The following is a 57,039-nucleotide window of genomic DNA, read 5'->3' on the forward strand; positions in this document are numbered from 1 at the left end:
CGGCCACTTCTTGGCCTCGCGCGCGGTGCCGTGGAAGAACACGGCGTAGTCCTCGAGCGGCAGGAAGGCCGGGCGCAGCGCGGCCTGCGGCGCCGGCAGCCCGAAGTCGGGGGGGGTAGCGACGGGATAGCCCAATGCGGCGCCGGCCACCATGCGCCCGCGCGCCACCGCATGGGTACGCGGGTCGAGCGGGATGCTGTCGGTGTGGAAGATGCGCGAGATGCCTTCGTAGCCCGAGCCTTCGCTGCCGTTGGCCAGCCCCACCTTCTTGCCGCCGCGCTTGACGCGTGCGGCGCCCATGATGATGCCGGTCTTGAGCAGGCCCTGGGTGTCGAAGACGTAGTCGTATTCTTCTTCGCGCAAGCTGCGGAAGAAACCCTTGATCTCGGCGCGCGTCTCGCCCTTGCCCAGGCTCTTGCGCCAGCGGCGCAGCGCCCACGGGATGATCCGGCGGACCTGCGGGTGCAGGCGCACCAGGCTCTGGTAGCCCTCTTCCACTACCCAGTCGATGGTGGCGCCTGGATGGCGGCGCAGGATGTCGGCCACCATCGGCAGGTTGTGCAGCACGTCGCCCAGCGACGACACGCGCACCAGGAGGATCTTCAAGCGCTGTTCCTCGGCCATGCGCTCAGAAAGGCAGCTCGGCGTCGGGCTTGGCGGCCAGGATCACGCGGCGGAACTCGCCCTGGATGCGGGCCAGGGCTTCCGGGTTCTCGCCTTCGAAGCGCAGCACCACGACCGGGGTCGTGTTCGACGAACGCGCCAGGCCGAAACCGTCCGGGTATTCCACGCGCAGGCCGTCGATGTCGTTGACGCGGTCCGAGCCCGGGAAAGAAGCATTGGCGCGCAGGCTGTCGATCAGCGTGAAGTTCTCGCCTTCCTTCAGGTGCAGGTGCAGCTCCGGGGTGCTCGACGCGATCGGCAGGCTGTTGAGCAGCCTGGACGGATCCTGTTCCTTGGTCAGGATCTCGAGCATGCGCGCGCCGGCGTACAGGCCGTCGTCGAAGCCGTACCAGCGGTCCTTGAAGAAGATGTGGCCGCTCATTTCGCCGCCCAGCGGGGCGCCGGTTTCCTTGAGCTTGGCCTTGACCAGCGAGTGGCCGGTCTTCCACATCAGGGCGCGGCCGCCATGCTGCTCGATCCAGGGGCCGAGGTGGCGCGTGCACTTGACGTCGTACAGGATCTCGCCGCCCGGATTGCGCGACAGGACGTCGGCTGCGAACAGCATCATCTGGCGGTCCGGGAAGATGATCTGGCCATCCTTGGTGACGATGCCGAGGCGATCGCCATCGCCGTCGAAAGCCAGGCCGATCTCGGCGTCGGTGTCCTGCAGCGCCTTGATCAGGTCTTGCAGGTTTTCCGGATGCGCCGGGTCCGGGTGGTGGTTCGGGAAGGTGCCGTCGACTTCGCAGAACAGCTCGACGACCTCGCAGCCCATGCCGCGGTACAGGTCCGCGGCAAACGCGCCGGCCACGCCATTGCCGCAATCCACGGCAATCTTGATCGGGCGCGAGACCTTGACGTCGTCGATGATGCGCTGGAGGTAGGCGGCGCGGATGTCGTGGGTGCTGTAGCCGCCGCGTTGCGGGGCGATGCTGCCGTCGTAGGCGGCGATGCTGTCGTGCAGGCCGGTGATGGATTCGCCGTGGATCGCTTCGCCGGCCAGCACCATCTTGAAGCCGTTGTAGTCCGGCGGGTTGTGGCTGCCGGTGACCATGATGCCCGAACGGGTATCGAGCACGTTGGTGCCGAAATAGACCATCGGGGTCGCGACCATGCCGAGGTCGATCACATCGACGCCGGCGTCGCGCAGGCCTTCTGCCAGGGCGCTTGTCAATGCCGGGCCCGACAGGCGGCCGTCGCGGCCGATCACGACCTTGTGCTCTCCCTTGGCCAGGGCGGCGGCGCCGAATGCGCGGCCGATATGGCGCGCAATGCCTTCGTCCAGCGTTTTATCGATGACGCCGCGAATGTCATAAGCCTTGAAGATCGTTTTGGAGAGAGCAACCATGATGTCCTGGAATGAAAGCGCTAGCCAGCCGCACACGCAAATGGCGGGCTGTGACGGCAAGGCGTCGACGCGGGAATGAATGAAAAGACAATGACCGCTATTGTAGCGGCAAGCGGCGCCCTTGGGGAATCGGGCGGACCGCTTGCGAATGAGATTGGCCGGCAATGCCGGCCCGGGATTACACGCGCAGCTTGTCGATCGACTTGCCGCCTTCGACCCATTCCTTGACCCATTTCGGCTGGCGGCCACGGCCGGTCCACTGCTGCGATGCATTGTCAGGGTGACGGAAACGCACGGCCACCGAATTACCCTTGGTCGCATTGCTGCGGCCACCGGTCGCCAGCAGGTCCTTGAGGGGCACGCCGACGCTCTGCGCGATTGCCAGGATTTGTTCGCGTGCTTTTTGCACTTCCTGCACTTCGCGCTTCTTCATTTCCTGCTTGATTTGCTCTTGCAGGTTGCGCATATCGCCTACCGACATATTAGACAGATCCATCTTCGTTCCCTCAATAGGTAAAGGTTGATACAGAGGTTGATGCAAGTACGGTGAAACTCACCAATTGTCGCAATATACTACATTAATAGTTTATTTACCGTTCTTCCTGTGTAAAAAGAGCCAGCGTGGCGACTTAAATCGAACGATACGCGCATATAACCACAGGTAACTGATTATAAACAACAAGCTGAAGAACATGAGCACGCTTGTGTTTTTCCAGAACACCGTAGCCGGAATCACCGCCATCAGTGAAAACAACCATAAATAAGGCGAAGTGCGGGCGTTCCGTTTCATCAGTGCGCGTGCTTCGCGCGGACCAACGGTCCATTGCACGATACGGCGGAATATTAAACTGTGCAGGTGAATACCATCGGGCAGCGCAGGCGATTTACCGCGCACAAACATGCGGCGGTATGCCGAGAATATCGTTTCGAAAGCCGGATAAATCAGCAGCAGCGCGGCATACCAGGTGGACACCTGGGGATTGCGCATCACCAGCAGCAGCGCGAGTTCGCCGAGCATGAAGCCAATGAAATACGCGCCGCCGTCGCCGAGGAAAATCAGGCCGACCGGATAATTCCAGATCAGGAAACCGGCCGTGGCGCCGGCCACCACCAGCGCCGTCACCAGCACGAACATGTCGTCCACCTGCAGCGCCACATAGGCCAGCGACATCAGCATGCAAATACTGACCACGCTGGCCAGGCCGTTGAATCCGTCGATGATGTTGACCGCGTTCGCGATGCCTGCCACCGCCAGCACCGTGAGCGGCACCACGATCCAGTCGAGCTGCAGCGACAGCACGCCCCAGGGCAGATCGAGGCGCACCAGTTTTGCGCCGAGCAGGTAATACGCGAGCAGCGCGGCGACCATCGTCAGCAGCAGCCGGCGCGCGGGCGAGACCTTGCCGGTATAGTCTTCGACGATACCGCCGGCCATCGCAATGCAGGCGCATCCGAGCAAAGGCGCGAGCCAGGGACCGAGCGATGGCTGGCGCATCACCGACACCGCGCCGGTGATTACCACCGCCAGATAGATCGGTACGCCGCCAATGCGCGCCACCGCATGGGAATGGAATTTCTGCACGCCGCCATAATCGTTGTCGAGCGCGGCGCCATTGCGCTGCGCAAGCTTAATCACAAGCAGAGTCAGCAGCGCGCAAGAGACGAAACTGACAAAAAAGGAGAACATTTATTATTCTTTCGGTGCAATTAGGTGAGTCGTTTCCGCTTCGACTCCGCGGAAATCCCACGGCACTCTTATCAATGGATGTAGCGCCATTGTACCGGAATAGATGAGGCTCTCCGGCGCTGAAATGGATTGCATCGCGCGCGCTTCGATTCGATCAAATTCGCGCGCGGTTTACCTGTGCAATCGGTAGCGCGCCCCACTGCGATATCCGCTGCAGGGGCAGGCGAAATCATTTAGACTCCAAACAGCGATCGCGCCTTGCGCGCCATTGCAGCGCCGCCTGCACCACTGCCGTCACCACCGATAAGAACAACATGAGAACCTACGCCATTGGCGACCTGCAGGGCTGTGCCCACGAAGCCCAACTCCTGATCGAACGCATTCACGAAGACGCACGCGGCCACGGCCAGGACGGGTCGCGCATCCTGTTCGTGGGAGACCTGATCAACCGCGGCCCGGAATCGCTGACCGCCCTGCGCCAGATGAAGGCGCTGGCCGACGCCCATCCCGGCCGCGTCGAAGCCCTGCTCGGCAACCACGACCTGCACCTGATCGCCGTGGCCGTGGGCGCCCAGCGCGCCAGCCGTTCCGATACGCTCGATGAGATCCTGGCCGCTCCCGACCGCGACGCGCTGATCGACTGGCTGCGCCGCCGCCCGCTGGCGATGTTCGTCGACGCCCACCTGCTGGTGCATGCGGGCGTGGCGCCCGAATGGAATGCGGCGCAGACCATGGCGCTGGCGCACGAAGTCGAGGCTACCCTGCAAGGCGAAGGCTGGATCGACTTCCTGCGCAACATGTATGGCAACGAGCCGGACGGGTGGGACGACAACTTGACCGGCATCGCGCGGCTGCGCTGCATCGTCAATGCGCTCACCCGCATGCGCCTGTGCGCTCCCGATGGGCGCATGGACTTCCTGCACAAGGAAAGCGAGCGCGGGCCGGAAGGATCCGGCCTGGTGCCGTGGTTCGATTTGCCGCAACGGCGCACCAGCGACGTGACGGTGGTGTTCGGGCACTGGTCGGCGCTGGGGCTGGTGCTCAGGCCGAATCTGGTGGGGCTGGACAGCGGCTGCGTATGGGGCGGGAAGCTGACCGCGGTGTGCCTGGACGACCGCTCGCTGTTGCAGGTCGATTGTCCGGAATACCGGGAGCACGGCGGAAAAAAATAGTCAGCGGATGCGTTGCCGCATTCCGTAGGGTGGGCAAGTTCCTTGCCCACGCGTTCAATGAGTGCGTGAGGACGCGCGACAGCATTTCGACCGATAGTTGAACGCGTGGGCGTCATTCCGGGCATTGCCCGAAATGACTCTGCCCACCCTACGGTTCAGCGGCGAAGCTGGGTGATATCCCGTACCGCCCCGCGATCCGCCGACGTCGTCAAGGCCGCATACGCCTGCAGCGCCTGCGACACATAGCGCTCGCGACCAACGGGCATCCACGCGTCGAGCCCGCGGTCTTCCATCTTCCCGCGCCGGTGCGCCAGCTCCTCGAAGCTCACACGCAGGTTGATCGTGCGCGCCGGGATGTCGATATCGATGAGGTCCCCCTCTTCCACCAGCCCGATCGCCCCGCCCTCGGCCGCTTCCGGCGAGGCGTGGCCGATCACCAGGCCCGAGGAGCCGCCCGAGAAGCGCCCGTCGGTGAACAGCGCGCAGGCTTTACCCAATCCCTTGGACTTGATGTACGAGGTCGGGTAAAGCATCTCCTGCATGCCCGGCCCGCCTTTCGGGCCTTCATAGCGGATGACGACGACGTCGCCAGCGGCGACCTGGTCGCCCAGGATCGCTTCCACCGCCGCGTCCTGGCTCTCGAACACACGCGCCTTGCCGGAGAAGACCAGGATGCTCTCGTCCACGCCTGCCGTCTTCACGATGCAGCCCTTCTCGGCGATGTTCCCGTACAAGACCGCGAGGCCCCCGTCCTGCGAGTAGGCGTGGTCGCGGTCGCGGATGCATCCCAGGCTGCGGTCGAGGTCATTGCCGGCAAAGCGCTCGGACTGCGAGAAGGCCACCTGGGTCGGCACGCCGCCCGGCGCTGCGCGGAACAGCTGGTGCACGGACGGATCAATGCTGCGCTTGATGTCGTATTGTTCGATCGCTTCGCCCATCGACGGGCTGTGCACGGTCGGCAGCGAGGTGTCGAGCAAGCCGGCGCGCGCCAGTTCGCCCAGGATCGAGAAGATGCCGCCGGCGCGGTGCACGTCCTCGATATGGTATTTGTCGGTCATCGGCGCGACCTTGCACAGGCAGGGCACCTTGCGCGAGATGCGGTCGATGTCGGCCATGGTGAATTCCACCTGGGCCTCGTGCGCCGCCGCCAGCAGGTGCAGCACGGTGTTGGTCGAGCCGCCCATCGAGACGTCCAGCGCCATCGCGTTTTCAAACGCGGCCTTGCTGGCGATCGCGCGCGGCAGCACCGAATAATCGTCCTGTTCGTAGTGGCGCTTGGCGATCTCCACGATCAGGCGGCCGGCGCGCAGGAACAGCTCCTTGCGGTCCGAATGGGTGGCGACGATGGTGCCGTTGCCCGGCAGCGCAAGACCGAGCGCCTCGGTCAGGCAGTTCATCGAATTGGCCGTGAACATGCCCGAGCACGAGCCGCAGGTCGGGCAGGCCGAGCGCTCGATCTCGGCGACGTCCGCATCCGAGACGCTGCTGTCGCCAGCCTTGATCATGGCGTCGATCAGGTCGAGCTTGATGACCTTCTGGCCGTTGTCGACCGTCTTGACCACCTTGCCCGCTTCCATCGGGCCGCCCGAGACGAAGACCACCGGGATATTCAGGCGCATCGCGGCCATCAGCATGCCCGGGGTGATCTTGTCGCAGTTCGAGATGCACACCATGGCGTCGGCGCAGTGGGCATTGACCATGTACTCGACCGAGTCGGCGATCAGGTCGCGCGAAGGCAGCGAATACAGCATGCCGCCGTGGCCCATGGCGATGCCGTCGTCGACCGCGATGGTGTTGAATTCCTTGGCCACGCCGCCCGAGGCCTCGATCTCGCGCGCGACCAGCTGGCCCAGGTCCTTCAGGTGCACGTGGCCGGGCACGAACTGGGTGAAGGAATTCACCACGGCGATGATCGGTTTCTCGAAGTCGCCATCCTTCATGCCGGTTGCGCGCCACAGCGCGCGGGCGCCGGCCATGTTGCGGCCCTGGGTGGTGGTGCGGGAACGATAAACGGGCATGCTGGTCTCCTCGAAGCTTTTGTCAGTGGTGCAAAGCACCAGCGTGACGCGCTTGCTGTGAGTTGTCCAATATATGATTTATTGCTCTGTGATTCATTTAATGAATCACAGCTATGATCAAGGGCGCAGCGCCGCGGCCACGGCGTCGTGGGCGGCCTGGGCCAGTTCGCGGCGGTGCGCGCCCGCGCCTTCGATCGGCGCCAGCGCCTGCAGGCGTGCGCGAACCGGCGGGCCCGCCAATATCCGGAACATGCTGTCGACAAACGTCGTGTCGCCGGTATAGTCGACCGAGGGGTGGCTGCGGCCGGCCGCATCCACATACGACAGCGCGTAGGGCTGCACCGCCACCCTGGCGTCGATGGCGCCCTCGAACAGATTGGCGTGGAAGGGCAGCACCTCGCCCTGCCGGGACGTCGTCCCTTCGGGGAAGAAGGCCACGCGCTGGCCCTGCGCCAGCACATTGACGATGCCCTTGAAGATCTGGCGCAGCTCGCGCCGGTTGCCGCGCGCGATGAAGACGGTGCCGGCGGCGGCCGCCAGCCAGCCCAGCACCGGCCAGGCGCGGATCTCGGCCTTGGCCACGAAACGGCAGGGATACAGGGCGTTGATGACGAAGATGTCGAGCCAGGACACGTGGTTGGCCACCACCAGCGCATGCGCGAGTACCGGCGCGCCGGGCGCCGCCTCGACGCTCACGCGGCAGATGCCGACGAGCTTGCGCGACCAGCGCCGCGTGAGGCGCTCGCGCACACCGTTGGAAGCCAGCGGGAACACGACGGCGCAGGTCGCCAGGCCCGCCACCAGGTGGACCGTCACGCGCGCCAGGCGCAGGGCAAGGCGCAGCTTCACGATGCCGCGGTCGAGGCGAATGCGGGCAGGCGCCCGCCGCGCTCAGCGCTGGTACGCAACACGGCCGCGCACGATGGTCGCGCGCACCTGCCCGGCCAGGTCGTAACCGAGGAAAGGCGTGTGCTTGCCCTGGCTGGCCAGGGCGCGGCGCTCGACCGTCCAGCGCGCATCCGGGTCGAACAGCACCACGTCGGCCGCCGCACCCACCGACAGGGTCCCGGCCGGCAGGCCGGCGATGCGCGCCGGCTCGATCGTGACCTTGGCGATGGCCTTCGACAGCACGCCGTCGTGGCCATGCTGGTCTTCGGTCCACTTGAGCATCAGCGCCAGCAGCAGTTCCAGGCCCGTTGCGCCGGGAGAGGCTTCGCCGAAGGGCAGCATCTTCTCGTCGTCGTCCACCGGCGTGTGATCCGAGCAGACCGCATCGACCGTGCCGTCGAGCAGGCCGCTGCAGATGGCGTCGCGGTCGCGCTGGCTGCGCAGCGGCGGGTCGAAGCGCGCGTTCGGGTCGAAGAAGCCGATGTCGGCGTCGGTCATGTGCAGGTGGTGCACGCCGACGTCGCAGGTGACCGGCAGGCCTTCTTTCTTGGCTGCGGCCACCAGCGCCAGGCCGGCGGCGGAAGACATGCGGCACAGGTGCACGCGCGCGCCGCTGGCGCGCATCAGTTCGAAGATGGTGTGCAGCGCGATGGTCTCGGCCATCACCGGCACGCCCGACAGGCCCAGGCGCGAGGCCAGCGGCCCACTGTGGGCCACGCCGCCGCGGCCGATATGGGCGTCCTGCGGGCGCAGCCAGACCGTGTAGCCGAAGGTTTTCGCATACTGCATGGCGCGCATCAGCACCGTGGTGTCCAGTACCGGCTCCTCGGCCTGCGAGAAGCCGATGCAGCCGGCTTCGGTCAGCTCGGCCATCTCGGTCAGGGCCTGGCCCTTCAGGCCCATGGTCAGGGCGCCCAGCGGGTGCACGTTGGCCTGGTCCAGGCTGCGCGCGCGGTGCTTGAGCATCTCGACCAGGCCCGGTTCGTCCAGCACCGGGTCGGTGTCCGGCGGGCAGACCAGGGTGGTCACGCCACCCTGCATCGCTGCCTGCATTTCCGATTCCAGCGTGGCCTTGTATTCGTAGCCCGGCTCGCGCAGGCGCGCCGAGAGGTCCACCAGGCCGGGGGCAACCACCAGGCCGGCGGCGTCGATGCTGTTGTCCGCCACGAAGCCGGCAGGCGGCGCGCCGATGGCGGCAATCGCGCCGTCGGCAATGAATACATCCGCTACCTGGTCGATGCCGTTGGCCGGGTCGATCACGCGCCCGTTCTTGATATGAAGTTTCATGCGTGCGAAATTCAAGACCTGCCTCCTGCCAAAATGCTCATCACTGCCATGCGTACCGCAATCCCGAAGGTTACCTGCGGCAGGATCACCGCCTGGCTGCCGTCGGCCACCGCCGAGTCGATCTCGACGCCGCGGTTCATCGGACCCGGGTGCATCACGATCGCATCGGGCTTGGCCAGCGCCAGGCGCTCCGGGGTCAGCCCGTAGCTCTTGAAGTATTCCTGCGCCGAAGGCAGCAGCGCACCGCTCATGCGCTCGCTCTGCAGGCGCAGCATGATGATGACGTCGACGTCCTTCAGGCCTTCGTTCATGTCGGTGAAGGTGCGCACGCCCATCTGTTCCAGCCCGCCCGGCAGCAGCGTGTGCGGGCCGATGGCGCGCACTTCCGGCACGCCCAGCGTGGTCAGGGCGTGGATGTCCGAGCGCGCCACCCGGCTGTGCAGGATGTCGCCGACGATCGCCACCCGCAGGTCGGTGAAGTCTTTCTTATAGTGGCGGATGGTGTACATGTCGAGCAGGCCCTGGGTCGGGTGCGCGTGGCGGCCGTCGCCGGCGTTCACGACGTGCACATGCGACTGCCCGGTCTCGACCAGGTGCTTGGCGATCAGGTAGGGCGCGCCCGACTGCGAATGGCGCACCACGAACATGTCGGCGTGCATGGCCGACAGGTTGTCGATGGTGTCCAGCAGCGACTCGCCCTTGCTGGCCGACGAGGCCTGGATGTTCAGGTTGATGACGTCGGCCGACAGGCGCTTGGCCGCGATCTCGAAGGTGGTGCGGGTGCGGGTGCTGTTCTCGAAGAAGAGGTTGAACACGCTCTTGCCCCGCATGAGCGGCACCTTCTTGACCTCGCGGTCGGAAATGCCCACGAAGCTCGACGCGGTGTCGAGGATGTGGTTGACGATGGACTTGGGCAGGCCCTCGATGCTGAGCAGGTGCTGCAGCTCGCCGTTCTTGTTCAGTTGCGGATTATTGTGCAGGATCTTGGGCATGGCTCGTAGGGGCAGGATCTTCTTCAATGGTCAGCGAGAGCTGGCCGGCGTCGCCGCGCTGCAGGCACAGCGACTGGTTCGGCGCCAGCGTGGTGCGCACGCCCGCGTAGTCGGCGGCCACCGGCAGCTCGCGCCCGCCGCGGTCGGCCAGCGCCGCCAGGCGGATGCAGCTTGGCCTGCCATAGTCGAACAGCACGTTGATCGCGGCGCGCACGGTGCGGCCGGTTTCCAGCACGTCGTCCACCAGCACGATGGTGGCGCCGTCGACCGGGAAGCGGATATGGGTCGGCTTCACGTCCGGGTGCAGGCCCTTCTTGGCGTAGTCGTCGCGGTAGAACGAGACGTCGATGGTGCCGAAGCGCCCAAGCAGGTCGAGGTCGCGCGCCAGGCGTTCGGCCAGCCAGGCGCCGCCCGAGTGGATGCCGACGATGGCGGCATCCGGCACGCCGGCCAGGCCTGCGCGGACCTGGCCCAGCAGCTCGCGGTACAAGGCTTCCGCGTCGTACTGTGTATTAGGTGTTGGCATGGTCGTCAAAGTATTGTTGCAAAATGATGGCAGCCGCCTGGGCGTCGATGATCTCGCCGCGTTTTTGGGGGATGACTGCGGAGGAATAGCGCTCGTCGACGAGGTCGACGGGCAGGCTGAAGCGGCCGTGGAGCTGGTTGGCGAAGCGCCGGGAGCGCAGCGTCATGTCGTGCTCGGCGCCGTCGGGATGGCGCGGCTCGCCCACGATGAGGCGGGCCGGCTTCCATTCGTCGATGAGCTTGCCGATGACCTCGAAACGGGTGGCGTTGTCGATGGCCTTGATGACCGTCAACGCTTGCGCCTGCCCCGTGAGGGTGTTGCCCATGGCGATGCCGATGCGCTTCACCCCGAAATCGAACCCCAGAACAATCTCAACCATTACGCATGGCCGGCCTCGGTAGCAAGCATGAGGGGATCGATCCCGAGTAATTTGATGGCGGCGGTATAGCGTTCTTCGATCGGCAGGTCGAACAGCACGCGTGCATCGGCGGCAACCGTGAGCCAGCCGTTGCGCGACAGTTCTTCTTCCAGCTGGCCGGGGCTCCAGCCGGCATAGCCGATCGAGACCAGCATGCGGGCCGGGCCGTTGCCGCTAGCGACGGCTTCGAGCACGTCGATCGAGGTGGTGAAGGCGACATCGTCGGTGACGGTGAGCGAGGACGAATAGCGCCCGCTCGGGGTATGCAGCACGAAGCCGCGGTCGTCCTGGACCGGGCCGCCGAACATGATGGGTTCGTCCACGACCGGGGAGCGCAGGCCTTCGCCGAGCTTGAGGTCGACGCGGTCGAACAGCACTTCCATGGTCATGTCGGTCGGCTTGTTGATGACCACGCCGAGCACGCCCTTCTCGTTGTGCTCGCAGACATAGACCACGGTGCCGCCGAAGATCGGGTCCTGGATCGAGGGCATCGCGATCAGGAAATGGTTGGCGAGGTTCAGGCCCGAAGGCGCGGGCCCGATATTCCCCAGCGTATCGTCGTGTTCCGGTGGCATGCCGGGCATTGGTAGAGTCTTGCCAACTTTACTTTTTTTCATACGCTTACTCTCACATGGGCTCACTCTGGTTGGCGACCGCCCAAGCTGGGCGACCGGGAAGTGTCCACAAAACAACGTTACGCTTTTCGATAGTTTACACTGAATCGGCCCGGCGCCTCCGGAAGCGCCACCGCAGCCAGCCCTCGCAGCCCTTCACACACCCAGCTTCGCGTCCCACTACTGACCCGTCTTGTTTCCTTCCTCGCTGCTTAGGAAGAATCCTACCCAGTAAAATCGGCCGCCACTTTGACCCCGCACACGATGATGAATATGAGCAACTCTTTGGTTTGGTTACGGCGTGACCTGCGTGCGTTCGACCATGCAGCCCTGCACCGGGCGTTGAGCTCGTCCAATCGTGTGCACTGCGTCTTCGTGTATGACAGCGGAATCCTCGATGCGCTGCCCCGTGACGACCGCCGCGTGCGCTTCATTCACGCCAGCCTGGCCAGTCTTGACGCCGAACTGCGCCGGCTCGGCGGATACCTGATTGTGCGGCAAGGCCGCCCGCTGGAAGTGATCCCCGCGCTTGCCGCCGAACTGGCCGTGGACGCGGTGGTGGTATGCACCGATTATGAACCCGAGGCGGTCGATCGCGACGCACGGATGAAAGCCGCGCTGGAAGCTGATGGCCGGAAATTTTTCAGTGAAAAAGACCAGGTGATCTTCGAGAAGGAAGAAGTGCTGACCCTGGCCAGGGGTCCCTTCTCAGTGTTCACGCCCTACAAGAATGCCTGGCTCAAGCGCCTGGCCGCGATGCCGGAAACCCTGGCCAGCTATCCGGTCGACGCCTACGCGCATGCGTTTGCCCCGCCCACCGCGCCGCCCGCCCTGCCCTCGCTGGAAGACATCGGCTTCGAACCGGGCGAGCCGCCGCTGCCGGCGGGGATGGAAGGCGCCGAAGAACTGTTCGAGCGCTTCGTCGCACACATGGCCGACTACGGACGGGCGCGCGATTTTCCTTCAGAGGACGGCACCTCGCGCCTGTCGACCCACCTGCGCTTCGGCACCACCTCGATCCGCCACCTCGTGCGCACCGCCCAGCAACTGGCCCACAGCGGCGCCGGCGGCACCGGCGCCTCGGTCTGGCTGTCGGAACTGATCTGGCGCGATTTCTATTCGATGATTTTGGCGCGCAACCCGCAGGTGGCGACGCGCTCGTTCAAGCCGGCCTTCGATGTGCTGGCCTGGGAGACGGGCGAGGAAGCCGACGCCCTGTTTGCGGCCTGGTGCGAGGGCCGCACCGGCTATCCGCTGGTCGATGCGGCGATGGCCCAGCTGAACCAGACCGGCTTCATGCACAACCGGCTGCGCATGGTGACCGCGAGCTTCCTCACCAAGGACCTGGGCATCGACTGGCGCCGCGGCGAGCGCTATTTCGCGCTCCAGCTCAACGATTACGAGCTGGCCTCCAACAACGGCGGCTGGCAGTGGGCGGCATCGACCGGGTGCGACGCGCAGCCGTGGTTCAGGATCTTCAATCCGGTGTCGCAGTCGACGCGCTTCGATGCGCATGGGGAGTTCATTCGCGAGTGGGTGCCTTCACTGGCGCGGCTGAGCGCGAAGGAGATTCATGCGCCGTGGCTGGTGGCGGCGGAGGTGCTGGCGGAGAAAGGCGTGGTGCTGGGGAGGGATTATCCGCTGCCGGTCGTGGAGCACGATGTGGCGAGGAAGCGGACCCTGGAGCGGTTTGCGGTGGTGAAGAAGGCTGCGGAGTGATTCCACACCGCAGCCATCAGCCCTTGTCCAACAAGCTGTCAATCGCCGCCAGCAACACCGCCTCCTGGTAAGGCTTGCCGAAGAAGGCATTCACCCCCAGCCCCAGCGCCACGTTGCGGTGCTTGTCCGCCGTGCGCGAGGTGATCATGATGATCGGGATGCCGCCCGTGGCCTCGTTCTCGCGCACCTGGCGCGTCAGGTCGAACCCGTCCATGCGCGGCATCTCGATATCGACCAGCATCAGGTCCGGCCGCGCGTGCTCGATCTGCTCGAGCGCGTCGACGCCATCCTTGGCCAGCATGACCTGGTAGCCTTCGCGCTCCAGCAAGCGCTGCGTCACGCGGCGCACGGTGATCGAATCGTCCACCACCATGATGCTGGCGCGGTGCGCAGGCTGGACGCTGGCGGCGCCCGCCGCGACCGGGGCGGCAGGCTGCTGCGCCAGCGCCACCGGATCGAGGATCAGCACGATCTCGCCGGTGCCCAGTACCGTGGCGCCGGCGATGCCCGGCATGCGCGCGAGCTGCGGGCCGATGTTCTTGACCACCACTTCGCGGTTGCCCAGCACCTCGTCCACGCGCAGTGCGATGCGTCCGCCCGCGCCGTGCACCACCAGCACCGGGTTCAGGCGCTGCAGCGCGGCGCCATTGCCGGCCTCGCCCAGCAGCGCGTCGAGCGCATGCAGGGACTGCGGCTGTCCCGCCACCGCAATCGTCCCGGCCGCCTGCGCCGCCTGCAAGTCGGTATCGCGCACCTGCATCACCTGCTCGACCAGGGTCGAGGGCAGCGCCCAGGTGCGGCCGCCGCTCGCCACCAGCACCACCTGCGCGACTGCCAGCGTCAATGGCAGGTGGATCGAGAAGCGTGTCCCTTTGCCCGGCTCGGTCGTGACCATCACGCGCCCGCCCAGCGCCTGGGCTTCGGAACGGACCACGTCCATGCCGACGCCGCGGCCGGCCAGTTCGCTCAAGGTCTCGGCGGTCGAAAAGCCCGGCTCGAATATCAGCTCGGCCGCATCCTGGTCGGACACGACGGCGTTGTCCCCGATCAGCCCCATGGCGCGGGCCTTGGCGCGGATACGCTCCAGGTCCAGGCCGGCGCCGTCGTCGTTGAATTGAATCGCGACTTCATTGCCGTGCTGCTCGACCTGCACCAGGATTTCGCCGGTCTCGGCCTTGCCGGCGTCGACACGCGCGCTGCGCGCCTCGATGCCGTGCACGATGGCGTTGCGCAGCAGGTGTTCGAAGGGCGCGGCCATCTGTTCCAGCACGCTGCGGTCGATTTCCACGGCGCCTCCGCGGATGTCGAGGTTCACGCGCTTCTCGAGTTCTTTCGCGGTCTGGCGCGCCACGCGGAACAGGCGCTCGGACAGCGATGCGAAGGGCACCATCCGCACCCGCATCAGGTCGCGCTGCAGATCGCGCGTCATGCGCGACTGCACAGCCAGGTCCTCGGCCGCGCTATCGACCGTGCGCGACAGGCTGTCGTGGAAGGCTTCCACGTCGTCGACGCTCTCGGCCATCATGCGCGTGAGTTCCTGCAGGCGCGTGAAGCGGTCGAATTCGAGCGGGTCGAATTCGCGCTCGCCCGCGATCGACAGGCGGGACGCGATCTGCGATTCGGCCTGCATCTCGATCTCGCGCATCTGGCGGCGCAGGCGGTCGAGGTTTTCCGAGAAATCGGACAGCGCGCCCTTGAGCGAGCCGACCTGGTTTTCCAGGCGCGAGCGCGAGATCGACACTTCGCCGGCCTGGTTGACCACGCGGTCGAGGATGTCGGCGCGCACCCGCACCAGCGGCGTGCGCGCGCCCGGCTGCTCGGCGGCAGGCGCCGGCGTTGCGGCCGGCGATGCAGCGGCGGGCTGCTGCAACTGTTCGAACAGCAGCAGCGCGGCGTCGTAGCTGGCCAGCAGCTCGTCGAAGGCGGCCGGGCTGGTGGTGCCGGCGTGGACCATGTTCTCGACCTGGGTTTCCAGCTCGTGGGTGTGCTGGCCCAGGCGCATCGCGCCGGCCATGCGGGCGCTGCCCTTGACCGTATGCAGGGCGCGCTGCAGGCCCTGGGCGGCGGCCGTGTCCTGCGGGTCCTGCTGCCACTGGCGCAGGCTGTTCCCGATCTGCGGGAACAGGTCGGCGCCTTCTTCCAGGAAGACCGGCAGCAGGTCCGGATCGAGCTCGTCGCCGAACGCCGGGACGGCGGCCAGTGCGCCGTCTTCCGGCGCCGGCTGCTGCGCGGCCGGCAACAGCGGCGCGGGTTCCGACGCGGGTTCCGGCTCGGCTTCCTCCGGCTCCGAGGCCAATACGGACGCCACGGCTTCCGGCGCCTCGTCCAGCCCCGCCTCGTCCGGCGTGACCGGCACGAATACCGGCGCGTCGTCGGGCGCGGCCTGGTCCAGGCCAGGCGCGCCGAAGGCCGAGGCGGCGAACGGGTCGTCCATCAGGCTGTCGAACAAATCGTCGATCTCGCTCACCGCGCTCGACTGCTCGGCTTCGTCGCGCACCGCGGGCGCCGCTTCGAACGGCGGCGGCGCTGCCAGCAGCTCGCCGTAGGCCGTGGCAAACAAGGCGTCGAGCTTGTCGGTCAGTACCGGGTCGGCTTCGCCATACACCTTGGCCGCCTGCTGGCTGGCCAGGCGCTCGTGCAAGGCGCCCAGCTGGGCGAGCAGGTCGGGCTGGCCTGGCGCCAGCTCGCCCAGGCCGAACACCTGCAGCATCGTGCGCACGCGCGACAGGGTCGCGTCCAGCAGCTCGCGTCCGCTCTCGTCGAGCAGGGGGCCGGGCGCGGCCAGCTTCTCCAGCACCAGTTCCAATGCGTGGGCCACGTCCTGCAAGGCGGTATAGCCGACCGTGGCCGAGGTGCCGGCCAGCGTGTGCGCGGCCTTGAGCAGGTCTTGCGAGGCGCGCCGCGCCGGTTCAGACCCCAGGGCCGCGATTTCATCGGCCAGCACCTGCACCAGCGCCTCGGTTTCGTCGACATAGACGGCGTACAGGCCCGGGGCGATCTCGAGTTCGCCGATGCGCTTGCTGTCCGGCGCGCTGGCGGGCGCCTCCGGCTCGGCCAGTTCGACCAGCACCGGCACGTCTTCCAGCGCCGCCTGCCCGCCCTCCTGTACCCGCGCGGCGGCTTGCACCAGCGCCGCGCTCTCGCGCGCCGACCAGCCGTTGGCCACCAGGTCGGCCACCCAGTCGGACAGTTCGGCATGCGCATGCCTGAGCAGCGCCAACAGCTCGGGCGTGGCGCTCCTGGCTTCCGCCAGCCAGACGTTCATGACCCGTTCGATCGCGGCAGCGCCTTCGGCGAAGCGCTCCAGGCTTACCATGCGGCTGCTGCCCTTGAGCGTATGGAAGGAGCGGCGCAGCAGGGCCAGGGCTTCCTGGCTGGCCGGATTGCTTTCCGCCTGCGGCAGCGCTTCGGCGACAAAGCCCAATACTTCCTGGGCTTCGAGGATGAAGATCTCGAGCAGTTCGGATTCGATCGACGCGTCTTGCGGCTGCGCCTGGGCCTGCGCCTGCGGCGCCGGCGCTTCGGGCGCCGCTTCCGGCGCCGCCTCGACGAATTCGAAAGGCAGCTCGCGCAGCAGGCGCTTCTCGGCGTCGAAGGTGAAGCGGCCCTTGGCCACTTCGCTGTTCTGGCCCAGCAGGTCGGTGAAGAAACCGAGCGCGCCGATGTTCTGGGCGATGTTGTGCAGCACGCTCGACTGCGCCGTCACGTCGCCGTCGCTGCCCGCCAGCACGGCGACCTGCCCGGCCACGTGGCGCGCGGCCTGCACTGCCTGTTCCTGGTCGAGGATGGCGAGCGCGCCCTGCAGCTGGTGCAGCACCGGCTCGGCCTGGGCCAGCACCTCGCGCTTGGATGGATCGTCGTAGTAATCGTCGAGCAGCTTCTCGACCTGGCGCAGGCCGGCCTTGATCTCGCCGGCCAGCACTGCGACGGTCTGGCCTTGCTGGATCTGGCGCGCCAGCTCGCCCTGCCATTGCGGCGCGTCGGGCGGGGTTTCGCCGGCGGCCAGCGCCAGCAGGCGCGCGCCGACGGCTTCGGCGTTCTCGGCGAAATCGTCCGGCAGCTGGCGCAACTGGTCCAGGCCGTTCTCGACGAACAGCATGGCGGTGGCCATCTCCAGCCCCAGGCCGTCGCTGCGGCCGGCCGCCATGGCGTCGGTCGCGGCGCGTCCCAGCTCGCGCATCAGCTGCGCCAGCGCGGGCGCGCCCAGCTTTTCGCTGGCGCCGGCCAGGCGCGACAGGGCGTCGTTGAAGTCTTCCTTGACTTCAGGCTCGCCCGCGCCCTCGGTGGCGATGCGGTCCCAGTCCGACTTGCTGCGGGCCAGCGCTTCGCGCGCTTCCTGCAGCGTGGCCGGATCGATGCGCCCGTAGCGGCGCTCGGCGTAGTCGTGCGGCACCAGGCCGTCCAGGCCGCAGGCCTGGCGCAGGCGCTGCGCGTCGTCATTGGGCTGGCGCGCCGCGGCCACGAAGAACAGCGCATCGCGCAGCATCGTGTCCGGGGTGCCGCCCTGCCCCTGCGCCAGGCGGCGCAGCTGCATGTTCACCTGCCCCAGCAGCTGCTTCACGTACAGGTCGCTCTCGACCTGGCCGTCGGCCACCGCACCGATGAAGGCGTGGATCGCTTCCCAGAACAGGCGCGGGCGCGGCTCGGCCTGGGCCAGCGCGATCGGCGCGACCGCGTCGCGCATGCCGGCCGCGTGCTGGGCCTCGCCGCTTTTCAGGAAAGGCAGGAGCGATTTTTCGAAACGGGTGCGGCAGGCCGCGATGTCGGGGGCCGGCCCCACCTGCGCGACGTCCAACGCCAGGTCCTGGCCCAGCCCCGCGGGCAGCAGGTCGGACGGGTGGACGCGCTCGGCTCCCAGCGCTTCCTGCAGGTCGCGGTAATACGGGAACAGGCGCGCCGGCTGCTGCCGCGCGCCGCCCAGCAGCTCGTCGAGGTATTCGACCAGCGCCTGGTAGGCGTCCTGCACGATCTTTACGGATTCGGGCGTGCAGGCCTGGCGGCCGTCCTTGAAGGCGTCGATCAGCTGTTCGGCCGCCGCGCCCAGTGCGCCGATGCCCTCGACGTCCACCAGCTGCAGGGCGCCATGGGCCTGGTGCAGGTGGCTCTTGGCGTGCAGCAGCAGGGTCGGCTGGGCCTCGGCGCTGCGGTTGGCCGCATCGCGCAAGGCCGTGCCCGAGCGCCCCAGCGCATCGCGGATCTCGCCGATCACCCATGACAGGGGTCCGGTGTCGAAAGCGGGCATGCGGCTGGAAGGTGCGTTGGTCATTGGGCTCGTTGTACTTACTCAGCGGGTTGTTTAGGCGGCCACGCGGAAGCGCGACACCGAATCTTTCAGCTCCTGCGCCAGCAGCGCCAGCTCACGGATCGACTGCGCCGTCTGGCGCGTGCCGCCCTGGGTGTGCTCGGTGACCGACAGGATGTGCTGCATATTATGGGCCACACCGTTGGCGGACGTCGCCTGCTGCTGTGCGGCGCTCGAAATCGCCTCGATCAGCTCGGCCAGGCGGTTCGACACGCGCGAGATATCCAGCAGCGCGGCGCCGGCCGCATCGGACAGGCGCGCGCCCTCGACCACGCCCTGGGTCGACTTTTCCATGGCCGCCACCGCGTCGTGGGTATCGGCCTGGATGGTGCGCACCAGCGCGCCGATGCCCTTGGCCGCTTCGCCCGAGCGCTCGGCCAGGCGCTGCACTTCCTCGGCCACCACCGAGAAGCCGCGGCCGGCCTCGCCGGCCGACGCGGCCTGGATCGCGGCGTTCAGGGCCAGCACGTTGGTCTGTTCGGTAATGTCCGAGATCAGGTCGGTGATCTCGCCGATCTCCTGCGAGGATTCGCCCAGGCGCTTGATGCGCTTGGAGGTTTCCTGGATCTGTTCGCGGATCTCGTTCATGCCCAGGATCGCGTTCTGCACCGCCTGCGCGCCCTGCTCGGCCGCATCCACCGACTGGCGCGCCACCTCGGCCGATTCGGTCGCCGAGCGCGACACGTCGGCGATCTGGGTGGCCATGCGCAGCACCGTGCTGGATGCTTCCTGGATCTCGCGCGACTGGGCTTCGGCCGCGCCCAGCAGCTCGGTCGAGACGGTTTGCGCGCCGTCCGAGGCCCGCGTGACCTGCTCGGTGGTGCGGATCACGCGCAGCACCAGCTCGCGCAATTCTTCCACCGTATAGTTGACCGAGTCGGCGATGGCGCCGGTGATGTCTTCCGACACCGTGGCATGCACGGTCAGGTCGCCGTCCGCGACTTCCTGCAATTCGTTCATCAGGCGCAGGATGGCCGCCTGGTTCTGGTCGTTGGTGGCCTTGGCTTCTTCTTCCTTGGCCTGGGCCAGCTGGCGCATCGCTTCGGCTTCCTGGCGGCGCGCATCGGCGCCGCGGGTGCGGTTGCGCGAGTCCTGCAGCATGACGCGGCTGATGCTGCCGCCCATCGCCAGCGTGAACACCGAGGCGCCCACCAGCAGCCAGAACCAGGAGCTGCGGGTGCCCAGCAGCCGGCGGTATTCGGCCTGGACCCGCTCGAGCGTCGAGCGCAGGCCCTCGTTGTCGCGCGCGATGACCTGCTCGGCCGCGCGCGCGGCCTCGAAGTTGTGCAGGTTGGTCGCCAGCGGCGCCATGCCCTGCTGCCAGCTGCGGAAGGAGGTGCGCGCGGCGGCGAGGCGCTCGCGCAGGTCGACGTCGGCGACCGGCGCCAGGCCGAGGGCGGGATTCAGGCCGACCAGGGCGTCCAGCAACGCACCCAGTTCGGCGCTGTCGCGCTTGATGGTGTTGGCGGCCTCGCGGTGCGCAGCGCCGGGGGCGGTGAAGGCATGGGCCGATGCCGGCAGGCGTTCCGAGATCGCCACCAGGCGCTCGAGCGCGGCGTCCTGGCGCGCGCTTGAACCGCGCAGGCGCTCGGCCAGGCTGCGCAGCTCGGGGGCGAGCAAATCGAGCCGGGCCACGCTGGCGCCGAAACCGACCAGGTGGCGCTTGTTGCCGGCAATCGTGGTGGCGGCGGCGTTCGAGGCCGACCAGGCCGCGCGCGCCTTGGCCAGCATGGGCGCCAGTTTGTTTGATGCCGGCGTGATCGTCGCCGGGCCGGCCTTGCCGCCGCGCGCCAGCAGCGCCAGCAGGCGGCCCAGTTCGGCGCGGCTGTTGTCCAACTGGCTGAAGGCGGTGATGTCGCCGCGCAGCGCGTTCGGCGCCGATTTCGCCACCCGCTGCGAATGCATCAGGGCGTCGGCGGCGATCTGGCCCTGGGTCGAGGTCACGCCGGAATGGGCCGCGTTCTGCCACATGGCCAGCACGGTCAGCAGGATACCGGCCGCAAACGCGGCCAGCACCAGGCGCAGCTGGCTGGCCAGCGACAGGTGGCCGATCAGCGGCAGGCGCAGGTCTTCGCCTTCGTCGGCGGTTGCGGCCAGGGGCCGGCGCGGGCGCGTATTGCCCAGGCGCCGGGCGGCGGCGTCGGCCGAGCCGTACACGGGGCCCGGGCCCTGGGCCGGACGCTCGTTCGAGGGCTGCTGCGGCAGCAGGCCAGGCCCGAACTGGGTGTCGGGCGAGACCAGGGCGGTATCGTCGTCCGCGCTGGCCTTCGAAATTGCGTTCATGCTGAGTTTCGAGACGAATCCCATACCTGCTCCTGGTGCAGCTTATTGATGGTCTGGTTGCTGCGCCACGTGCAGGAAGCGTTCTTCCCGCACCAGCGCCGCCAGCGAGAGCGGCGTCCAGAAGATGTTGTCGGTGTCGCGCAGGGACTCGCCGTCGCGCTGCATGCTGCTCGCCTGGCGCAGGCCGTACACGCGGTCGACCAGCAGGGCGCAATTGAAGCCCAGCGAAGGCGCGAAGGTGACAAGGCGCGCGCCCGGCCCTGCGCTCGCCGGCACTTCCGCGCCGAGGTAGCGCGCCAGGTCGATCACGCCGACCAGGGTGCCGCGCACGTTGGCCAGTCCCAGGTACCAGGGCTGGGTCAGGGGCACGCGTGCGGGCGGTACGGGCGCGACGATTTCGCCGGCTTCGAGCAGGTCGAGCAGGTAGCGGGTCGCACCGATCTGCATGCCCAGTTGCTGGATCGGCGCGCCGGTACCGCTTTTCGCGGCCTGCATGCGCTCGAGGAGCTGTTCCTGGTAGGCGCGCAGGCGGGTGCTGCGCGCGTCGTCGGCGTCCGGCCGGGCTTCGCCCGCGGTCATGCGGCGGCGGCGGCCGGTGCTGCGGCCGCGGCAGCCTGCTCGTCGAGCGCGGCGATGCTGGCCAGCAGCAGCGCCGGGTTGACCGGCTTGACCAGGTAATCCCTGGCGCCCTGGCGCATGCCCCAGATGCGGTCGGTTTCCTGGTTCTTGCTGCTGCAGATGATGACGGGGATCGCAGCCAGTTCCGGATCGCGTCCGATCGCGCGCGTCACCTGGAAGCCGTTCGCGCCGGGCATGACCACGTCCATCAGGATCAGCTGCGGGCGCTCGGCGCGGATCTTGTCGATCGCTTCCTCGCCGTTGACGGCGGTGGTGACGGTATAGCCATGCTTGACCAGGACATCGGTCAGGTAAAAACGCTCGGTCGGGGAATCGTCGACGATCAGGATCTTGTGTATGGCCACGTGGGGCTCCGGGATTTCGGTCAATATCAGGCGCTGACGGCCGTGTGTTCGCGCACGGCAGCCAGCAGGCTGTCTTTGGAAAAGGGTTTGGTGAGGTAGGCCGAGGCGCCGACCATCGCGCCGCGCGCGCGGTCGAACAGGCCGTCCTTGGACGAGAGCATCAGTACCGGCGTCGCATGGAAGCGCGCGCTCTTCTTGATCAGCGCGCAAGTCTGGTAACCATCCAGGCGCGGCATCAGGATGTCGCAGAATACCAGCGCAGGGTGATGGTCGTTGATCTTGGCGAGCGCATCGAAACCATCGATCGCCAGCACGACCTCGTAGCCTGCCTGGCTCAGGAAGATTTCGGCGGAGCGGCGGATCGTGCTGCTGTCGTCGATGACCATGATGCAGGGGCCGGTCGGTTGCGGCGATGTCGTCATTTTCGTTTCACTTCGGCATGAAGCGCCACGATAGCACAGGCCTTATCCCTTGTGCGTGAAGTGTTGCAGCGTGTCAACTAGGCAAAAAGACACGCTGCCGCCGCCTTGTTAGATAGCGGTCATCTCGAAGTCGTCCTTGCGCGCTCCGCACTCGGGACAGGTCCAGTTCATCGGTACGTCGGCCCAACGGGTGCCCGGCGCAATGCCGTCTTCCGGGGCGCCAGCAGCTTCGTCGTAGACCCAGCCACAGATCAGGCACATCCAGGTCTCAAAAGGCGCTGTCGAATCAGTACTCACGGTTTTGTTCCTTGTATCTAGTAAAATGGGAGATCAAGTATCTTAATCTACCCGTCGTGCAAAGCCAACCGCTACCCCTCATCCTGACTTTCGGCGTGTCCGACCCGGTCGGTGCACTTGGTGTCCAGTCCGACCTGGCTGCCTTTGCCGTGCATGGATGCCATGGCCTGTCGGTGGTCGCCGGCATCCTGGTGGCCGACAGCGCCAAGGTCGAGAACCTGCATGAAGTCGACAGCGACTGGATGGCCGACCAGGCCCGGGTCCTGCTCGAAGACATGCCGGTGGCGGCCTTCAAGGTCGGCGCGGTCGCCACCGTGCTGCAGCTGGCGGCGATTGCCGAAATCGTCTCGGACTACCCGGACGCCCCCCTGATCCTCGATCCTTTCCTCACCGCCCTGCCCGACTCGGGCCTGGCCGACGAAGAGATGCTGTCGGCGATCCGCTCGATCCTGGCGCCGCAGACCACGGTGCTGATCCTGTCGCAGTCGGAGCTGGGCCGCATGGCCGAGACCTGGCGCGACGGCGGCGAAGGCTCGCTGCTGGAAGACGTGGCCGAACTGACCACCGCCGGCTGCCAGTACGTGCTGGTCACCGGCACCCGCGACGAGTACGGCGCCTGCTCCAATACCCTGTTCGACGCCGACGGCGAAGCCGCGCGCGTGGAATGGAAAACCCTGCCCGGCCCCTTCATCGGCGCGGGCAATACCTATTCGGCCGCGTTCACGGCCCTGATGGCGCGCGGCATGGATGCCAGGCAGGCCCTGTTCGCCGCGCAGGAATACACCACCGGCACCCTCGAACACGCCCAGCGCTTCGGCATGGGCAAGTTCATCCCCAATAAATACTTCCAGGGCCGGCACGGCCCGGCATCCATCAATGACTCTTGATTCCAGCACCTCGAAGAACGACATCCTGTTCGCCCGCGCCCAGCAAACCACCCCGGGCGGCGTCAACTCCCCGGTACGCGCCTTCCGCTCGGTAGGCGGCACGCCGCGCTTCATCACCCGCGCCGAAGGCCCTTATTTCTGGGACGCGGACGGCAAGCGCTACATCGACTACATCGGCTCCTGGGGCCCGGCCATCGTCGGCCACGCCCACCCGCAGGTGATCAAGGCGGTGCAGGATGCGGCGGCCAATGGCCTGTCATTCGGCGCCCCAACCCAGGGCGAGATCGAGATGGCCGAGGAAATCTGCAAGATCATGCCGTCGATCGAGCAGGTGCGCCTGGTCTCCTCGGGCACCGAAGCGACCATGAGCGCCCTGCGCCTGGCGCGCGGCGCCACCGGCCGCGACAAGATCGTCAAGTTCGAAGGCTGCTACCACGGCCACGCCGATTCGCTGCTGGTCAAGGCCGGCAGCGGCCTGCTCACCTTCGGCAACCCGACGTCAAGCGGCGTGCCGGAAGACTTCGTCAAGCACACCCTGGTCCTGGACTACAACAACGTGCCGCAGCTGGAAGACGCGTTCGAGTCGATGGGCGACACCATCGCCTGCGTGATCGTCGAGCCGGTGGCCGGCAACATGAACCTGATCCGCGCCACGCCGGAATTCCTGACCCGCATGCGCGAGCTGTGCACCGAGCACGGCGCCGTGCTGATCTTCGACGAAGTCATGTGCGGCTTCCGCGTGGGTCTCGGCGGGGCGCAGGAAATGTATGGCATCAACGCGGACCTGACCGCGCTGGGCAAGGTCATCGGCGGCGGCCTGCCGGTGGCGGCCTTTGGCGGACGCGCGGAGCTGATGCAGAAGATGGCGCCGCTGGGCCCGGTCTATCAGGCGGGCACCCTGTCGGGCAACCCGGTGGCGGTGGCCGCTGGCATGACCACGCTGAAGCTGGTGCAGGAGCCGGGCTTCTACGATCGCCTCGGCGCAGCAAGCGAGCGCCTGGTCGACGGCTTGACCCGGGCGGCGAAGGAAGCCGGCATCCCCTTCTGCGGCGACGCGGTGGGCGGCATGTTCGGTTTCTACTTCTCGCACAATGTGCCGTCGACCTATGGCCAGATGATGGCCGGCGACAAGGAGCGTTTCAACCGCTTCTTCCACGGCATGCTGGAGGAAGGCGTGTATTTTGCGCCGGCGATGTTCGAGGCGGGCTTCGTCTCGGCCCAGCACAGCGATGCGGTGATCGACGAGACCATCGAGGCCGCGCGCCGGGTGTTCCAGCGTATCGGTTGAAACTGGCCGGACGGCCGCGCCGTCCCATGAAGAGAAAACGGGCGATGAAATTTTATTTCATCGCCCGTTTTCTTTTGAAATATTCTTTCAATCAGCGCAGCCATCCCCGGCGGTAGAAATACCACAGCGGTGCGGCGCTGCAGATCACCATCAGGCCGATGGCGAACGGATAGCCGAAGGTCCAGTTCAGCTCGGGCAGGCGCCGGAAGTTCATGCCGTAGACGCTGGCGATCAGGGTCGGCGGCAGGAAGGCGACCGACGCCACCGAGAACATCTTGATGATCTTGTTCTGGTTAATGTTGATGAAACCGACGGTGGCGTCCATCAGGAAGTTCACCTTGTCGAACAGGAAGGAGGTGTGGCCGTCGAGCGACTCGATGTCGCGCAAAATCTGGCGCGCTTCTTCGAACTGGTCGGCGTTGAGCAGGCGGCCGCGCATCAGGAAGCTGACCGCGCGGCGCGTGTCCATCATGTTGCGGCGGATCCGGCCGTTCAAGTCTTCCTCGTGCGCGATCGAGTTCAGCGCGGCAGCCGCGTCCTGGTCGGTGAATTCTTTCTGCAGCACGCGGGTCGAGACTTCTTCCAGCGCTTCGTAGATGCCCTCGAGCGCGTCGGCCGAATACTCGGCGTCGGTGGCGTACAGGTCGAGCAGCACGTCCATGTAGTCTTCGATCGAGCCGGGACGCGAGCGTGCGCGCAGGCGCACCAGGCGGAACACCGGCAGGTCGTCGTTATGGACCGAAAACAGGATTTTCCCGGACAGGATGAAGGCCACCGTCACCACGCGCGACGGGCCGTCTTCTTCTTCCAGCAGGAAGTCGGTGCGCAGGTGCAGGTCGCCGTTCTCGGCTTCGTAGTAGCGGGCCGAGGCCTCGATGTCCTGGACTTCGTCCTCGCCCGGCAGCGTCACCCCATAGGTCGCCTTGACCAGGGTGCGCTCTTCCTCGGTCGGATCGGTCAGGTCGACCCAGACCGGGACCACGTTTTCCAGGTCTTCGCGCGTGTCGACGCCTACCTGGTTCAGTCGGCCATTCTGGAGGACAAATACGTTGATCATGCGCTTTTCTCGGCCGGGATTCGAAAATTTCCGCAAGTGTAACCGACAGGCTTGGCCGCGGCCACCCCGTCACGAAACTTTCATCCCGGGTGGGCCTCAGGGCAGGTCGGCGAAGCGCATCCGGCGCTGGATCAGCGCCGTGCGGCGCACCAGGTAGTTGGTGGAACGGTGCTTGTCGTAGTAGCGCGGGTTCGGCAGCATCACCGCCAGGCGCGCGGCCTGGGAGGCCGACAGGTTGGCCGCCGAGGTGCGGAAGTAGTGGCGCGCCGCCGCTTCGGCGCCGAACACGCCGCGGCCATACTCCACCACGTTGAGGTAGACCTCGAGGATGCGGCGCTTGCTCATCACCGTCTCGAGCATGAAGGCGATGATCATTTCCTGGCCCTTGCGCAGGTAGCTGCGCGAACCGGACAGGAACAGGTTCTTGGCCAGCTGCTGGGTGATGGTCGAGCCCCCGCCCACCACCTTGCTGCGGCGGTTGTTGCGTTCATAGGCCTTTTCCAGCGCTTCCCAATCGACGCCGCCGTGCGCGGCGAAGCCCGAATCTTCCGAGGCCACCACGGCGCGCTTCAGATTGGTCGAGATGCGCTCGTAGGGCACCCACTGGTGCTTGAGCTTCGCGTCCGGATTCTTTTCGCGCAGTTCCGACAGCTGTTGACGCATGAAGCTGGTCGAGCCGGGATCGACATAGGCGTACCAGCAGACCATCAGGAAGAAGTAGAGCTGGACCAGGAAGACCAGCAGGAGCGGGCCGAGGAAGATCCACTTGACCCAGCGGCGCGGGGCGCCGGACTTACGCGTTTTGCTCATTGTTGTTATGGTCGCATCTGCTTCAGGACGTCAGTCGTGTCGGGCCGTACCCCGCGCCAGAGGGCGAAGGCTTCGGCCGCCTGCTCCACCAGCATGCCCAGGCCGTCGCGGGTGGCGGCGCCGTGGCGTGCCGCGAAGGCCATGAACACGGTCGGTTTATTTCCGTACATCATATCCAAAGCCAGCGTGGATGGGCAAAAAACACTCGCCGGTATCGGCGGCAGGCTGGAGGACAGGCTGGCGGAAGTGGCGTTGACGACGATGTCGAAGCTGCCGGCAAGCGCGTCGAAGCCGGCGGCGCTGACCGGGACGCCATGGCCGCCGAAATCGCGCGCCAGCGCTTCGGCGGTGGCCAGGGTGCGGTTGGCGATCACGATCTCGCGCGGGGCCTCCTGCAGGAAGGGCAGCAGCACGCCGCGCGCCGCGCCGCCGGCGCCCAGCAGCAGCACGCGCTTGTCCTTGAGCGGCACGCCCGCGTTGCGGGTGATGTCGGCCACCAGGCCCGGGCCGTCGGTGTTGTCGCCCACGATCTCGCCATTGTCGAACACCAGGGTGTTGACGGCGCCGGCCGCGCGCGCGCGCTCGTTCAGGCGCGTGGCAAGCTGCGCGGCGTCGATCTTGAACGGGACGGTGACGTTGGCGCCCTTGACACCCTCTGCGACCAGGCGCTGCACGGTGGCCGCGAAACCATCCAGTGGCGCGAGGCAGCGCTCATACGCCAGGTCCTGGCCCGTCTGGCGCGCAAAGGCGGCGTGGATCTCGGGTGACTTGCTGTGCGCGATGGGGTGGCCGATGACGCAGTAGCGATCGGTCACTGCGCGCCTCCGCGCAGTTCGGCCTGCATCTTGTCCTCGCGCGTGAAGCGGAAGCGCGTGATCACTTCCCACAAGTCGTCCTTGCCCTGGGTGCGCATATTGGCCGGGAAGCCGCCGAAAGGCGCGGCGCGGCGCACGATCTGCAGCGCCGCCTTGTCCAGCGCCGGGTTGCCCGAGCCCTGCTCGATGCGCGGGCCGCCATCCTTCATGTAGATGGAACCGTCCTGGAAGATCGGGATGTAGACCACCAGTTCGCCGTACAGCTTGCGCCCGCCCTGCTGCGGGAAGTTGAGCGTGCCGACTTCCTCGATGCGCTTCTGCATTTCCTTGTAATAGATGGCGTAGCCGACCTGGCGCGTGCTCGGCGTGATCTGGGTGCGCTTGGGACGCTTGTTCTGGTCTTCGATGCGCTCGATGACTTCGGCCGCCGCGCGCGAGATGGCGCGGCTGGTGTCGAAGGCGTCGGTCCCGGTGCGGGTCGGGTCGGGCTTGTCCTGTTCCGTTTTCGGCGCCGCGGTGAATGCGGCGCGCCGGGCCTGGGTCAGGACGTTCTGCTGCTGCAGTTCGAGGTCGGCGATGCGGCGCTGCAGGGCCTTGATGCTTTCGCCATTCTCGACCTTGCGCAGGTCGGGCAACGGGGAACGGGCGCGGCCCGCGTCGGCCGTGCCGCCGCCATCGAGGTTGGCCTGGGCCAGGGCGTCGGCCTTGCTGGGGGCGTTGGCGTGCTTGGCGTTGACCAGGATGACTTCCAGGCCCGGATCGGCCGGCTGCTGCCGCAGCACATCGGGGGCGGCAAAACGCACCGCCAGCAGCGCCGCGTGCAGGAGCACGGACACGCCTAGGGCAATCGTCAAGGGTCGGTTGTTCTGCAAATACTTCACGCGCTGCACTGCCCGGGAGGGCTGTTGGATCGGGGACTAATCATTCTAACCCGCAACGGGTGGCGTGGGGGGAATGTGGAGGGTGGGTGCAACAGTGACCGCCGGCAGGGAGACGGCCGCGCTTCGTAGGGTGGGCGGATTCTGCCCACGCGTTCAACTAAAGAACGATCTCGCGTATCGCTTGCACTAGTTGGACGCGTGGGCAGGAAACCTGCCCACCCTACGGGTATCAGGCTGTTCCGGCGTCGGTGGAAGGTTCGCCACCCTCTTCCGTGGTCACAACGGCAACCACGCCTTCGGCCTCGACGGCTTCCGCCACCGCGGCTTCGCCCGTATCGCCCTCTTCCTCTTCTTCCAGCGCCAGTTCAACATCCGGCGCCGCGGCCGCCACTTCCAGCAAGCGCGCCTCGAGCACCAGGTCGACTTCATCCCAGCGCACGATGTCGAGCTTGACCTGCGCGCCGCGCGCCACCGAGGTCATGCCGGCCAGGCGCACCACCAGCGGCACGTCCACCAGGCGCACGATCTCGTCCTTCAGCACCACGGCGTCGACATGCTTGGCGCCGGTCTGGCCCAGCCAGCGCAGGCACCAGTAGCGTTCCATGTTCTGCTGGAAGTCGTTGTAGGCCGCGTAGGCCGCGTCGAAGCTTGATACGATCGCGAACAGGGTCGCGTCGCGCGGCTTGAAGGGCGCGACCAGCGGCGCGGTCACGCCATGCTCGGCCGCGGCGATGATCTGCCACTGGTTCACCAGGTCGGTGTAGCGGCGCAGCGGCGAAGTGCTCCACGCGTACTGGTCCACGCCCAGGCCCTGGTGCGGTGCTGCGTGCGTGACCATGCGCACCTGGATCTTGGCGCCCCAGCCGCCGGCGCCCGGCCCCTGCGAGCGGTAGATGCCCGGCACGCCCGAGTCGTGCAGCAGCTTGCCCCAGGTGCTGTTCGCGAAGATCATCAGCTCGGCCACGATCTTGTCGAGCGGCGCGCCGCGCTTGCGGCGCACGATCGAGACCACGTCGTTTTCGACATAGAAATTGAAGTCGACGCGGTTGGCCTGCTCGGGCTTCAGGCCAAAGTCTTCGCGCTTCTTCATGCGGCCCGCTTCCAGCTCCAGCGCCCACTTCCACAGCAAGCCCAGCTCTTCCTTGTGCGGATACTCGCCTTCGCCGCTGGCCAGCGTCTCTTCATTGACCAGGGCATCGAGGTCGTTGTGGCGCAGGTTGCTCTTGATGGGTACGCGTTCGGCGCGGGTCGTGGTCGAGACCACGGTCCAATCTTCGGGATTGATGGTCGCGTACAGCGACAGCGCCGGGCAATCCTTGCCTTCGGCCAGGGTGAACGCGTCCACCACTTCGTCCGGCAGCATGGTGATTTTGTCGCCCGGCATATACACGGTCGACATGCGTGCACGCGCGATCTTGTCGATGGCGTCGTCCGGGCGGATCGCCAGGCCCGGCGCGGCGATGTGGATACCCACGCGTACCAGTCCGCCATCGAGCTTGACTACCGAGAAGGCGTCGTCGATCTCGGTCGTGGTGACGTCGTCGATCGAGAAGGCGGCGACATCGGCCAGCGGCAAATCGAGCGGCGCCGCCGGCACGTCCACCGGTGCAAAGCCGGCACCGCGCGGGAAGTGCTCGAACAGGAAGCGCGCCATGTGCAGTTCCTTGGGCGATCCCAGGCCCTTCGTGGCCAGCATCAGGCGCGGGGCCGTGGTGTGCAGCTCGTTGGCGGCCGCCTCCAGCGCCTTGTACTCGATCGTGTTCTTGTCCGGCTTGAACAGCAGCTGCTGCACGATGGGCTGCATCGAGGCCGGCAGCGTGCCGGCCTTGAGCTCTTCCACGTAGCCTGCCTGCACGATGGCCTGCTGCTTCTTCTTTTCGATGCCGGCCAGTGCGGCTTTCAGCGTCTGTTCCGGCGCGGCCTTGTAGCGCCCGCGGCCCTTTTTATGGAAGTAGACCGGGGCGCCGTGCAGCGCCAGCACCAGGCCGGCCGCCTCGCTCGGCAGCGGCGCGTGGCCGAAGTATTCCAGGCCCAGCTCGGGAATGCCGAATTCTTCCTGGCCCGCGACCTCCCACAGGAAGTCGAGGTCGACTTCGGCGGCGATGCCCTTGGCGGCTGCGAGCAGCGCTTCCGGATCCGGTTTCTCGAACTGGATCAGCACGTCCTTGGCCTTGACCTTGGTGCGCTTGCCGCTGGCCAGTTCGACCTGGTAGGCCTCGCCTGCCTGCGACAATACGGTGCCGACCTTGAAGTCGCCCGATTCTTCAAAAAATAGATTCATCTTATTTCGTGTTCTCTTGTGGTGCGCCTGCGAGACTCAGTACCGCAGGCAAGAATACCTCGGTGACCAGCAGCAGGCCTTGACGGCGGCGGTAGACGCAGCGCCGCGCATAGTAAAGTGTGTCGGACTCCCCACCGAGGGCGTCGCGCACGCGCCCCATCAAGGGATGGCCGGCGCGGATGCGCGCATATTCCAGCTGGCCGCGGCGCACCAGCGGATCGTAAAAGAGCGTGGTACCGAGCGAGCGTTCGCCCAGCGCCGAAAACAGCGGCCAGTCGGCCGCCGTGCAATTCGTGGGCACCACCGTGTGGCCGAACACCACCGGCTTGCCGTCGCATTCCAGCAAGACTTCGCGCTCCCACACCCGCCCCGGACGCGCCAGGCCGATCGCTTGCGCCTCGTCGGCCAGGCAGGTGGCGGCGCGCTGGTGCAGCCGGCGCACGCGAAAAGCGTCGCTATTGGCCACCAGGCGCGCCGTCAGCGACCCGTCGGTCGTGAGCCAGCTGCGCATCGCCTCCGGGGCACGCACGGCGCCGGCATGGGGCCGCCAGGCCGCCAGTCGCAGCGACGCGCTCTTCACTGCGCCATGTCCAATGGCGCCGTGCAGAAGGCGAGCACTTCCTCCACATACTGCGGGAATTCGGAAATCGCATGGTCGCTGCCCCGGATCACATGCTGGCGCGCGCCGGGATAGTGGGCCACCATGTCGCGGTAGTCGAGCACTTCGTCGCCGGTCGCGGCCAGCAAAAAATAGCGCTCCGGCCGGGTGATCTCGCCCACGCGCAGGTCGGCCAGTTCGCCGATATATTCGGGACGGAATTCGAAGGGCTCGCTCGAATGCCATGCGGTGGTGACGCCCACATGGTGTTCGAGGTTGCGGGTCGGATCCACGGAAGGGTTGAGCAGCACGGCGCGCACGCCCAGGCGCTCGGCCAGCCAGGTGGCGTAGAAGCCGCCCAGCGAGGAACCGATGATGGCCAGGTTGTCGGGCGCATACCGCCCGGCCAGCAGCAGCGCCAGCTCCATCGCCGCTTTCGGCGAGGCCGGCAGCTGCGGGCAGATCAGCTCATGCGCGCGGCCGGCGTCCGCCAATGCCTGTTGCACCACCCGCGCCTTGAACGACTTGGGCGACGAGCGGAAGCCGTGCAAATACAAAATCATGGAGCCAGCGCGTCCAGCAGTTTCTGGTGCACGCCGCCAAAGCCGCCATTGCTCATCACCAGGATATGGTCGCCCGGCTCGGCCGCCTGCACGATGGCCTGCACCATGTAGTCGATCTGGTCGAAGCTGTGGGCGATCGTTCCCAGCGGTTTCAGGGCATCGGCCAGCGACCAGCCCAGCGCCTGCTGGCTGCCGAAGCCGAACACCAGGTCGGCGTCCTTCAGGCTGCCCGGCAGCGCATCCTTCATCGCGCCCAGCTTCATGGTGTTCGAGCGCGGTTCCAGCACGGCCAGGATGCGGCCCGTCGTGCCGAGCTTTTGCCGCAGGCCGCCGACGGTGGTGGCGATGGCCGTCGGGTGGTGCGCGAAATCGTCGTACACGGTGATGTTGTTCACGGTGCCGCGCACTTCCATGCGGCGCTTGACGTTCTGGAAACGCGACAGCGCATCGATCGCCTGCGAGGTCGGCACGCCGACGTGGCGCGCGGCGGCGATCGCGGCCAGGGCGTTGGAGCGGTTGTGGTGGCCGGTCAGGTCCCAGTGCACGGTGCCCTGCATGTCGCCATTGAAGAGCACATCGAAACTGCCGCCGCCCGGATGCTCGACCAGGCCCCAGTTGGTGCCTTCGGCGGAACCGAACAATTCCTTCTCGCTCCAGCAGCCGCGCTTGATCACGCGGCCGAGCGAAGCTTCGTCGCCATTGACCACCAGGCGGCCCACGCCCGGCACGGTGCGCACCAGGTGGTGGAACTGGGTCTCGATGGCGCCGATGTCCGGAAAGATGTCGGCGTGGTCGTATTCCAGGTTGTTCAGCACCGCGGTCTTGGCGTGGTAGTGCACGAACTTGCTGCGCTTATCAAAAAAGGCGGTGTCGTACTCGTCGGCTTCGATGACGAAGAAATCGGACGGCTTGTCGCCATGCAGGCGCGCCGAGATACCGAAGTTCATCGGCACGCCGCCGATCAGGAAGCCCGGCGCATAGCCGGCGTCTTCCAGGATCCAGGCCAGCATCGAGGTGGTCGTCGTCTTGCCGTGCGTACCGGCCACGGCCAGCACCCATTTGTCGCGCAAGATGTGCTCCCCGATCCACTGCGGGCCCGACACATACTTCAGGCCGCGATTGAGGATTTCCTCGATCAGCGGATTCCCCCGCGTCATGACATTGCCGATCACGTACAGGTCCGGGTTGAGCGACACCTGCTCGGGGCCATAGCCCTGGATCAGCTCGATCCCCTGGGCTTCCAGCTGGGTGCTCATCGGGGGATAGACGTTGGCGTCGCATCCGGTCACGCGGTGCCCGGCTTCCTTGGCCAGGACCGCCAGACCACCCATGAAGGTGCCGCAAATGCCGAGTATATGAATGTGCATGATCGTGGGAGAAATAGCAGGGTGAAAAAACGAATACGCGATTCTACCCGACCCGCTGCCATTTTCCGTTCAAGAGTATGATTCAGTCATCATGCCGACACCGAACACAGACGTACTCCAGTTGCGCGCCGAAATCGCTGCGAATGCGGCGCGCATGATCGCCCAGGATGGCGCCGACTATGCCACCGCCCGCCGCAAGGCCGCCCGCCAGGTGCTGGGGGTGGACCAGCCCGCGCCCAACCTGATGCCCGACAACAGCCAGATCGAGGACGAGGTCCGCAAATACCTGTCCCTGTTCGGCGTGGCCGGCCAGCCCGAGCGCCTGGCCCTGATGCGGGAAACCGCGCTGCAGGTCATGGACGCGCTGGACGAATTCCATCCCTACCTGACGGGCGCGGTCCTCAATGGCACCGCCGGCGAACACGACGAGATCCACCTGCAACTGTTTGCCGACAGCGCCAAGGAAGTGCAGATCTATCTGCTCAACCGCAACGTCAATATAGAGATCTCGGAAACGCCCCATTTTCGCGGCGGCCGCCACGACCCGGTTGAAACTGTCAGCTTCCTGTGGCATAAGGAAACTATTCACGCCGAGTTATACGATTACCATGACTTGCGCGGCGCACTCAAGCCACGCGCCGACGGCCGCCCGCAGCGCATCGACGCGAACGGGTTGCGCGCGCTGATGGCAAATGACGAAACACTGGAACAAAAATAGATGAACAAGAAACACGTGGCTGCGTATGCAGCCGTTGCCGCCCTGTTCGGCATCATGGGCGCGCTGGTCGCGATCAACAAGAAGGACCCTCCCCCGATCACCACGGCCATTGCCCCCACCGGCGGCAAGCCGCATACGGCCGTGGACAATCTGTTCGCGCAATCGCTCAACGACCTGGCCGGCGCGCCGCAGCCGCTGGCCAAATGGCGCGGCAAGCCGCTGGTGGTTAACTTCTGGGCAACCTGGTGCGCGCCTTGCGTGCAGGAGATGCCGGAGCTGTCCGAACTGGCCGGCCACGACGGCGGCAAGAGCTTCAACGTCATCGGCATCGGCATCGATTCGCCATCGAACATGAACGAATTCGCGTCCAAGCTCAAGATCGCCTACCCGCTGTATGTGGGCGGCATGGGCGGCACCGAACTGTCGCGCGAGTTCGGCAACAAGGCCGGCGGACTGCCTTATACCGTGCTGATCGGCGCCGATGGGCAGGTCAAGAAGACCTATCTGGGCAAATTGAAGTTCGACGAATTGCGCGCCGACCTGGCCAAGCTGGAAGGCTAACGAACGGTCGTTCTATTCGGAATTCCGGCGAATATGCCCTTATCGCCCGACAATTTTACTGCTTGCCAATAGACGAGCTTGGCGGCACAATGCCTTCCTTTCGGGCGTTCAGACACTTCAATATGGCGAAAAAGCTACTGCTGCTTAATGGCCCCAACCTCAATTTATTGGGGACCCGGGAGCCTGCGGTGTACGGCGCGACGACGCTGGCCGACATCGAGCAAGCGGCAATGGCCCAGGCAGCAGCGGCAGGTGCAAGCCTGGCCTGCTTCCAGAGCAACCATGAAGGTGCCTTGATCGACCGTATCCATGCCGCGCGCGGCGAAGGCGTGGACGCGATCGTCATCAATCCTGGCGGCCTGACCCATACCAGCGTGGCATTGCGCGATGCGTTATCAAGCGTGGCAATTGCGTTCGTGGAAGTGCACATTTCGAACGTGCATGCCCGCGAGCCGTTCCGGCATCACTCCTACCTCTCGAGCATCGCGCAGGGCGTGATCTGCGGACTGGGGCCGGACGGATACCGGTTTGCCATCGACTTTGCGCTTAAATCGCGTTAATCTACGTCAACTTCATGTATCAGCGGCTGCGCGGATGAACGATGACCGCGCTACCAGCTCTCTTAAAAACGAATAATTCCAAGGGGTTTCACATGGATCTCAGAAAACTCAAGACCTTGATCGACCTGGTCGCCGAATCCGACATCGCTGAACTCGAAGTGACCGAAGGCGAAAGCAAGGTCCGCATCGTCAAGTCCTCCGCCATCCCCCAGGGCCAGATGATGATGATGCCGCAGCAAGGCGTGCAGCACTATGCGGCCCCGGCCCAGCAGGCGCCGGCGCCAGCCGCCGCACCGGCCCCGGCCGTCGCCGCCGAGCCGACCGGCCACGTCGTCAAGTCGCCGATGGTCGGCACCTTCTACCGCTCGTCGGCCCCGGGCGCCGCCGCCTTCGTCGAAGTCGGCCAGAGCATCAAGGAAGGCGACACCCTGTGCATCATCGAAGCGATGAAGCTCCTGAATGAAATCGACGCCGATGCCTCTGGCGTTGTTACCAAGATCCTCGTGGAAAACGGCCAACCGGTCGAATTCGGCCAGCCGCTGTTCATCATCGGCTAAGCAGGTCCCGGCCCGGCGGCGTCCTGCCGCCAGCTCATCCATGTTGTGTCCGGCGCGCTCGTCAGCTTGTATCGCTTGTAAGCTTGCTGCGCCGGTCTTCACAGAAACATCGAACCTACCATGTTTGAAAAAATCCTCATCGCCAACCGTGGTGAAATCGCGCTGCGTATCCAGCGCGCCTGCCGCGAACTGGGCATCAAGACGGTTGTCGTGCACTCCGAAGCAGACAAGGACGCCAAGTACGTGAAGCTGGCCGACGAGTCGGTCTGCATCGGCCCGGCCCAGTCGGCGCTCAGCTACCTGAACATGCCGGCGATTATCAGCGCCGCCGAAGTGACGGACGCCGAAGCGATCCACCCTGGCTATGGTTTCCTGTCCGAGAACGCCGATTTCGCCGAACGCGTCGAGAAATCCGGCTTCGTCTTCATCGGCCCGCGCTCCGACTCGATCCGCCTGATGGGCGACAAGGTCTCGGCCAAGCAGGCCATGATCAAGGCCGGCGTGCCGTGCGTGCCCGGCTCGGACGGCGCCCTGAGCGACGACCCGAAAGAAATCATCACGACCGCGCGCAAGGTGGGCTACCCGGTCATCATCAAGGCGGCGGGCGGCGGCGGTGGCCGCGGCATGCGCGTGGTGCATACCGAAGCGGCCCTGCTGGGCGCGGTGCAGATGACCAAGACCGAAGCCGGCAGCGCCTTCGGCAATCCGGAAGTCTACATGGAGAAGTTCCTGGAAAATCCGCGCCACGTGGAGATCCAGATCCTCGCCGACGAACACAAGAACGCCGTCTGGCTGGGCGAACGCGACTGCTCGATGCAGCGCCGCCACCAGAAGGTGATCGAGGAAGCGCCGGCGCCGGGCATCCCGCGCAAGCTGATCGAAAAGATCGGCGACCGCTGCGCCGAAGCCTGCCGCAAGATCGGCTACCGCGGCGCCGGCACCTTCGAATTCCTGTACGAGAACGGCGAGTTCTATTTCATCGAGATGAACACCCGCGTGCAGGTCGAGCACCCCGTGACCGAAATGATCACCGGGATCGACATCGTGCAGGAACAGATCCGCATCGCCTGCGGCGAGAAGCTGCGCTTCAAGCAGCGCGACATCATGCTGTCGGGCCATGCGATCGAGTGCCGCATCAATGCCGAAGACCCGTTCAAGTTCACGCCTTCGCCTGGCCGCATCACCGGCTGGCACCCGCCGGGCGGCCCCGGCATCCGTGTCGATTCGCACTCGTATGCCGGATACTATGTTCCACCTCATTACGACTCGATGATCGGCAAGGTAATTTCCTACGGTGCGACGCGCGAGCAGGCCATTCGCCGCATGCAGATCGCCCTGTCGGAAATGGTGGTCGAAGGTATTCTCACCAATATCCCGCTGCACCGCGAGCTGATGGTGGATGCCCGCTTCATCGAAGGCGGCACCAACATCCACTACCTGGAGCACAAGCTGGCCTCGAAGCCAGACCTGCCCAAGGAAGGCGGTATCGGCGCCAAATCGGAAGCCAAGGTAGACGCATGAGCTGGACGGAAGTAGTCATCGAGGTCGCACGCGACCATGCAGAGGCCCTGTCGGACGCCCTGATGGAAGCGGGCGCCCTGTCGGTGTCGGTCGAAGACGCGGACGAAGGCACCGATGCCGAACGCCCGCTGTTCGGCGAGCCGGGCATGGAGCCCAAGGAAGCGGCCTGGGACCACTCGCGCGTGGTCGCCCTGACCGACGTCGATGCCGACCAGTTCGCGATCGTCCAGGAAGCCGCCAACGCCATCAAGCTGCCCGTCGTGCCGTCCTTCACCACCCGCGCGGTGGCGGACGCCGACTGGGTGCGCCTGACGCAATCGCAGTTCGAGCCGATCCACATCGGCACCAATATCTGGGTCGTGCCAAGCTGGCACGAAGCCCCGGACCCGAATGGCCTGATCCTCGAGCTCGACCCGGGCCTGGCCTTCGGTACCGGCAGCCACCCGACCACCCGCCTGTGCATGGAATGGCTCGAAGCCCACCCTGCCCCGGGCAAATCGGTGCTGGACTACGGCTGCGGCTCGGGCATCCTGGCGATGGTCGCCAAGAAGCTCGGCGCGGAAGACGTCGCCGGTGTCGACATCGACCCGCAGGCGATCGAATCGGCGCGCGCCAACGCCGAGCGCAACAACTGCGCGATCGACTTCTACGTGCCGGACGACCTGGCCGTGACGCCGAACGAGCGCCACGCCAAGGGCCAGTTCGACATCGTGGTGGCCAACATCCTGTCGAGCCCATTGAAGCTGATGGCGCCGATGCTGGCAGGCCGCGTGGCCGCCGGCGGCAACCTGGTGCTGTCGGGCGTGCTGGCGCGCCAGGCGGACGAAGTGGCCGCCGCCTACGCACCTTTCATCAAGCTGGGCGTCTGGGCCGAGCAGGACGGCTGGGTTGCCCTTCACGGCACGCTCGGCCAGGACACCGCACCCGCGCCGCGTTCCGCCATTACCGGCTGACGCATGGCGCTCGCCACCCAATGCCCCCACTGCGGCACGATCTTCCGCGTCGCCGCGGACCAGCTCAAGCTGCGTGGGGGCATCGTCCGTTGCGGCGCCTGCACCCAGGTATTCGATGGCAGCGCCGCCCTGGTCGACCTGGCCGCGGCGCCTGCCGCTCCCCCTGCCGTACGCGCAGCGCCCCCGGTTGTGCCGCCCCCGGAGCCGGACACGCCCGAGGCCCCGGCCGAGGCCGCGGACGAGCCGATCTACACCCTCGAATTCGACCATACCTTCTCGCCCTTCGGCATCCTGCCGCAGGTAAGCGACGATGGCGAGGCTGACGTGGCCGAAACGCAGCCGCTGCCTGAGCCGCAACCGGATGCGGCGCCGGAACCGGAGCCTGAACCCCTGCCCGCACCACAGCCCGAACCCGTGCCGGAGCCGCAGCCGGAACCCTTGCCCGAACCTGTGCCGGATGCAGCGCCTGCGCCGATGCTCGACCTGCCGGTGGACGAAGAACTGGTCGCCGCGCCTGCGCCCGACGACGGCCAGGCGCTGGACGCCGCGGAACCTGTCGCGGCCACGGCTCGGGAAGAACGCAAGGCCGCCACGAAAGCCGCCGGCCTGTCGGTGCCGTCGCTGCTGCTGCGCGAATCCGGACCGTCCACCGTCACCATGCAGGCCGCGCCGATCGCCCCGCCGGTGGCGCCGCGCACACCCCGCACCCGCGCGCTGGACGCGCGCGCCGCGCGCCGCTCCAAGCTGACCCCGACCAAGATCGAAGCGCCCAAGCTGCGCGTGCCGGAATCGGACGAGCCGGAGTTCGTGCGCCGCGGCCGCCAAAAGGAGCGTTCCGGCAAGGCGGTGCGCGTCGCCCTGGTGCTGGGCAGCCTGCTGCTGCTGCTCGTGCTGGCGGCCCAGGCGGCCTACTCCTTCCGCAACACGCTGGCGGCCCGCTATCCCGGCATGAAGCCGGCGCTGGTGTCGTTCTGCGGCCTGCTCGGCTGCCGCGTCGAGCTGCCGGCCCAGATCGAGCAGATGGTGATCGAGACCGGCGAACTGACCACCCTGGGCGGCAACGCCTACAGCTTCACCACGCTGCTGCGCAACCAGGGCGACTCGGTGCAGGCCTGGCCGAGCCTCGAACTGACCCTGTCCGATCCGGACGACAAGCCGCTGGTGCGCCGGGTGTTCGGCCCGCGCGACTACCTGCCGGCCGGGCCCCTGCTCGCCGCCGGCTTCGCCCCGCGCACCGAGCAGCCCATCAAGCTGAACTTCCGCGTGGAAGAACCGGCGCCGTCCGGTTACCATATCGCCGTCTTCTATCCCTAATATCCCTGAAGGTTCTTCCATGACCAAGACCGCCCTGATCTGCGGATCGATTGCATTCGACAAGATCATGCAGTACCACGGCCGCTTTGCCGAAACCCTGCTGGCCGACCAGCTGCACCGCGTGAACGTTTCCTTCCTGGTGCCGACCCTGCGCACGGAATACGGCGGCTGCGCGGTCAACATCGCCTACAACCTCCAGCTGCTCGGCGGCGAGCCGCTGGTGATGGGCACGATCGGCCAGGACGGCGGCGACTACCTCGAGCGCATGGCCAAGCAAGGCCTTGCCACCCGCGCCATCCGCACCATTGCCGACGCCTATACCGCGCAGTGCTTCGTCACCGCCGACCAGGACAACAACCAGATCAACGCCTTCCACCCGGGCGCCATGCAGTACTCGCACGAGAACAAGGTGGCCGAGATGGGTGAACTGCGGGTAGCGATCGTCTCGCCGGACGGCCGCGACGGCATGATCCAGCACGCCGCCGACTGCGCCGAGCACAAGGTGCCGTTCATGTTCGACCCGGGCCAGCAGCTGCCGATGTTCTCGGGCGAAGAGCTGATCCGCTTCATCGACCAGGCCAGCTACCTGGCCTCGAACGACTACGAATTCGAGATGGTCATGGACCGCACCGGCCTCTCCCAGGCCGACATCGCCTCGCGCCTGGATGCCTTGATCGTCACGCGCGGCGGCGAAGGCTCGGACATCTACGCCGGCGGCGAGCACTATCGCATCCCGGCAGTGAAGGCCGAGAACATCGTCGACCCGACCGGCTGCGGCGACGCCTACCGCGCCGGCCTGCTGTACGGGATCACCGAAGGCTTCGACTGGCCCACCACCGGCCGCATCGCCAGCCTGCTCGGCGCCATCAAGATCGCCAGCCAGGGCGGCCAGAACCACACGTTCACGCCGGGCGAGATCGAGCAGAAGTTCGAAGCGGCGTTCGGGTACAAGATCCGGTAATCGCTTGCGCTAACGCTGCGCAAATAGAAAGGGGCCACGCAACAGCATGGCCCCTTTTTCATTCGGCACGCCCGCCAGGGCGTCAGCCGAAAAACACCTGTCTGAGCACGAACTGGATAATCTGGATCAGCACCAGCGCCACCAGTACCGACAGGTCCACCCCGCCGATCGGCGGCACCACGCGCCGGATCGGGCGCAGCACGGGCGTGTTCATCGCATGCACGAAGGGCGCCAGCGGCGCATTCGGATTCACCCAGCTGAATACCGCATCGATGATCAAGAGCGCCATGAACCCGTACAGGATCCAGTTCAGGAAGCGGAACAAGGCTCCCAGCAGCACCGTCTCCCAGGGCGCCCCCACCAGCAGCAACAGCGAGCTGGCCAGCAGGACCACCAGGAAGGCACCGATCAGGCTTGCCCAGTCATAGCCACCCATGCCCGGCACCAGGCGCCGCATGGGCAAGACCAGCCAGTCGGTGAGCGTGAAGGTGAACTGCCCGATCTGCGCAGGCGGACGCACACGGATCGCTTGCATCCAGAAACGCAGCAGGAGCAGCCCGCCCAACAGGCCGGCGGCAATATCGACAATGAACTGGAGAATAGACAGCACGAAGGCTCCTCGAAAAAAAACCGCTGTGTGAACGCTCACACAGCGGCATTTTGCCTGATCCAGGCAAGACTTGCTAACGAGCCGCGCTCGCCGTCAGGATTATGGACGGCTGCTGGTCGGGAACGGCCAGGCCGCTGCCGGCGACAGGGTGGTCTTGGCTGCCGGAGCAGTGGTCGACGCTGCCTTGTTATCGGCTTTGCTGTCCGTTTTCGATTCCGATTTCGATTCGGTTTTCGATTCCGCCTTGGTATCGGCTTTCGACTCGGTTTTCGCTTCCGGCTTGGCTTCTGCCTTGGTTTCCGGCTTGGCTTCGGCCTTTACTTCCGGCTTGGCTTCGGCTTTCGCGGCTGGCTTTGCAGCTGGCTTGGCGGCGGTTTTGGTGGCAGCCGGTTTGCTGGCGGCGGTTTTAGCCGGAGCAGCAGCTTTTGCTGGAGCAGCAGCTTTTGCTGGAGCAGCAGCTTTTGCTGGAGCAGCAGCTTTTGCCGGAGTAGCGGCTTTTGCCGGGGTAGCGGCTTTAGCTGGAGCAGCGGCTTTCTTGGCAGCAGGCTTAGCGGTGGCTTTGGTTGCGGTCGCTTTCTTTGCTGCCGGCTTGGCTGCCGGCTTTGCAGCCGATTGAGCGGTCGATTTGGTAGCAGCGGTTTTGGTAGCGGCCGCTTTCTTTGCCGCCGGCTTTGCTGCGGCTTTCTTGGCTACCGGTTTGGCAGCGGCTTTCTTTGCTGCCGGCTTGGCTGCCGATTTAGCAGCCGACTTGGCTGCTGGTTTAGCTGCGGCCTTTTTTGCAGCTGGTTTGGCGGCGGCTTTCTTGGCTGCCGGCTTGGCTGCCGATTTAGCGGCCGACTTGGCTGCAGGCTTTGCAGTTGCTTTCTTTGCAGCAGGTTTTGCTGCCGATTTAGCGGCGGCTTTCTTTGCAGCTGGTTTAGCAGCGGCTTTCTTTGCTGCCGGCTTTGCAGCGGCTTTCTTGGCGGCTGGTTTAGCAGCGGCTTTCTTTGCCGCCGGCTTTGCAGCCGATTTGCTGGCCGACTTGGCTGCCGATTTAGCGGCTGGCTTCGCAGCGGCTTTCTTGGCGGCTGGTTTAGCAGCGGCTTTCTTTGCTGCTGGCTTGGCTGCCGGCTTGGCAGCGGCTTTCTTTGCCGCCGGCTTGGCTGCAGCTTTCTTGGCTGCCGGCTTTGCTGCCGATTTAGCAACAGCTTTCTTTGCAGCCGGCTTGGCTGCTGGCTTGGCCGCGGCCTTCTTTGCTGCCGGCTTGGCTGCCGACTTGGTCGCGGTGGTCTTGCTTGCTGCAGCTTTCTTTGCAGCAGGCTTTGCTGCCGGCTTGCTTGCCGACTTTGCTGCTGGCTTGGCTGCTGCCTTGGTCGCGGTCGCTTTAGCGGCTGGCTTTGCAGCGGCGCTCGTTTTCGACACTGTCGAAACTCGCTTTGCCGCTGGTTTCTCGGCTGCGGCTTTTGCTGCCGGCTTGGCCTTCGTCACGGACGAAGAAGCGCTCTTCGTTGCTGCTTTTGCTGCTGGTTTTTTAGCGGTTGCCATTGTAGTTCTCCTTCATCTGCGATGAAATAAGCTCAAGGTTTAAAACCCGCTCAGCCAAACTCTGGCGAGCGAATTATTCATCGGACCATACCCGGATTGGTATGGGCCAATGAATCCGGCACCAGCTGAACTGCTGCAACTCCTCACAATTGCAGCACTTCAGCCAAGGTCGACAGGCAACCGTTTCAATTGGTTTTCACTTCGCTACCCTTGCGGGCGCGAAAAGAAAAAGCCGCCTTGCCTGAACTCAGGTCAGGCAGTGCGGCTTGTTCTTTTCGCTTCGCTTGCGTGCATACTAATTGATTCAGTGTCCTATTATTCGATCGATTACTGCCCGGATGCACGCGACAATATCACATGTTCACGTTTTGACAAATTCAATCACGTAAAGTACACGAAAACTTTGTGAGTGCGCAACCAGAACGGCTCAAACAAAACGTCTTTTTCACACTAAAACATGCGCCCGCGCATTCGTCGGTTAACCAACACACCGCTGGCGCACCAAATCGCATTCCCGGCGATCGCCAAACCGGGTTGGGGCCAGTATTGGAAACGCGCCTTTCCCGCAGACCGCCTGTAACGGCAAGCGATACGCCTATCGGATTGGTTCGCTTCCAACCATCTATTTTGGTCGAAAAGATAATGCCGGGAATCCGTAACGGCCGTCCTGTTCACCCTATTCGACCACCCGCAACAGATCCATTTTGCACAGCCATGCCAGGCCGCGCAGTAGTGTGGCGCAATCGCACGGTCCAAGTGTATCGATGAGCTCTTCGACTTCGACCGGACGCGGGCCGATCGCCCCGAATACCTGCCCGAAATCTTCCAGCGTCGGCAGCGACGCCGCCGCGAACCGGTTGATCGCCAGCTCGCGGTACTGGTTCACCAGCGCCAGCGAGGCGTCGGGCGTGAGTTCCACCAGCGAGGCCGCGGTCAGCGGCCGGGTCGGATAACAGGCGAACAGCTTGAACGGATCGGGGCGGTCCGGCGCGCGCGCCGGCAGCGCCGGCGCCAGCCTCGGGTCGCCGCGGCGGCGTTCCGCGAGCTCGTCCCACAGCGCGCGGTAGCGGCCGAACACCGCTTGCCAGTCGAATTCGGACTGGGCACGCCGGCGCGCCTGCTCTCCCATCGTGCGGCGCAGGTTCGCATCGCACACCAGCCGGCCATAGGCCTGCGCCAGCAGTGCGCCGTCAAGCGCCACCGCCTGGCTCGCGTGGCCGCAATACATGTCGAAGCTGTCGACGCCATCGTCGTAGCGCTGCGCCAGGTCCAGGCCCGCGCCTGGCCCCGGCATCAGGGTCGGGATGCGGTAGCCGTCGATGCCGTCGCGCACCGTGTCGCGGTAGCCGTTCCAGTCCGAGACCACGCAGGGCAAGCCGGCCGCCATGGCTTCGACGGGTGTGAGCCCGAAGGTTTCCTGCACGTTGTCGGCCAGCGAAGTGAAGACGTCGGCCGCGGCCCAGGCATCGAGCTGGTTGGCGGGCAGGCGCCCGTCCAGCTCCACCAGCCGCACCGATGGACACAGCAGGGCCGCTGCTTCCCTGAACGCCGTTTCCAGCGCCTCGCCCGCATACCAGCCGGCCATGACCAGGTGCACGCGCTGCCCGCCCTTTTCGGCGCGCTCCAGCGCAGTGAACATCTGCTGCGGATGCGACTTGGCATGCACCGACATGCGGCCGAGGTAGAGGAAGGCGACGTCGTGCTCCGCGATGCCGAGCCGGGCGCGCGCTTGCACGCGGCGCGCGGCGTCCTGCTGCAGGCTCGCACAATGCACGCCCAGCGGAATCAGGGGCAGCTGCGGCAGCTCGAAGCGCTGCGCGCCCAGGCGGGTGCGCAGGTAGTCGGCCTGCGCTTCGAGCAGCACGCGCACGCTGTCGCGCACCACGCGCGAGGTGCAGACGATGGCGTCCCAGCTGCGCACCGGCGCCACCAGCAGGTCGGTCACCATGCTCATCATCTCGTGCGAGGCCGTCGCATGCGCGATGCCGCACAGGCTGTAGCGGTGCTCGCCCGCCTCGAGCCGGCGCCAGGCGAGCCGCTCGATGCCGGGCCCCGGGTGATACAGGCAGCCGAAGCGCTCCAGCGCCTGCGGCGTCGATTGCGGCACCCAGTCGATGGCGCCGCCGTAGCCGTCTTCGCGCAGCGTGGCCTCGAAGGCGTCGGCGTGGCTGCGATCGGCGGAGAAGCATCCGATGTGGGCGGCGTCCGAGTGCCGCGCGATGGCGCGCAGCAGGCCGACGCCGGCGGACTGGCGGCCCATCAGCTTCTGGCCGGCGGTGGAGAAGGATTCGGGAATGTAGTGCAGGGCAAAGCTGTCGCGCATGCGGTCTCCTGCGGCCAGCGGCGCGCCGGCGGAATGCGGCGAAGGCTGGCCTGTCGAAACCATGATAGCGAGCGCGCGCGAAGGACGGCGCAAGCCTGCCTGCCGCGCGCAGGCCGGGTGTGAAATGCGGCTAGCTGCCGCAGCCTCCTCCGCCGCAACCGCCGCCGCACGAGGCGCCACCGCTGCACGAAGCCGCGCCATCGCCTGCGGCGCCGTCGCCGTCGGCCGTCATGTCGCCCCCGATGTGGTCGACGAAGCTGTCCTCGCCTTCGAAGCGCTGCGCGTGGATGCCGCTCAGGCGCGCGCCTTCGTCGTAGTCGTCGGCACTGATCAAGCCCGCCTGGAACAGTCCATGAGGCGTCAGGCTATCCGGAAAAGTCATCTTCTGCTCGGGATTGCCGAAGGCGTCCAGGGCGAAACAGGCAAGCAGCCCGTTGACGATGCGGTAGCCGAAACCGTAGGGCATGTTCAGGCGCGCATCGAGCGAAAACAGCCGCGGCAGGCTGGGACCGGCGACCGGGCGCGATGCGCGGCGGCGCGCCTGCACCAGGCAGGCGGCCAGCGCCTTGTTCATGTCTCCCTGCATCCGGGCGCGCTCGACATGCGGGACGGTGCGGCCGAAATGCCGGATGCAGAAAGCGTCGAGGCCGGGCGCGTCCATCCGCACCCACGCATGCCAGACCGAGTCGGCGGCGCGCGAAGGCAGGCCGCAGGGCTTGCCGGCCGCCGCCACGCAGTCGAAGAACATCATCAGGCCTTCGGCTGCCTGCGCGTAGAAGGCGGCGTCGCGGGGAATGCGTGGGAACTCGTCGCGCGCGCTGGCTGCCCAGTAGGGAAACAGCCTTGGCGGCACGTCGGCCAGCACGGCGGCATAGGTCGAGTGGGCAAATTCCCGTCCAACGCTACGGGCTACCGATTCCCAGACTGCCCTGACATTCATCGCTGTCCCCTGTCGTGGTTCCTCTGGTTACGTTAGTTCACGGAAACTGAACAGATACTGATCAATATCAAACTTAGCTGGCTGCACTTGCGCCTGCTTAAAGAAAAAACCCGCCTGCGGCGGGTGTGTTGTTTGCCGGTGAAGATGCGGCGCGCTCAAGCAAGCGCGCCCTCTTCGTACTCGTCCCGGCCAACCAGGCCGGCCAGGAGCAGGCCCTCGGGCGCCAGGGCGCTCGGGAAGGACACGCGGTCTTCGGTATTCCCGAACTCGTCCAGGATCGAACAGGCGACCCGGCCCTGGATGATCCGGTAGCCGTAGCCCAGTGGCATGCCGAGGCGGCTGTCCAGTGAAAACAGGGGTGGCAGGCCGGCGCCGGCGGCCCGCATCCCTGCCCGCCGGCGGGCCGCGACCAGGCAGGTGGCCAGCGCCCGGTCCATATCGACCAGCATGCGCGCCCGCGCGCCATGCGGGACCGGCCGGCCGACGTGGCGCATGCAGAAGCGGTGCAGGCCCGGCTCGTCGAGGCCGGTCCAGGCGTGCCACACCGATCCGGCCGCGAGCGAAGGTAGCGCACAAGGGCCGCCTGAGCAGGCCACGCAGTCGAAGTACATCACCAGCCCGTCGAGCGCTTGCGCGAAAAAGGAAGCATCGCGGGGAATGCCCGGGAAGTCGTGGTGGGCCGTGCCGGCCCAGTAGGCAAACAATGTGGCCGGCACCTCGGCCAGCATCGCAGCAATATCGGGCGGCGCGGGTTTCCCGGCGCGGGCTGCTTTCACCGGCATATCGATCGCATGCATCGCCATGTCTCCTTGCAGGTCATCCGCTCACCTTAGTGCAGGGAGGGCCTGCCAAGGCTGAGGGAGCGCAAGCGATGGGTGGCCGGGATCAACCGGCGCCGTCATGAAAAAACCCGCCTTGCGGCGGGTCGATCGGCTGCTTAACGCTGCGGCGCGATGCGCCAGACGACGCCACCGGCATCGTCGACCACCAGCAGCGCACCGTCCGCCGCCACCGAGACACCGGCAGGACGGCCCCAGACCTCGCGGTCGCTCAGCACCATACCCGACATGAAGTCCTGGTAGCGGCCGGTCGGCACGCCGTTCTTCATGAAGGCGCGCACCACCTTGTAGCCGGTGCGCACGCCGCGGTTCCAGGAACCGTGCAGCGCCACGAAGACGTCGCCCTCGTACTCCTTCGGGAAGGCGTACCGTGCCCCCTTGGGCGCTTGATAGACGGCCATGCCCAGCGGCGCCGAATGCGACTGGATCAGCACATCGGGCACGATGCTCTTGCCTTTCAGGTCGGGACGCTGGCCCTGCAGGCGCGGATCTTCGTTATCGCCGATGTAGTACCACGGCCAGCCGTAGAAGCCGCCCTGCTTCACGCGGGTCAGGTAATCGGGCGGCAGGTTGTCGCCCAGCGCATCGCGCTCGTTCACGTTGCACATCAGGTCGCCCGTGCTCGGGTAGACCAGCATGCCGACGCAGTTGCGCAGGCCGGTCGCATAGGTGCGGCGGTTCTTGCCGTCCACATCGAAGGCCATGACGGTGGCGCGGTCGGTCTCGACACCCCAGGCGGCTCCCACGCCGTGTTTCGCTTCCCACTGCGGCAGCGGCTCTGGCGGCGTGGGCCCGATATCGGCAGCGACGTTGGTGGCCGAGCCGATCGACAGCAGCATGGTCTTGTCGTCCTTCGAGAACGCCAGCGTGCGCGTGGTGTGGCCGCCGCTGGTGTCGGACAGCTGCGGCACGACCGTCTCGGGCTCGCCCCTCGCCTTCAGGTCGCCGCTGCGGTAAGGGATGCGGACAATGGAATTGACGTTGGCGACATACAGGTACTGCGGGTTCGCGTTGGAGGGCCAGAAGGCCATGCCGTAAGGGCGGCTCAAGCCGGTCGCAAACACCTGGGCGGTGTCGGCCTTGTCGCCGTCCTTCGAGCGCAGCACCTTGATCTCGCCCTTGCCGGTCGCGGCCAGGAAGATGTCGCCGTTCGGGGCGCGGAGCAGCAGGCGCGGCTTGTCGGCATCGACCGCGAAGACGCCGACCGTGAAGCCTTTCGGAACCGTCGGCATGCTGCCGTTCGGACGCGCCTCGACCCGCGGGCCGTTGCCGGCGCTGGTGGTGGCAAACGGCGGCGGCAGATCGGTGAGCTTGATGTGGTGGATCTTGCCGGGCTGGTTGTCGTCCCAGGAGCCGCTGCGTTCCGCCGGTGCGGCACCCGGCGCCGGCGCCGCCGTCGTTGCCCCCTGCAAGGTGGCAAGGTAGTCGATCAGCGCGGCGCGGACCTGCTTGTCGGGCACGCCGACCGGCATCGTGGTGCCGGGGACGTTCCTGGTCGGGTCGGCCAGGAAGACATCCAGCTCGGCCCGGGTCCAGGTCTTGCCGGCGGCGCCGGCTTTCATCAGTGCGTTCGAATAGTTGAAACCGGGGACGCCTGCGGCCTTGCGATCGAGCACGCGGAACAGGCCGGGGCCGGCGCGCGAGGACAGGGCCGGGTCGATGCTGTGGCAGCTGGCGCAGTTGTTCTGGAAGGTGGTCTGGCCTGCGGTGACCTGGGGTGCGGCGTGGACAGCAGATGCGGCTGCGAGAGTGGCGAGCACGAGGGCATGCAGCGGCAGGGACTTGGGGTGCAAGGAATGACTCCTGAATAAACTGATCAATTCGCCATCATAGGTGAACTCGCCTATGGATGCGTGGCGGATGCGCGCCGCCAAAAGACAAAGCCCGTCACGCAGGACGGGCTTTGCTTGGCCTACCCGGCCGCAGCCGGAAAATGGGACGTCAATCCCAGTTCAACGCACCACCGGTCTGGTACTCCGTCACGCGCGTCTCGAAGAAGTTACGCTCTTTCTTCATGTCGATCATCTCGCTCATCCACGGGAACGGGTTTTCTTCGTTCGGGAACAGCGGCTCCAGGCCGATCTGCACGGAACGGCGGTTGGCGATGAAGCGCAGGTAGCCCTTGAACATCGGGGCGTTCAGGCCCAGCACGCCGCGCGGCATGGTGTCTTCGGCGTAGCGGTATTCGAGTTCGACCGCTTCCAGGAACAGGGCTTTCAGTTCTTCGCGGAAGGCCGGGGTCCACAGCATCGGGTTTTCCATCTTGATCGTGTTGATCAGGTCGATGCCGAAGTTCACGTGCATCGACTCGTCGCGCAGGATGTACTGGTACTGCTCGGCGGCGCCGGTCATCTTGTTCTGGCGGCCCAGCGCCAGGATCTGGGTGAAGCCGACGTAAAAGAACAGGCCTTCCATCAGGCAGGCGAAGACGATGATCGACTTGAGCAGCTTCTGGTCGTTTTCCAGCGTGCCGGTCTTGAATTCAGGGTCGGTCAGCACGTTGATGAACGGGATCAGGAACTGGTCCTTGTCGTGGATCGACTCGATCTCGTTGTAGGCGTTGAAGATTTCCTTCTCGTCCAGGCCCAGCGACTCGACGATGTACTGGTAGGCGTGGGTGTGGATCGCCTCTTCGAAGGCCTGGCGCAGCAGGTACTGGCGGCATTCCGGCGCGGTGATGTGGCGGTAGGTGCCCAGCACGATGTTGTTCGCTGCCAGCGAGTCGGCGGTCACGAAGAAGCCGAGGTTACGCTTGACCAGGCGGCGCTCGTCTTCCGACAGGCCGTTCGGGCTCTTCCACAGCTCGATGTCGCGCTGCATGTTCACTTCCTGCGGCATCCAGTGGTTGGCGCAGCCGGCCAGGTATTTGTCCCATGCCCATTTGTACTTGAACGGCACCAACTGGTTGACGTCGGTCTGGCCGTTGATGATGCGCTTGTCGTCGGCGTTGACGCGCTTGGCGACCAGCGCGGCATCGACCGTTTCGGTGGCATCGGCTTGTGCGGCGCGCGGTGCTGGCGCGGTGCTTGGTTCATCGTCCCATGACAACATAGTGTGCTTCCTTCTTGAATTCTAGACGGCGGCGCCCGGCGCGGTGGCCGGGCGGTTTTTCATGAGGCGTCTACGCGACGCCAACTTTTACTGGCAGGCTTCGCATTCCTCGAAACCGTCGTCGCCAGGACGCAGGTAGCAGGCGGCGCCGTCGGCTTCGTCGGCCGCGGCGGCGACCGGCGCTGCCGAGGCGGCAGGCGCTGCTGCCGGTGCGGCTGGGGCAGCATGGCCACCCGACAGGGCGCCCGAGACCGACACCGCGTTCAGCGCGCCGGTGCGGCTGGTGGATTTCTCCATGTGCGTCGCGGCGATGGTGCGCAGGTAGTAGGTGGTCTTCAGGCCGCGCAGCCAGGCCAGCTTGTAGGTCTCGTCCAGCTTCTTGCCCGAGGCGCCGGCCATGTAGATGTTCAGCGACTGGGCCTGGTCGATCCACTTCTGGCGGCGCGAAGCCTGCTCCACCAGCCACTTCGGCTCGACTTCGAACGCCGTGGCGTAGATGTCGCGCAGGTCTTGCGGCACGCGGTCGATCTTGGAGAGCGAACCGTCGAAATACTTCAGGTCGGCGATCATGACTTCGTCCCACAGGTCGCGGGCCTTCAGGTCGCGAACCAGGTACGAATTGATCTCGGTGAATTCGCCCGACAGGTTCGACTTCACGTACAGGTTCTGGAAGGTCGGCTCGATGCAAGCCGATACGCCGATGATGTTCGAGATGGTCGCGGTCGGGGCGATCGCCACGCAGTTCGAGTTGCGCATGCCGAATTCCTTGATGCGGCTGCGCACCAGGGTCCAGTCCATCGACTCGCTCGTGTCCTGCTCGAGGTAGCCGCCGCGCTCCTCAAGCAGCAGCTTGACCGAGTCCTGCGGCAGGATGCCGCGGTCCCACAGCGAGCCGGTGTACGACTCGTAGCGGCCGCGCTCTTCGGCCAGCTCGGTCGAGGCCAGGTAGGCGTAGTAGCAGACGGCTTCCATCGACTTGTCGGCGAATTCCACTGCTTTATCCGAAGCGAAGGGCACGCGCATCATGTGCAGGCAGTCCTGGTGGCCCATCACGCCCATGCCGACCGGACGGTGGCGCATGTTCGAGTTGCGCGCCTTCTCCACGGCGTAGTAGTTGATGTCGATGACGTTGTCCAGCATGCGCATGGCGATGCGGATGGTCTTCTGCAGCTTGACGTGGTCCAGGCTGTCGCCCTTCATGTGCTGCGGCAGGTTCACCGAGCCCAGGTTGCAGACGGCGATCTCGTCGGCGCTGGTGTTCAGGGTGATCTCGGTGCACAGGTTCGACGAGTGCACGACGCCGATGTGCTGCTGCGGCGAACGGATGTTGCACGGATCCTTGAAGGTGATCCATGGGTGGCCGGTCTCGAACAGCATCGACAGCATCTTGCGCCACAGGTCGAGCGCTTCGATCTTCTTGTACACGGTCATTTCGCCGCGCGCCGCCTTGGCTTCGTAGCCCAGGTAGGCTTCTTCGAAGGCCTTGCCGACCAGGTCGTGCAGGTCCGGCGTCTCGCTCGGCGAGAACAGGCTCCAGTAGCCCTTTTCCATCACGCGCTTCATGAACAGGTCGGGAATCCAGTTGGCCGTGTTCATGTCGTGGGTGCGGCGGCGGTCGTCGCCGGTGTTCTTGCGCAGGTCGAGGAATTCCTCGATGTCCATGTGCCAGGTTTCCAGGTAGGCGCAGACCGCGCCCTTGCGCTTGCCGCCCTGGTTCACCGCCACGGCGGTGTCGTTGACCACTTTCAGGAATGGCACCACGCCCTGCGACTTGCCGTTGGTGCCCTTGATGCGCGAGCCCAGTGCGCGGACCGGGGTCCAGTCGTTGCCCAGGCCGCCGGCGAACTTCGACAGCAGCGCATTTTCTTTAATGGCGTCGTAGATGCCTTCCAGGTCGTCGCCGACGGTGGTCAGGTAGCAGGACGACAGCTGCGAGCGGCGGGTGCCCGAGTTGAACAGGGTCGGGGTCGAGCTCATGAAGTCGAACGACGACAGCAGGTTGTAGAACTCGATCGCGCGCGCTTCGCGGTCCGCTTCGCGCAGGGCCAGGCCCATCGCGACGCGCATGTAGAAGGCCTGCGGCATTTCGATGCGGGTTTCGCGCACGTGCAGGAAGTAGCGGTCGTACAGGGTCTGCAGGCCGATGTAGCCGAACTGCAGGTCGCGGTCGGCGACGATGGCTTTCGCCAGCTGCTGCAGGTCATACTTGCCCAGTTCTTCGTCCAGCAGTTCGTTCTGGATGCCTTTGGCGATGTACTGCGGGAAGTAGGTAATGTACTCAGCGGCGGCGCCGGCCTGCGGCACTTCGTGGCCGAAGACTTCCTTGCGGATCGTGTGCAGCAGGATGCGCGCGGTGACCTGGCTGTAGGCCGGGTCTTTTTCCATCAGGGCGCGGGCCGCCAGGATGGCCGACTTGTGCAGTTCTTCGACCGGCACGCCGTCGTACAGGTTTTTCAGGGTCTCGGCGACGATCGCGTCGGCGTCGACGTGCTTTTCCAGGCCTGCGCAGGCGGCATTGACCAAGCCGTAGACGGCGTTCATGTCCAGCGGCAGGCGCTGGCCGCCGTCGATCACGTGGATCTGCGGCGCGGCCACGGCGCTACCGCCGGCGGCTTCCTTGGCGGCGCGGCGCTCTTCCATGCGCTTGGCGCGGTACAGCACGTATTCGCGCGCGACGTCATGCTCGCCCGAGCGCATCAGCGACAGTTCGACCTGGTCCTGCACGTCTTCGATATGGAAGGTGCCGCCGTTCGGCTGGCGGCGCACCAATGCAGCAACAACATTGCCGGTCATCTGTTCCACGAGATCACGGATGCGGGCCGACGCTGCGCCCTGCCCGCCTGCGATGGCGAGGAAGGCCTTGGTCATCGCGACCGAGATCTTGTGCGGCTCGAAGGCCACCACGGCGCCGTTGCGGCGGATCACGCGGTAGTCGCCGCGCGCGACGATCTCTGCCGGCGTGGCATTGGCCGCCGCGCCTGGGGTGACGTGGGGATTGATCGAAATGTCTTGTGCTGTTTGCATTGAGCCTCCAGGGTGGGCAGATGCCTGCCGCCATTTGTTGTTACCAGGACCGAAGTCCTACGGAATTCATAGCAAAGCGACGCCCCGCCAGCCGGAACGCCGTGCTGGCAACCAGATATGCAGGGTACGAAATCGCTGTGGAATCAGTCGCTTGCAGAGCAAGCCTCAAGTCGGGAGTGAACTAGTTTCCTTCGGCTCACTACCACTACATCTAGTGTTCGACGTTGATATGAGACTAATTGTAGTACCTGACCCAGGTCACGGCAAGTAAAGAACTTCGCAATTTTTTGCGTTTTTTTTGGTGCGCGGGGTTGACATTCAAGTAGCGCTAGAACGGCGGGGAGTATGCGGTGAGTGAGCACTAACCTTGTTCCGGCAGTCTGCTTAAAGCGTAATCAGGCTGATGCGGGGCGCATCATTCTTGTGCGTTTTGCACTGGCGAAAAGACAACAGGATGACATCGCGATGCGCGCCGCCTCATATGGAGAAGACATCAAGCCTGATCGTCCGGCGCGGAGATCTCCAGCTTCTGCATCTGGTAGCGCAGCTGCCGCACGCTGATCCCCAGCAGCGCCGCGGCCTGGGTCCGGTTGAACTGGGTCTGCTGCAGCGCGCGGCCGATGATGTCGCGCTCCACCTGGATCAGGTAGTCGGGCAGGTTGCTGGGCAAGCCGTTCGGGCCGAGCATGGCCGGGCCGGATGCCGCCGGCACCGGCGCTTCCGGCGCGATGTCGGCAACTGGCGCAGGCGCAGGGGCCGGCGTCGGGGCCGCCACCGGCTCGCGCGGCGCCTCGCTTGGCCGGGCCGCCTTCAGCGACAAGTCCCCCACTTCGATCACGCCGTCGTTGGCAAAGGCCAGCGCGCGTTCCAGCACGTTTTCCAGTTCGCGGATATTCCCCGGGAAGGAATAGGCGCGCAGGGCATCGAGCACGCCCGGGCCCAGCGCCGCCTGCCCCGGCCCGGCCAGGCGCGCCAGCACCGCGTCCACCAGCGGGGGCAGGTCGTCGATGCGCTCGCGCAGCGGCGGCAGCGACAGCTCGATCACGTTCAGCCGGTAGAACAAGTCCTGCCTGAACCGGCCCTGCTCCACGCAGCGGGCCAGATCCTGGTGGGTGGCGCTGATGATGCGCACGTCCACCGGTTCTTCGCTGGTGGCGCCGATCTTGCGCACGCGCCGCTCCTGGATCGCGCGCAGCAGCTTGACCTGCATCGCCAGCGGCAGGTCGGCCACCTCGTCGAGCATCAGGGTGCCGCCGTTGGCGGCCTGGAAGAAGCCGTCGCGTTCCTCGGCCGCGCCGGTGAAGGCGCCCTTGCGGTAGCCGAAGAACTCCGCTTCCATCAGGGTTTCGGGAATCGCGCCGCAGTTCACCGCCACGAAGGGCTTGGCGGCGCGCGAACTCTGGGCGTGGATCTCGCGCGCGGCCAGTTCCTTGCCGCTGCCAGACTCGCCGGTGATCGAGATCGGTGCGTTCGAGCGCGCCAGGCGGCCGATCTGGGCCCGCAGCGACTGCATCGCGCTGGAGGTGCCGATCATGCGCGAGCCCGGCAGGCTGCCGTCCGGCTGGGCCGGCGCGGCGTCGAGCAGGCGCAGAGCCGAGCGCACCATCACGCGCAGCGCATCGAGCGCCACCGGCTTGGAGATGTAGTCGAAGGCGCCGGCCTTGAGCGCCACCACCGCGTTCTCGGCGCTGCCGTAGGCGGTGATCACCGCGATCGGGGTCGCCTTGATCGATGCGTGCACCTCGCGCACCAGTTCCAGCCCGAGGCCGTCGGGCAGGCGCATGTCGGTCAGGATCAGGGCGTAGTCGTGTTCTTCCAGCAGCGCGCGCGCCTGGCGCAGGGTTGCCGCGCTGTCGACGTCCAGCCCCATCTTGAGCAGGGTAATTTCGAGCAGTTCGCGCAGGTCGGCTTCGTCGTCGACCACGAGGATGCGGGGTGCGGTCATGGTTTTCTCACTCTATATATAGTGCGGCGCGAATCCGGGCCATCCTAGGCCGGCTGGGCGAAGCTGATCACGAAGCGCCCGGTGGCCTTGCGCTCCCCGGTGGGCGCGGCGTCGAAGCGGTATTCGTAGTCGAGCTTCGCATCGTTGTTCAGGCACAGCTCGCGCGCCAGGTACAGGCCCAGGCCCGTGCCCTTGCTCGAAGTCGTGTAGAAAGGCTCGAACAGGTGGGCGCGCACTTCCGGGGTGATGCCGGGGCCGTCGTCCTGCACGTGCAGCTCGGTACGCCCGGCCGCGTCGCGCGCCGGGAAGATGCGGATGCTGCCGGGAGCCTTGCTGGCGTAGCGCACCGCGTTGCCCAGCAGGTTGAGCAGCACTTCGTGCAGGTGCAGCGGGTCGAAGCGCACCGCGCTCGCGCCCGGATCGCCGATATAAACTATATCACCGGCCAGGCCGTGGGTTTCGCAGAATTCGGCCTTCAGCTCGGAGAGAAAAGCGGCCAGCTGCAACGGCTCGCCATTGGGCTGCACCTTGCGCGAAAGCTGCAGGATGTCCTCGACCATGCGGTTCACCCGAGTGACGTTGTCGCCGATGATCTTCAGCAGCCGCACTTCGGCCGGGCCGTGCAGGTCTTCGGCCAGCAGCGCGGTGGCGTGGCCGATGGCCGACAGCGGGTTGCGCACCTCGTGCGCGATGCTGGCGGTGAGGCGTCCCATCGAGGCCAGCTTGAGCTGCTGCGCCTGGTTTTCGATGGCGCTGACGTCCTGCATGAACACCACGCTGCGGCCCGCCGCCGCGCCGGCCGTGTCGACCCGCGCGAACCGCAGCTTCAGGTGGGTCGGCTGGTCGCGCCGGCCGCGCAGCAGGCCCGCGTCTTCGCGGTAGGGCTTGACGGTGACGAAGGCCGCGCCTTCCACCGGCGCGCGCAGCCAGGCCGCGAAAGCCTGGGCCACCGGTTCCAGGCCGGGCGCCTCGCCGAGCCGGAAGCCGGCCGCTTCGCCTTCGAAGCCCAGCGTGATGCGGGCCGCCGGGTTGCCGGTGAAGACCACGCCGTCGTCCCCCACCACCAGGATGCCGTCGCCGACGTCGGCGATGACGATCCCGTTGATCAGCTGCTGGATGCGCAGGTCGGTGCCGCGCTGGGCGGCCAGTTCTTCCTGCTTGATCAGGCGCGCAGCCAGCCGGTTCACCAGCAGCACGCCGGCAAAGAAAGCCCCGCCGTACAGCCCTGCCTGCATCAGCGGCGCCTGGCGGTCCAGCATGACCACCTGCCAGGTGCTTTCCGCGATCAGGAACAGGGTCGCGATCGAGGCGGCGAACAGCGCCAGCAGCAGCGGCGCGAGGATGGCCGCGCCGGCCAGCGGGAACAGGTAGAGGATCGCCAGCCCGCTGCGCATGCCGCCGGCGGCCAGGTAGAGGATCGAGATGACGGCCAGGTCGGTCGCGATCTGGCAGCCCAGCTGCAACACGAAGCGGCGCTTCCACCAGGTGCCGAACGCCGCAAACGCGAGCGCGGCGACGAAATAGAAGACGCAGGCTTCGGTGTTGATGTCGGTACGCACGCCGTTGTCGGTGATGCTCACGCCCAGGTAGAGCAGCAGCACCAGCGCGATCACGATGCGGGTGATGTTGAAGGTCTGGAGCGAGCGCCACATGGTCGCGCGCGCCTCCGGGGAGAGGCGCTGCGGGGACAAGGCCTGCGCGGAAGGCAGCTGGAAGGGCATCGGCCGGCTTACTGCGGCGGCAGGCGCACGTGGCCCGGCGAGCAGTAGTCGAGGCCATCGGCGTGCACCGCTTCGGAGGCCGGGAAATGCAGGCCGCAGTGGGCGCATTGGGTCATGGTTTCGATCTGCGCCACCGGCTCCGGCGGCTTCCGGCGCTGCGGCGCCTGGCGCTGCACGCTCGGGGCCTTGAGCTTGGCGCGTACCGCCATCACGACCAGCACGACCAGGGCAATCCAGAACAGGATGCGCATCATGCTACCGCCCTGTGCAGGACGACTTCCAGCACGAAGCGGCTGCCCACATAGGCCAGCGCCAGCGTGGCAAAGCCTGCCAGCGTGAAGCGCAGCGCGGTCTTGCCGCGCCATCCCTGCCAGCGGCGTCCCGCGAGCAAGGCAGCAAACAGCAGCCAGGACAGCAGCGCGAACACGCTCTTGTGGTCGAAGCGCAGCGCGCGGCCGAACAGCTGCTCGGAGAACACCACGCCCGACAATACCGTGAGGCTGAGCAGCACGAAGCCGATCCAGATCACGCGGAACAGCAGCTTTTCCATGGTCAGCAGCGCCGGCAACTGGTCGAGCGCGCCGGCGAACCAGCCGCCGTTGCCACCGCGGGTGTGCAGCCGCGCTTCCTGCAGCGCCATCAGCACTGCATGGAAGGCGGCGATGGTCAGGGTGCTGTAGGCCAGCACCGCCACCGCCACGTGCCAGCCGAAGGCGGGCGACTGGTCGTGCACTTCCAGCACGCTGCCCGG

Annotated in this window: 49 protein-coding genes (2 of these 49 cut by a window edge); 12 read left to right on the forward strand and 37 right to left on the reverse strand. The window is 66.1% G+C overall.

Annotation, left to right across the window (positions count from 1 at the left end; all coding sequences use genetic code 11):
- The 4 genes from waaC to AC3XQU_RS02020 all read right to left on the reverse strand — a co-directional run.
- Positions 1 to 606 carry the 5' portion of a lipopolysaccharide heptosyltransferase I gene (gene waaC / locus AC3XQU_RS02005; RefSeq protein ID WP_489872450.1) on the reverse strand. 375 nt of this gene lie to the left of the window's left edge, so 606 of the gene's 981 nt are visible here — the first part of the coding sequence; its start codon is at positions 604 to 606; the stop codon falls past the left edge of the window.
- A gap of 22 nt (positions 607 to 628) precedes the next feature.
- Positions 629 to 2,011, reverse strand: a complete 1,383-nt coding sequence (locus AC3XQU_RS02010) for a phosphomannomutase/phosphoglucomutase (protein ID WP_489872451.1) — start codon at positions 2,009 to 2,011, stop codon at positions 629 to 631.
- Between the two features lie 178 nt (positions 2,012 to 2,189).
- The gene (locus tag AC3XQU_RS02015) at positions 2,190 to 2,507 is read right to left on the reverse strand and encodes an H-NS histone family protein (RefSeq protein WP_171083133.1); all 318 of its coding nucleotides are present in this window, start codon (positions 2,505 to 2,507) and stop codon (positions 2,190 to 2,192) included.
- A gap of 90 nt (positions 2,508 to 2,597) precedes the next feature.
- Positions 2,598 to 3,698, reverse strand: coding sequence for a glycosyltransferase family 4 protein (locus AC3XQU_RS02020; protein ID WP_489872452.1), 1,101 nt, complete (start codon positions 3,696 to 3,698; stop codon positions 2,598 to 2,600).
- Positions 3,699 to 4,012: 314 nt separating this feature from the next.
- Between AC3XQU_RS02020 and AC3XQU_RS02025 the strand changes: the two genes are divergently transcribed.
- A complete protein-coding gene (locus AC3XQU_RS02025; RefSeq protein WP_489872453.1) occupies positions 4,013 to 4,870 on the forward strand; it encodes a symmetrical bis(5'-nucleosyl)-tetraphosphatase in 858 nt (285 codons plus the stop codon).
- A 155-nt stretch (positions 4,871 to 5,025) separates the two neighbouring features.
- Here AC3XQU_RS02025 and ilvD read toward each other — a convergent pair whose 3' ends face one another.
- The 7 genes from ilvD to AC3XQU_RS02060 form a co-directional block, all read right to left on the reverse strand.
- Positions 5,026 to 6,888, reverse strand: a complete 1,863-nt coding sequence (ilvD, locus tag AC3XQU_RS02030; protein ID WP_489872454.1) for a dihydroxy-acid dehydratase — start codon at positions 6,886 to 6,888, stop codon at positions 5,026 to 5,028.
- A 117-nt stretch (positions 6,889 to 7,005) separates the two neighbouring features.
- On the reverse strand, positions 7,006 to 7,737 hold the full coding sequence (locus AC3XQU_RS02035; protein WP_489872455.1) for a lysophospholipid acyltransferase family protein: 732 nt from the start codon (positions 7,735 to 7,737) through the stop codon (positions 7,006 to 7,008).
- 42 nt (positions 7,738 to 7,779) lie between these two features.
- Positions 7,780 to 9,063 (reverse strand): dihydroorotase, encoded by a 1,284-nt coding sequence (locus tag AC3XQU_RS02040; RefSeq protein WP_489872456.1) that lies wholly within the window; start codon positions 9,061 to 9,063, stop codon positions 7,780 to 7,782.
- Positions 9,064 to 9,074: 11 nt separating this feature from the next.
- Positions 9,075 to 10,055 carry an aspartate carbamoyltransferase catalytic subunit gene (locus tag AC3XQU_RS02045; RefSeq protein WP_489872457.1) on the reverse strand — a complete coding sequence of 327 codons (981 nt, stop codon included), beginning with the start codon at positions 10,053 to 10,055 and terminating at the stop codon, positions 9,075 to 9,077.
- Complete coding sequence (gene pyrR / locus AC3XQU_RS02050) at positions 10,033 to 10,581, reverse strand: bifunctional pyr operon transcriptional regulator/uracil phosphoribosyltransferase PyrR (protein WP_489872458.1); 549 nt, start codon at positions 10,579 to 10,581, stop codon at positions 10,033 to 10,035. The genes AC3XQU_RS02045 and pyrR overlap by 23 nt, the downstream gene beginning before the upstream one ends.
- Positions 10,568 to 10,960: a Holliday junction resolvase RuvX gene (ruvX, locus tag AC3XQU_RS02055; protein WP_489872459.1), complete on the reverse strand. Its 393-nt coding sequence runs from the start codon at positions 10,958 to 10,960 to the stop codon at positions 10,568 to 10,570. Before ruvX ends, pyrR begins: the two co-directional genes overlap by 14 nt.
- Complete coding sequence (locus tag AC3XQU_RS02060) at positions 10,960 to 11,583, reverse strand: YqgE/AlgH family protein (RefSeq protein ID WP_489872460.1); 624 nt, start codon at positions 11,581 to 11,583, stop codon at positions 10,960 to 10,962. The genes ruvX and AC3XQU_RS02060 overlap by 1 nt, the downstream gene beginning before the upstream one ends.
- Positions 11,584 to 11,880: 297 nt before the next feature.
- Here AC3XQU_RS02060 and AC3XQU_RS02065 point away from each other — a divergent pair, with 297 nt between their 5' ends.
- Positions 11,881 to 13,332, forward strand: coding sequence for a cryptochrome/photolyase family protein (locus AC3XQU_RS02065; RefSeq protein ID WP_489872730.1), 1,452 nt, complete (start codon positions 11,881 to 11,883; stop codon positions 13,330 to 13,332).
- A gap of 16 nt (positions 13,333 to 13,348) precedes the next feature.
- Here the strand turns inward: AC3XQU_RS02065 and AC3XQU_RS02070 are convergent, their stop codons facing one another.
- The 6 genes from AC3XQU_RS02070 to AC3XQU_RS02095 all read right to left on the reverse strand — a co-directional run bounded on the left by AC3XQU_RS02070 (position 13,349) and on the right by AC3XQU_RS02095 (position 22,583).
- Positions 13,349 to 18,598, reverse strand: coding sequence for a hybrid sensor histidine kinase/response regulator (locus AC3XQU_RS02070; protein ID WP_489872461.1), 5,250 nt, complete (start codon positions 18,596 to 18,598; stop codon positions 13,349 to 13,351).
- Between the two features lie 30 nt (positions 18,599 to 18,628).
- On the reverse strand, positions 18,629 to 20,917 hold the full coding sequence (locus tag AC3XQU_RS02075; RefSeq protein WP_489872462.1) for a methyl-accepting chemotaxis protein: 2,289 nt from the start codon (positions 20,915 to 20,917) through the stop codon (positions 18,629 to 18,631).
- Between the two features lie 42 nt (positions 20,918 to 20,959).
- A complete protein-coding gene (locus AC3XQU_RS02080; protein ID WP_489872463.1) occupies positions 20,960 to 21,496 on the reverse strand; it encodes a chemotaxis protein CheW in 537 nt (178 codons plus the stop codon).
- Positions 21,493 to 21,900, reverse strand: a complete 408-nt coding sequence (locus AC3XQU_RS02085; protein ID WP_489872464.1) for a response regulator — start codon at positions 21,898 to 21,900, stop codon at positions 21,493 to 21,495. The genes AC3XQU_RS02080 and AC3XQU_RS02085 overlap by 4 nt, the downstream gene beginning before the upstream one ends.
- Positions 21,901 to 21,926: 26 nt before the next feature.
- On the reverse strand, positions 21,927 to 22,322 hold the full coding sequence (locus AC3XQU_RS02090) for a response regulator (RefSeq protein ID WP_489872465.1): 396 nt from the start codon (positions 22,320 to 22,322) through the stop codon (positions 21,927 to 21,929).
- 108 nt (positions 22,323 to 22,430) lie between these two features.
- Complete coding sequence (locus AC3XQU_RS02095) at positions 22,431 to 22,583, reverse strand: rubredoxin (RefSeq protein WP_036170087.1); 153 nt, start codon at positions 22,581 to 22,583, stop codon at positions 22,431 to 22,433.
- A gap of 92 nt (positions 22,584 to 22,675) precedes the next feature.
- On the opposite strand from AC3XQU_RS02095, the gene thiD reads away from it, so the two are divergent.
- Positions 22,676 to 23,506 (forward strand): bifunctional hydroxymethylpyrimidine kinase/phosphomethylpyrimidine kinase, encoded by an 831-nt coding sequence (thiD, locus tag AC3XQU_RS02100; protein ID WP_489872466.1) that lies wholly within the window; start codon positions 22,676 to 22,678, stop codon positions 23,504 to 23,506.
- Positions 23,496 to 24,794, forward strand: a complete 1,299-nt coding sequence (gene hemL / locus AC3XQU_RS02105; protein WP_489872467.1) for a glutamate-1-semialdehyde 2,1-aminomutase — start codon at positions 23,496 to 23,498, stop codon at positions 24,792 to 24,794. Before thiD ends, hemL begins: the two co-directional genes overlap by 11 nt.
- 91 nt (positions 24,795 to 24,885) lie before the next feature.
- On the opposite strand, the gene corA is transcribed toward hemL, so the two are convergent.
- From corA to mpl, 8 genes are all read right to left on the reverse strand, one after another.
- On the reverse strand, positions 24,886 to 25,851 hold the full coding sequence (gene corA / locus AC3XQU_RS02110) for a magnesium/cobalt transporter CorA (protein ID WP_171083169.1): 966 nt from the start codon (positions 25,849 to 25,851) through the stop codon (positions 24,886 to 24,888).
- 96 nt (positions 25,852 to 25,947) lie between these two features.
- Entirely contained in the window at positions 25,948 to 26,661 is a 714-nt protein-coding gene (mtgA, locus tag AC3XQU_RS02115) for a monofunctional biosynthetic peptidoglycan transglycosylase (RefSeq protein ID WP_489872468.1), read from the reverse strand.
- Positions 26,662 to 26,666: 5 nt separating this feature from the next.
- Positions 26,667 to 27,476, reverse strand: a complete 810-nt coding sequence (aroE, locus tag AC3XQU_RS02120; protein ID WP_489872469.1) for a shikimate dehydrogenase — start codon at positions 27,474 to 27,476, stop codon at positions 26,667 to 26,669.
- Complete coding sequence (locus AC3XQU_RS02125; protein WP_489872470.1) at positions 27,473 to 28,357, reverse strand: TonB C-terminal domain-containing protein; 885 nt, start codon at positions 28,355 to 28,357, stop codon at positions 27,473 to 27,475. The genes aroE and AC3XQU_RS02125 overlap by 4 nt, the downstream gene beginning before the upstream one ends.
- A 229-nt stretch (positions 28,358 to 28,586) precedes the next feature.
- Complete coding sequence (locus tag AC3XQU_RS02130; protein WP_489872471.1) at positions 28,587 to 30,638, reverse strand: ribonuclease catalytic domain-containing protein; 2,052 nt, start codon at positions 30,636 to 30,638, stop codon at positions 28,587 to 28,589.
- Position 30,639: 1 nt separating this feature from the next.
- Entirely contained in the window at positions 30,640 to 31,218 is a 579-nt protein-coding gene (locus AC3XQU_RS02135) for a chorismate--pyruvate lyase family protein (RefSeq protein ID WP_489872472.1), read from the reverse strand.
- Positions 31,215 to 31,799 (reverse strand): YqiA/YcfP family alpha/beta fold hydrolase, encoded by a 585-nt coding sequence (locus tag AC3XQU_RS02140; protein WP_489872473.1) that lies wholly within the window; start codon positions 31,797 to 31,799, stop codon positions 31,215 to 31,217. Before AC3XQU_RS02140 ends, AC3XQU_RS02135 begins: the two co-directional genes overlap by 4 nt.
- Positions 31,796 to 33,166, reverse strand: a complete 1,371-nt coding sequence (gene mpl / locus AC3XQU_RS02145; RefSeq protein ID WP_489872474.1) for a UDP-N-acetylmuramate:L-alanyl-gamma-D-glutamyl-meso-diaminopimelate ligase — start codon at positions 33,164 to 33,166, stop codon at positions 31,796 to 31,798. Before mpl ends, AC3XQU_RS02140 begins: the two co-directional genes overlap by 4 nt.
- 91 nt (positions 33,167 to 33,257) lie before the next feature.
- Here mpl and AC3XQU_RS02150 point away from each other — a divergent pair, with 91 nt between their 5' ends.
- From AC3XQU_RS02150 to AC3XQU_RS02185, 8 genes are all read left to right on the forward strand, one after another.
- Positions 33,258 to 33,884 (forward strand): hypothetical protein, encoded by a 627-nt coding sequence (locus tag AC3XQU_RS02150; RefSeq protein ID WP_489872475.1) that lies wholly within the window; start codon positions 33,258 to 33,260, stop codon positions 33,882 to 33,884.
- Positions 33,885 to 34,445, forward strand: coding sequence for a TlpA family protein disulfide reductase (locus AC3XQU_RS02155; RefSeq protein ID WP_489872476.1), 561 nt, complete (start codon positions 33,885 to 33,887; stop codon positions 34,443 to 34,445).
- A gap of 122 nt (positions 34,446 to 34,567) precedes the next feature.
- The gene (gene aroQ, locus AC3XQU_RS02160; protein WP_489872477.1) at positions 34,568 to 35,005 is read left to right on the forward strand and encodes a type II 3-dehydroquinate dehydratase; all 438 of its coding nucleotides are present in this window, start codon (positions 34,568 to 34,570) and stop codon (positions 35,003 to 35,005) included.
- A gap of 92 nt (positions 35,006 to 35,097) precedes the next feature.
- Complete coding sequence (gene accB / locus AC3XQU_RS02165; protein ID WP_489872478.1) at positions 35,098 to 35,562, forward strand: acetyl-CoA carboxylase biotin carboxyl carrier protein; 465 nt, start codon at positions 35,098 to 35,100, stop codon at positions 35,560 to 35,562.
- Positions 35,563 to 35,682: 120 nt separating this feature from the next.
- Positions 35,683 to 37,083 (forward strand): acetyl-CoA carboxylase biotin carboxylase subunit, encoded by a 1,401-nt coding sequence (gene accC / locus AC3XQU_RS02170; RefSeq protein ID WP_489872479.1) that lies wholly within the window; start codon positions 35,683 to 35,685, stop codon positions 37,081 to 37,083.
- Positions 37,080 to 38,036, forward strand: coding sequence for a 50S ribosomal protein L11 methyltransferase (gene prmA / locus AC3XQU_RS02175; protein ID WP_489872480.1), 957 nt, complete (start codon positions 37,080 to 37,082; stop codon positions 38,034 to 38,036). The genes accC and prmA overlap by 4 nt, the downstream gene beginning before the upstream one ends.
- 3 nt (positions 38,037 to 38,039) lie before the next feature.
- A complete protein-coding gene (locus tag AC3XQU_RS02180; protein ID WP_489872481.1) occupies positions 38,040 to 39,350 on the forward strand; it encodes a DUF3426 domain-containing protein in 1,311 nt (436 codons plus the stop codon).
- A gap of 19 nt (positions 39,351 to 39,369) precedes the next feature.
- The gene (locus AC3XQU_RS02185; RefSeq protein WP_489872482.1) at positions 39,370 to 40,311 is read left to right on the forward strand and encodes a carbohydrate kinase family protein; all 942 of its coding nucleotides are present in this window, start codon (positions 39,370 to 39,372) and stop codon (positions 40,309 to 40,311) included.
- Positions 40,312 to 40,393: 82 nt separating this feature from the next.
- Here AC3XQU_RS02185 and AC3XQU_RS02190 read toward each other — a convergent pair whose 3' ends face one another.
- From AC3XQU_RS02190 to AC3XQU_RS02245, 12 genes are all read right to left on the reverse strand, one after another.
- Positions 40,394 to 40,921, reverse strand: a complete 528-nt coding sequence (locus AC3XQU_RS02190; protein ID WP_489872483.1) for a YggT family protein — start codon at positions 40,919 to 40,921, stop codon at positions 40,394 to 40,396.
- Between the two features lie 99 nt (positions 40,922 to 41,020).
- The gene (locus AC3XQU_RS02195; RefSeq protein WP_489872484.1) at positions 41,021 to 42,445 is read right to left on the reverse strand and encodes a transcriptional regulator; all 1,425 of its coding nucleotides are present in this window, start codon (positions 42,443 to 42,445) and stop codon (positions 41,021 to 41,023) included.
- Positions 42,446 to 43,121: 676 nt separating this feature from the next.
- Positions 43,122 to 44,768, reverse strand: a complete 1,647-nt coding sequence (locus tag AC3XQU_RS02200) for a glycosyltransferase family 4 protein (protein ID WP_489872485.1) — start codon at positions 44,766 to 44,768, stop codon at positions 43,122 to 43,124.
- A 130-nt stretch (positions 44,769 to 44,898) separates the two neighbouring features.
- Positions 44,899 to 45,708 carry a glycine-rich domain-containing protein gene (locus tag AC3XQU_RS02205; protein WP_489872486.1) on the reverse strand — a complete coding sequence of 270 codons (810 nt, stop codon included), beginning with the start codon at positions 45,706 to 45,708 and terminating at the stop codon, positions 44,899 to 44,901.
- Between the two features lie 155 nt (positions 45,709 to 45,863).
- Entirely contained in the window at positions 45,864 to 46,505 is a 642-nt protein-coding gene (locus AC3XQU_RS02210) for a hypothetical protein (RefSeq protein ID WP_489872487.1), read from the reverse strand.
- 140 nt (positions 46,506 to 46,645) lie between these two features.
- Positions 46,646 to 48,340, reverse strand: a complete 1,695-nt coding sequence (locus AC3XQU_RS02215; RefSeq protein ID WP_489872488.1) for a PQQ-dependent sugar dehydrogenase — start codon at positions 48,338 to 48,340, stop codon at positions 46,646 to 46,648.
- A 148-nt stretch (positions 48,341 to 48,488) separates the two neighbouring features.
- Complete coding sequence (locus tag AC3XQU_RS02220) at positions 48,489 to 49,598, reverse strand: ribonucleotide-diphosphate reductase subunit beta (RefSeq protein WP_489872489.1); 1,110 nt, start codon at positions 49,596 to 49,598, stop codon at positions 48,489 to 48,491.
- An 87-nt stretch (positions 49,599 to 49,685) separates the two neighbouring features.
- Positions 49,686 to 52,622, reverse strand: coding sequence for a ribonucleoside-diphosphate reductase subunit alpha (locus tag AC3XQU_RS02225; protein WP_489872490.1), 2,937 nt, complete (start codon positions 52,620 to 52,622; stop codon positions 49,686 to 49,688).
- A gap of 493 nt (positions 52,623 to 53,115) precedes the next feature.
- A complete protein-coding gene (locus tag AC3XQU_RS02230) occupies positions 53,116 to 54,567 on the reverse strand; it encodes a sigma-54-dependent transcriptional regulator (RefSeq protein WP_489872491.1) in 1,452 nt (483 codons plus the stop codon).
- Positions 54,568 to 54,611: 44 nt separating this feature from the next.
- Complete coding sequence (locus AC3XQU_RS02235) at positions 54,612 to 56,288, reverse strand: sensor histidine kinase (protein WP_489872492.1); 1,677 nt, start codon at positions 56,286 to 56,288, stop codon at positions 54,612 to 54,614.
- Positions 56,289 to 56,296: 8 nt separating this feature from the next.
- On the reverse strand, positions 56,297 to 56,542 hold the full coding sequence (locus tag AC3XQU_RS02240) for a PP0621 family protein (protein ID WP_489872493.1): 246 nt from the start codon (positions 56,540 to 56,542) through the stop codon (positions 56,297 to 56,299).
- A protein-coding gene (locus tag AC3XQU_RS02245; protein WP_489872494.1) for a cytochrome C assembly family protein crosses the window boundary here: on the reverse strand, positions 56,539 to 57,039 show its 3' portion. 303 nt of this gene lie beyond the right edge of the window; only the last 501 of its 804 coding nucleotides appear in the window; its start codon lies beyond the right edge, outside the window; it ends in the stop codon at positions 56,539 to 56,541. The genes AC3XQU_RS02240 and AC3XQU_RS02245 overlap by 4 nt, the downstream gene beginning before the upstream one ends.

The sequence above is a fragment of the Telluria sp. AZSoR62 genome, from assembly GCF_058111565.1.

Excerpts from the sequence above, each read along its gene's own strand:
- AC3XQU_RS02075 (WP_489872462.1), bottom strand. The coding sequence starts at position 20,917 with ATGAACGCAATTTCGAAGGCCAGCGCGGACGACGATACCGCCCTGGTC.
- AC3XQU_RS02230 (WP_489872491.1), bottom strand. The coding sequence starts at position 54,567 with ATGACCGCACCCCGCATCCTCGTGGTCGACGACGAAGCCGACCTGCGC.
- AC3XQU_RS02205 (WP_489872486.1), bottom strand. The coding sequence starts at position 45,708 with ATGAATGTCAGGGCAGTCTGGGAATCGGTAGCCCGTAGCGTTGGACGG.
- mpl (WP_489872474.1), bottom strand. The coding sequence starts at position 33,166 with ATGCACATTCATATACTCGGCATTTGCGGCACCTTCATGGGTGGTCTG.
- AC3XQU_RS02195 (WP_489872484.1), bottom strand. The coding sequence starts at position 42,445 with ATGGCAACCGCTAAAAAACCAGCAGCAAAAGCAGCAACGAAGAGCGCT.
- AC3XQU_RS02090 (WP_489872465.1), bottom strand. The coding sequence starts at position 22,322 with ATGACGACATCGCCGCAACCGACCGGCCCCTGCATCATGGTCATCGAC.
- AC3XQU_RS02150 (WP_489872475.1), top strand. The coding sequence starts at position 33,258 with ATGCCGACACCGAACACAGACGTACTCCAGTTGCGCGCCGAAATCGCT.
- AC3XQU_RS02130 (WP_489872471.1), bottom strand. The coding sequence starts at position 30,638 with ATGAATCTATTTTTTGAAGAATCGGGCGACTTCAAGGTCGGCACCGTA.
- AC3XQU_RS02225 (WP_489872490.1), bottom strand. The coding sequence starts at position 52,622 with ATGCAAACAGCACAAGACATTTCGATCAATCCCCACGTCACCCCAGGC.
- ruvX (WP_489872459.1), bottom strand. The coding sequence starts at position 10,960 with ATGGTTGAGATTGTTCTGGGGTTCGATTTCGGGGTGAAGCGCATCGGC.
- AC3XQU_RS02065 (WP_489872730.1), top strand. The coding sequence starts at position 11,881 with ATGAATATGAGCAACTCTTTGGTTTGGTTACGGCGTGACCTGCGTGCG.
- AC3XQU_RS02235 (WP_489872492.1), bottom strand. The coding sequence starts at position 56,288 with ATGCCCTTCCAGCTGCCTTCCGCGCAGGCCTTGTCCCCGCAGCGCCTC.
- AC3XQU_RS02140 (WP_489872473.1), bottom strand. The coding sequence starts at position 31,799 with ATGATTTTGTATTTGCACGGCTTCCGCTCGTCGCCCAAGTCGTTCAAG.
- AC3XQU_RS02025 (WP_489872453.1), top strand. The coding sequence starts at position 4,013 with ATGAGAACCTACGCCATTGGCGACCTGCAGGGCTGTGCCCACGAAGCC.
- AC3XQU_RS02010 (WP_489872451.1), bottom strand. The coding sequence starts at position 2,011 with ATGGTTGCTCTCTCCAAAACGATCTTCAAGGCTTATGACATTCGCGGC.
- AC3XQU_RS02070 (WP_489872461.1), bottom strand. The coding sequence starts at position 18,598 with ATGACCAACGCACCTTCCAGCCGCATGCCCGCTTTCGACACCGGACCC.
- AC3XQU_RS02015 (WP_171083133.1), bottom strand. The coding sequence starts at position 2,507 with ATGGATCTGTCTAATATGTCGGTAGGCGATATGCGCAACCTGCAAGAG.
- corA (WP_171083169.1), bottom strand. The coding sequence starts at position 25,851 with ATGATCAACGTATTTGTCCTCCAGAATGGCCGACTGAACCAGGTAGGC.
- AC3XQU_RS02210 (WP_489872487.1), bottom strand. The coding sequence starts at position 46,505 with ATGCATGCGATCGATATGCCGGTGAAAGCAGCCCGCGCCGGGAAACCC.
- aroQ (WP_489872477.1), top strand. The coding sequence starts at position 34,568 with ATGGCGAAAAAGCTACTGCTGCTTAATGGCCCCAACCTCAATTTATTG.
- AC3XQU_RS02155 (WP_489872476.1), top strand. The coding sequence starts at position 33,885 with ATGAACAAGAAACACGTGGCTGCGTATGCAGCCGTTGCCGCCCTGTTC.
- mtgA (WP_489872468.1), bottom strand. The coding sequence starts at position 26,661 with ATGAGCAAAACGCGTAAGTCCGGCGCCCCGCGCCGCTGGGTCAAGTGG.
- AC3XQU_RS02080 (WP_489872463.1), bottom strand. The coding sequence starts at position 21,496 with ATGACCGCGGGCGAAGCCCGGCCGGACGCCGACGACGCGCGCAGCACC.
- accB (WP_489872478.1), top strand. The coding sequence starts at position 35,098 with ATGGATCTCAGAAAACTCAAGACCTTGATCGACCTGGTCGCCGAATCC.
- prmA (WP_489872480.1), top strand. The coding sequence starts at position 37,080 with ATGAGCTGGACGGAAGTAGTCATCGAGGTCGCACGCGACCATGCAGAG.
- AC3XQU_RS02220 (WP_489872489.1), bottom strand. The coding sequence starts at position 49,598 with ATGTTGTCATGGGACGATGAACCAAGCACCGCGCCAGCACCGCGCGCC.
- AC3XQU_RS02185 (WP_489872482.1), top strand. The coding sequence starts at position 39,370 with ATGACCAAGACCGCCCTGATCTGCGGATCGATTGCATTCGACAAGATC.
- AC3XQU_RS02095 (WP_036170087.1), bottom strand. The coding sequence starts at position 22,583 with ATGTGCCTGATCTGTGGCTGGGTCTACGACGAAGCTGCTGGCGCCCCG.
- pyrR (WP_489872458.1), bottom strand. The coding sequence starts at position 10,581 with ATGCCAACACCTAATACACAGTACGACGCGGAAGCCTTGTACCGCGAG.
- AC3XQU_RS02020 (WP_489872452.1), bottom strand. The coding sequence starts at position 3,698 with ATGTTCTCCTTTTTTGTCAGTTTCGTCTCTTGCGCGCTGCTGACTCTG.
- hemL (WP_489872467.1), top strand. The coding sequence starts at position 23,496 with ATGACTCTTGATTCCAGCACCTCGAAGAACGACATCCTGTTCGCCCGC.
- AC3XQU_RS02180 (WP_489872481.1), top strand. The coding sequence starts at position 38,040 with ATGGCGCTCGCCACCCAATGCCCCCACTGCGGCACGATCTTCCGCGTC.
- AC3XQU_RS02040 (WP_489872456.1), bottom strand. The coding sequence starts at position 9,063 with ATGAAACTTCATATCAAGAACGGGCGCGTGATCGACCCGGCCAACGGC.
- AC3XQU_RS02240 (WP_489872493.1), bottom strand. The coding sequence starts at position 56,542 with ATGATGCGCATCCTGTTCTGGATTGCCCTGGTCGTGCTGGTCGTGATG.
- AC3XQU_RS02060 (WP_489872460.1), bottom strand. The coding sequence starts at position 11,583 with ATGCCCGGCATGCCACCGGAACACGACGATACGCTGGGGAATATCGGG.
- AC3XQU_RS02045 (WP_489872457.1), bottom strand. The coding sequence starts at position 10,055 with ATGCCCAAGATCCTGCACAATAATCCGCAACTGAACAAGAACGGCGAG.
- AC3XQU_RS02200 (WP_489872485.1), bottom strand. The coding sequence starts at position 44,768 with ATGCGCGACAGCTTTGCCCTGCACTACATTCCCGAATCCTTCTCCACC.
- ilvD (WP_489872454.1), bottom strand. The coding sequence starts at position 6,888 with ATGCCCGTTTATCGTTCCCGCACCACCACCCAGGGCCGCAACATGGCC.
- accC (WP_489872479.1), top strand. The coding sequence starts at position 35,683 with ATGTTTGAAAAAATCCTCATCGCCAACCGTGGTGAAATCGCGCTGCGT.